Source organism: Stenotrophomonas maltophilia, assembly GCF_013464485.1.
GTDB classification, from domain to species: Bacteria; Pseudomonadota; Gammaproteobacteria; order Xanthomonadales; family Xanthomonadaceae; genus Stenotrophomonas; species Stenotrophomonas maltophilia_AW.
Window position 1 is genome coordinate 55947 of record NZ_RAUX01000032.1, and the last position, 55148, is coordinate 111094.

General features: G+C 66.5%; 55 protein-coding genes and 1 tRNA gene. 25 read left to right on the top strand and 31 right to left on the bottom strand.

Going from position 1 to position 55148, the window contains the following annotated elements:
- Positions 1–7: 7 nt before the first annotated feature.
- Genes hutU through hutI form a run of 4 tightly spaced genes read right to left on the bottom strand, consistent with a single transcriptional unit; the run spans position 8 to position 5284 of the window.
- Positions 8–1675, bottom strand: coding sequence for a urocanate hydratase (gene hutU, locus D7Y61_RS14735; RefSeq protein WP_107232990.1), 1668 nt, complete (start codon positions 1673–1675; stop codon positions 8–10).
- Positions 1672–2526: an N-formylglutamate deformylase gene (gene hutG, locus D7Y61_RS14740; protein WP_180867151.1), complete on the bottom strand. Its 855-nt coding sequence runs from the start codon at positions 2524–2526 to the stop codon at positions 1672–1674. The genes hutU and hutG overlap by 4 nt, the downstream gene beginning before the upstream one ends.
- Complete coding sequence (gene hutH / locus D7Y61_RS14745; RefSeq protein WP_180867154.1) at positions 2523–4064, bottom strand: histidine ammonia-lyase; 1542 nt, start codon at positions 4062–4064, stop codon at positions 2523–2525. Before hutH ends, hutG begins: the two co-directional genes overlap by 4 nt.
- Positions 4061–5284 (bottom strand): imidazolonepropionase, encoded by a 1224-nt coding sequence (hutI, locus tag D7Y61_RS14750; protein WP_180867157.1) that lies wholly within the window; start codon positions 5282–5284, stop codon positions 4061–4063. Before hutI ends, hutH begins: the two co-directional genes overlap by 4 nt.
- A gap of 67 nt (positions 5285–5351) precedes the next feature.
- Between hutI and D7Y61_RS14755 the strand changes: the two genes are divergently transcribed.
- Complete coding sequence (locus D7Y61_RS14755) at positions 5352–6722, top strand: formimidoylglutamate deiminase (RefSeq protein ID WP_180867159.1); 1371 nt, start codon at positions 5352–5354, stop codon at positions 6720–6722.
- A 27-nt stretch (positions 6723–6749) separates the two neighbouring features.
- Positions 6750–7478 carry a histidine utilization repressor gene (gene hutC / locus D7Y61_RS14760; protein ID WP_180867161.1) on the top strand — a complete coding sequence of 243 codons (729 nt, stop codon included), beginning with the start codon at positions 6750–6752 and terminating at the stop codon, positions 7476–7478.
- An 87-nt stretch (positions 7479–7565) separates the two neighbouring features.
- Here hutC and D7Y61_RS14765 read toward each other — a convergent pair whose 3' ends face one another.
- The 3 genes from D7Y61_RS14765 to D7Y61_RS14775 all read right to left on the bottom strand — a co-directional run bounded on the left by D7Y61_RS14765 (position 7566) and on the right by D7Y61_RS14775 (position 9645).
- Positions 7566–8561, bottom strand: coding sequence for a restriction endonuclease (locus D7Y61_RS14765; RefSeq protein WP_180867163.1), 996 nt, complete (start codon positions 8559–8561; stop codon positions 7566–7568).
- 236 nt (positions 8562–8797) lie between these two features.
- Positions 8798–9289, bottom strand: a complete 492-nt coding sequence (locus tag D7Y61_RS14770) for a phasin family protein (protein WP_180867166.1) — start codon at positions 9287–9289, stop codon at positions 8798–8800.
- 80 nt (positions 9290–9369) lie between these two features.
- Positions 9370–9645: a polyhydroxyalkanoic acid system family protein gene (locus D7Y61_RS14775; RefSeq protein WP_180867169.1), complete on the bottom strand. Its 276-nt coding sequence runs from the start codon at positions 9643–9645 to the stop codon at positions 9370–9372.
- 125 nt (positions 9646–9770) lie between these two features.
- On the opposite strand from D7Y61_RS14775, the gene D7Y61_RS14780 reads away from it, so the two are divergent.
- The 4 genes from D7Y61_RS14780 (at position 9771) to aroA (ending at position 14517) form a co-directional block, all read left to right on the top strand.
- The gene (locus D7Y61_RS14780; RefSeq protein WP_180867172.1) at positions 9771–10577 is read left to right on the top strand and encodes an FHA domain-containing protein; all 807 of its coding nucleotides are present in this window, start codon (positions 9771–9773) and stop codon (positions 10575–10577) included.
- A gap of 219 nt (positions 10578–10796) precedes the next feature.
- Positions 10797–11882 carry a 3-phosphoserine/phosphohydroxythreonine transaminase gene (gene serC, locus D7Y61_RS14785; RefSeq protein ID WP_180867173.1) on the top strand — a complete coding sequence of 362 codons (1086 nt, stop codon included), beginning with the start codon at positions 10797–10799 and terminating at the stop codon, positions 11880–11882.
- Between the two features lie 51 nt (positions 11883–11933).
- Positions 11934–13133, top strand: coding sequence for a prephenate dehydratase (pheA, locus tag D7Y61_RS14790; RefSeq protein WP_006452477.1), 1200 nt, complete (start codon positions 11934–11936; stop codon positions 13131–13133).
- Positions 13134–13209: 76 nt separating this feature from the next.
- Positions 13210–14517, top strand: coding sequence for a 3-phosphoshikimate 1-carboxyvinyltransferase (aroA, locus tag D7Y61_RS14795; protein WP_180867176.1), 1308 nt, complete (start codon positions 13210–13212; stop codon positions 14515–14517).
- A 148-nt stretch (positions 14518–14665) separates the two neighbouring features.
- Here the strand turns inward: aroA and D7Y61_RS14800 are convergent, their stop codons facing one another.
- Both D7Y61_RS14800 and D7Y61_RS14805 read right to left on the bottom strand, forming a co-directional pair.
- Positions 14666–15238 (bottom strand): energy transducer TonB, encoded by a 573-nt coding sequence (locus tag D7Y61_RS14800; RefSeq protein WP_180867179.1) that lies wholly within the window; start codon positions 15236–15238, stop codon positions 14666–14668.
- A gap of 119 nt (positions 15239–15357) precedes the next feature.
- The gene (locus D7Y61_RS14805; RefSeq protein WP_180867181.1) at positions 15358–15993 is read right to left on the bottom strand and encodes an energy transducer TonB; all 636 of its coding nucleotides are present in this window, start codon (positions 15991–15993) and stop codon (positions 15358–15360) included.
- Between the two features lie 113 nt (positions 15994–16106).
- On the opposite strand from D7Y61_RS14805, the gene serS reads away from it, so the two are divergent.
- Entirely contained in the window at positions 16107–17387 is a 1281-nt protein-coding gene (serS, locus tag D7Y61_RS14810) for a serine--tRNA ligase (protein ID WP_180867184.1), read from the top strand.
- A gap of 69 nt (positions 17388–17456) precedes the next feature.
- Here serS and D7Y61_RS14815 read toward each other — a convergent pair whose 3' ends face one another.
- Both D7Y61_RS14815 and D7Y61_RS14820 read right to left on the bottom strand, forming a co-directional pair.
- Complete coding sequence (locus D7Y61_RS14815; protein ID WP_180867187.1) at positions 17457–17807, bottom strand: ligand-binding protein SH3; 351 nt, start codon at positions 17805–17807, stop codon at positions 17457–17459.
- A gap of 207 nt (positions 17808–18014) precedes the next feature.
- Entirely contained in the window at positions 18015–18602 is a 588-nt protein-coding gene (locus D7Y61_RS14820; protein ID WP_180867190.1) for an FMN-dependent NADH-azoreductase, read from the bottom strand.
- A gap of 127 nt (positions 18603–18729) precedes the next feature.
- On the opposite strand from D7Y61_RS14820, the gene D7Y61_RS14825 reads away from it, so the two are divergent.
- Complete coding sequence (locus D7Y61_RS14825; protein ID WP_180867192.1) at positions 18730–19722, top strand: LysR family transcriptional regulator; 993 nt, start codon at positions 18730–18732, stop codon at positions 19720–19722.
- A 54-nt stretch (positions 19723–19776) separates the two neighbouring features.
- Here D7Y61_RS14825 and D7Y61_RS14830 read toward each other — a convergent pair whose 3' ends face one another.
- Positions 19777–20850, bottom strand: coding sequence for a DUF4241 domain-containing protein (locus tag D7Y61_RS14830; protein ID WP_180867195.1), 1074 nt, complete (start codon positions 20848–20850; stop codon positions 19777–19779).
- Between the two features lie 123 nt (positions 20851–20973).
- Here D7Y61_RS14830 and D7Y61_RS14835 point away from each other — a divergent pair.
- A tRNA-Ser gene (locus D7Y61_RS14835) sits at positions 20974–21063 on the top strand.
- Positions 21064–21149: 86 nt separating this feature from the next.
- Here the strand turns inward: D7Y61_RS14835 and D7Y61_RS14840 are convergent.
- Both D7Y61_RS14840 and D7Y61_RS14845 read right to left on the bottom strand, forming a co-directional pair.
- Positions 21150–23912, bottom strand: coding sequence for a UvrD-helicase domain-containing protein (locus D7Y61_RS14840; protein WP_180867284.1), 2763 nt, complete (start codon positions 23910–23912; stop codon positions 21150–21152).
- A gap of 149 nt (positions 23913–24061) precedes the next feature.
- A complete protein-coding gene (locus D7Y61_RS14845) occupies positions 24062–25051 on the bottom strand; it encodes an MDR family oxidoreductase (RefSeq protein ID WP_180867198.1) in 990 nt (329 codons plus the stop codon).
- Between the two features lie 102 nt (positions 25052–25153).
- Here D7Y61_RS14845 and D7Y61_RS14850 point away from each other — a divergent pair, with 102 nt between their 5' ends.
- Complete coding sequence (locus D7Y61_RS14850; RefSeq protein WP_180867200.1) at positions 25154–25501, top strand: winged helix-turn-helix transcriptional regulator; 348 nt, start codon at positions 25154–25156, stop codon at positions 25499–25501.
- A gap of 96 nt (positions 25502–25597) precedes the next feature.
- Here the strand turns inward: D7Y61_RS14850 and D7Y61_RS14855 are convergent, their stop codons facing one another.
- The 3 genes from D7Y61_RS14855 to D7Y61_RS14865 form a co-directional block, all read right to left on the bottom strand.
- Complete coding sequence (locus D7Y61_RS14855) at positions 25598–26098, bottom strand: hypothetical protein (RefSeq protein ID WP_180867202.1); 501 nt, start codon at positions 26096–26098, stop codon at positions 25598–25600.
- Positions 26099–26669: 571 nt separating this feature from the next.
- Entirely contained in the window at positions 26670–27167 is a 498-nt protein-coding gene (locus tag D7Y61_RS14860; RefSeq protein ID WP_180867205.1) for a hypothetical protein, read from the bottom strand.
- On the bottom strand, positions 27167–28447 hold the full coding sequence (locus D7Y61_RS14865) for a PAAR domain-containing protein (RefSeq protein WP_258010379.1): 1281 nt from the start codon (positions 28445–28447) through the stop codon (positions 27167–27169). Before D7Y61_RS14865 ends, D7Y61_RS14860 begins: the two co-directional genes overlap by 1 nt.
- 591 nt (positions 28448–29038) lie before the next feature.
- Here D7Y61_RS14865 and D7Y61_RS14870 point away from each other — a divergent pair.
- A complete protein-coding gene (locus D7Y61_RS14870; protein WP_180867207.1) occupies positions 29039–29446 on the top strand; it encodes a hypothetical protein in 408 nt (135 codons plus the stop codon).
- 148 nt (positions 29447–29594) lie between these two features.
- Here D7Y61_RS14870 and D7Y61_RS14875 read toward each other — a convergent pair whose 3' ends face one another.
- The 4 genes from D7Y61_RS14875 to D7Y61_RS14890 form a co-directional block, all read right to left on the bottom strand.
- Positions 29595–30302: a hypothetical protein gene (locus D7Y61_RS14875; protein WP_180867210.1), complete on the bottom strand. Its 708-nt coding sequence runs from the start codon at positions 30300–30302 to the stop codon at positions 29595–29597.
- Positions 30303–30405: 103 nt separating this feature from the next.
- Entirely contained in the window at positions 30406–31074 is a 669-nt protein-coding gene (locus D7Y61_RS14880) for a hypothetical protein (protein WP_180867212.1), read from the bottom strand.
- A gap of 83 nt (positions 31075–31157) precedes the next feature.
- Complete coding sequence (locus D7Y61_RS14885; RefSeq protein ID WP_180867215.1) at positions 31158–33299, bottom strand: TonB-dependent siderophore receptor; 2142 nt, start codon at positions 33297–33299, stop codon at positions 31158–31160.
- A 73-nt stretch (positions 33300–33372) separates the two neighbouring features.
- The gene (locus D7Y61_RS14890; protein ID WP_180867217.1) at positions 33373–34017 is read right to left on the bottom strand and encodes a TetR/AcrR family transcriptional regulator; all 645 of its coding nucleotides are present in this window, start codon (positions 34015–34017) and stop codon (positions 33373–33375) included.
- A gap of 83 nt (positions 34018–34100) precedes the next feature.
- Between D7Y61_RS14890 and D7Y61_RS14895 the strand changes: the two genes are divergently transcribed.
- The gene (locus tag D7Y61_RS14895) at positions 34101–35633 is read left to right on the top strand and encodes an FAD-dependent monooxygenase (protein ID WP_180867218.1); all 1533 of its coding nucleotides are present in this window, start codon (positions 34101–34103) and stop codon (positions 35631–35633) included.
- Between the two features lie 45 nt (positions 35634–35678).
- Here D7Y61_RS14895 and D7Y61_RS14900 read toward each other — a convergent pair whose 3' ends face one another.
- The 4 genes from D7Y61_RS14900 to D7Y61_RS14915 form a co-directional block, all read right to left on the bottom strand.
- Positions 35679–35924 carry a hypothetical protein gene (locus tag D7Y61_RS14900; RefSeq protein ID WP_180867220.1) on the bottom strand — a complete coding sequence of 82 codons (246 nt, stop codon included), beginning with the start codon at positions 35922–35924 and terminating at the stop codon, positions 35679–35681.
- 126 nt (positions 35925–36050) lie between these two features.
- Entirely contained in the window at positions 36051–36320 is a 270-nt protein-coding gene (locus D7Y61_RS14905; RefSeq protein WP_053450156.1) for a hypothetical protein, read from the bottom strand.
- A gap of 89 nt (positions 36321–36409) precedes the next feature.
- A complete protein-coding gene (locus D7Y61_RS14910) occupies positions 36410–36886 on the bottom strand; it encodes a membrane protein (RefSeq protein WP_049458652.1) in 477 nt (158 codons plus the stop codon).
- Positions 36887–36978: 92 nt separating this feature from the next.
- Positions 36979–38217, bottom strand: coding sequence for an NADH:flavin oxidoreductase/NADH oxidase family protein (locus tag D7Y61_RS14915; RefSeq protein WP_180867222.1), 1239 nt, complete (start codon positions 38215–38217; stop codon positions 36979–36981).
- Between the two features lie 89 nt (positions 38218–38306).
- Here D7Y61_RS14915 and D7Y61_RS14920 point away from each other — a divergent pair, with 89 nt between their 5' ends.
- Complete coding sequence (locus D7Y61_RS14920; RefSeq protein ID WP_180867224.1) at positions 38307–38786, top strand: MerR family transcriptional regulator; 480 nt, start codon at positions 38307–38309, stop codon at positions 38784–38786.
- Positions 38787–38802: 16 nt separating this feature from the next.
- Here the strand turns inward: D7Y61_RS14920 and D7Y61_RS14925 are convergent, their stop codons facing one another.
- Complete coding sequence (locus D7Y61_RS14925) at positions 38803–40014, bottom strand: MFS transporter (RefSeq protein ID WP_180867225.1); 1212 nt, start codon at positions 40012–40014, stop codon at positions 38803–38805.
- 117 nt (positions 40015–40131) lie between these two features.
- Positions 40132–40785, bottom strand: coding sequence for an HD domain-containing protein (locus tag D7Y61_RS14930; RefSeq protein ID WP_180867227.1), 654 nt, complete (start codon positions 40783–40785; stop codon positions 40132–40134).
- A gap of 265 nt (positions 40786–41050) precedes the next feature.
- On the opposite strand from D7Y61_RS14930, the gene D7Y61_RS14935 reads away from it, so the two are divergent.
- Both D7Y61_RS14935 and D7Y61_RS14940 read left to right on the top strand, forming a co-directional pair.
- Positions 41051–41308 (top strand): YjhX family toxin, encoded by a 258-nt coding sequence (locus D7Y61_RS14935; protein ID WP_180867231.1) that lies wholly within the window; start codon positions 41051–41053, stop codon positions 41306–41308.
- A 73-nt stretch (positions 41309–41381) separates the two neighbouring features.
- A complete protein-coding gene (locus D7Y61_RS14940) occupies positions 41382–41888 on the top strand; it encodes a GNAT family N-acetyltransferase (RefSeq protein WP_180867233.1) in 507 nt (168 codons plus the stop codon).
- 10 nt (positions 41889–41898) lie between these two features.
- Here the strand turns inward: D7Y61_RS14940 and D7Y61_RS14945 are convergent, their stop codons facing one another.
- Positions 41899–42336 carry an acetyltransferase gene (locus D7Y61_RS14945; RefSeq protein WP_180867235.1) on the bottom strand — a complete coding sequence of 146 codons (438 nt, stop codon included), beginning with the start codon at positions 42334–42336 and terminating at the stop codon, positions 41899–41901.
- A 67-nt stretch (positions 42337–42403) separates the two neighbouring features.
- Positions 42404–43171, bottom strand: a complete 768-nt coding sequence (locus tag D7Y61_RS14950; protein ID WP_180867237.1) for an NAD(P)H-dependent oxidoreductase — start codon at positions 43169–43171, stop codon at positions 42404–42406.
- Between the two features lie 78 nt (positions 43172–43249).
- Between D7Y61_RS14950 and D7Y61_RS14955 the strand changes: the two genes are divergently transcribed.
- From D7Y61_RS14955 to D7Y61_RS14975, 5 genes are all read left to right on the top strand, one after another.
- A complete protein-coding gene (locus tag D7Y61_RS14955; RefSeq protein ID WP_008265377.1) occupies positions 43250–43609 on the top strand; it encodes a winged helix-turn-helix transcriptional regulator in 360 nt (119 codons plus the stop codon).
- 75 nt (positions 43610–43684) lie between these two features.
- Positions 43685–44209 carry a tRNA adenosine(34) deaminase TadA gene (gene tadA, locus D7Y61_RS14960; RefSeq protein ID WP_180867238.1) on the top strand — a complete coding sequence of 175 codons (525 nt, stop codon included), beginning with the start codon at positions 43685–43687 and terminating at the stop codon, positions 44207–44209.
- A 75-nt stretch (positions 44210–44284) separates the two neighbouring features.
- The gene (orn, locus tag D7Y61_RS14965; protein ID WP_006452087.1) at positions 44285–44857 is read left to right on the top strand and encodes an oligoribonuclease; all 573 of its coding nucleotides are present in this window, start codon (positions 44285–44287) and stop codon (positions 44855–44857) included.
- 45 nt (positions 44858–44902) lie between these two features.
- Positions 44903–45775 (top strand): EcsC family protein, encoded by an 873-nt coding sequence (locus D7Y61_RS14970; protein ID WP_180867240.1) that lies wholly within the window; start codon positions 44903–44905, stop codon positions 45773–45775.
- A gap of 220 nt (positions 45776–45995) precedes the next feature.
- Positions 45996–47111 (top strand): alkene reductase, encoded by a 1116-nt coding sequence (locus D7Y61_RS14975; RefSeq protein WP_180867241.1) that lies wholly within the window; start codon positions 45996–45998, stop codon positions 47109–47111.
- Positions 47112–47244: 133 nt separating this feature from the next.
- Here the strand turns inward: D7Y61_RS14975 and D7Y61_RS14980 are convergent, their stop codons facing one another.
- Together D7Y61_RS14980 and ppsA are read right to left on the bottom strand one after the other, a co-directional pair.
- The gene (locus tag D7Y61_RS14980) at positions 47245–48138 is read right to left on the bottom strand and encodes a mechanosensitive ion channel family protein (RefSeq protein ID WP_180867243.1); all 894 of its coding nucleotides are present in this window, start codon (positions 48136–48138) and stop codon (positions 47245–47247) included.
- A 138-nt stretch (positions 48139–48276) separates the two neighbouring features.
- The gene (gene ppsA, locus D7Y61_RS14985; RefSeq protein ID WP_180867245.1) at positions 48277–50655 is read right to left on the bottom strand and encodes a phosphoenolpyruvate synthase; all 2379 of its coding nucleotides are present in this window, start codon (positions 50653–50655) and stop codon (positions 48277–48279) included.
- 144 nt (positions 50656–50799) lie between these two features.
- Here ppsA and ppsR point away from each other — a divergent pair, with 144 nt between their 5' ends.
- The 5 genes from ppsR (at position 50800) to D7Y61_RS15010 (ending at position 55124) form a co-directional block, all read left to right on the top strand.
- Positions 50800–51621, top strand: a complete 822-nt coding sequence (ppsR, locus tag D7Y61_RS14990) for a posphoenolpyruvate synthetase regulatory kinase/phosphorylase PpsR (RefSeq protein ID WP_006452040.1) — start codon at positions 50800–50802, stop codon at positions 51619–51621.
- Positions 51622–51827: 206 nt separating this feature from the next.
- Complete coding sequence (locus D7Y61_RS14995; RefSeq protein WP_010484911.1) at positions 51828–52337, top strand: DUF1249 domain-containing protein; 510 nt, start codon at positions 51828–51830, stop codon at positions 52335–52337.
- A 42-nt stretch (positions 52338–52379) separates the two neighbouring features.
- Complete coding sequence (locus D7Y61_RS15000; RefSeq protein ID WP_180867247.1) at positions 52380–52868, top strand: NUDIX hydrolase; 489 nt, start codon at positions 52380–52382, stop codon at positions 52866–52868.
- 143 nt (positions 52869–53011) lie between these two features.
- The gene (locus D7Y61_RS15005) at positions 53012–53629 is read left to right on the top strand and encodes a DUF2239 family protein (RefSeq protein ID WP_180867250.1); all 618 of its coding nucleotides are present in this window, start codon (positions 53012–53014) and stop codon (positions 53627–53629) included.
- 133 nt (positions 53630–53762) lie between these two features.
- On the top strand, positions 53763–55124 hold the full coding sequence (locus D7Y61_RS15010) for an MATE family efflux transporter (protein ID WP_180867253.1): 1362 nt from the start codon (positions 53763–53765) through the stop codon (positions 55122–55124).
- Positions 55125–55148 lie beyond the last annotated feature (24 nt).

Genomic DNA, 55148 nt, shown 5'->3' on the forward strand with positions numbered 1-55148 from the left:
CCTGCGATCAGCCCAGGATGCCCGGCAGATCCAGCCCCTTTTCCTTCGCGCAATCAATCGCGATCTCATAGCCCGCATCCGCATGGCGCATCACGCCGGTGGCCGGGTCGTTCCACAGCACGCGGCCAATCCGCTTCGCGGCCGCTTCGGTGCCGTCGCAGACGATCACCATGCCGGCGTGCTGCGAGAAGCCCATGCCGACGCCGCCACCGTGGTGCAGCGACACCCAGGTCGCGCCACTGGCGGTATTGAGCAGGGCGTTCAACAGCGGCCAGTCGGAGACTGCATCGGAACCATCGGCCATCGCCTCGGTTTCGCGGTTCGGCGAGGCCACGCTGCCACTGTCCAGATGGTCGCGACCGATCACCACCGGCGCCTTCAGTTCACCGTTGGCGACCATCTCGTTGAAGGCCAGGCCGAGGCGATCACGGTCGCCCAGGCCGACCCAGCAGATGCGCGCCGGCAGGCCCTGGAACTTGATCTTCTCGGCGGCCATGTCCAGCCAGCGGTGCAGGTGCGGGTTGTCCGGAATCAGTTCCTTCACCTTGGCATCGGTCTTGGCGATGTCTTCCGGGTCGCCACTCAGCGCCGCCCAGCGGAACGGTCCGATGCCGCGGCAGAACAGCGGACGGATATAGGCCGGCACGAAGCCGGGGAAGTCGAACGCATTGGCCACGCCTTCTTCCAGCGCCATCTGCCGCAGGTTGTTGCCGTAGTCCACGGTCGGCACACCCAGTGCGTGGAAGCCGAGCATGGCGCGGATGTGATTGGCCATCGACGCGCGTGCAGCCTTCTCCACGTCCTTCGGCGCAGACACGCGCTTGTCGTCCCACTGCTCGACGGTCCAGCCCTGCGGCAGGTAGCCATTCACCGGGTCGTGCGCGGAGGTCTGGTCGGTCAGCAGGTCCGGCTTCACACCACGCTTGAGCAGTTCGGCCAGCACGTCGGCCACGTTGCCGAGCAGGCCCACCGACTTCGGGGTGCCGGCCTTGCACGATTCGTCGATCAGGCGCAGTGCTTCGTCCAGGTTGTCAGTCCAGGTGTCCAGGTAGCCGGTGCGCAGGCGCATGTCGATGCTGCTCTTGCGGCACTCGACGGCCAGGCAGGAGGCGCCAGCCATCACCGCGGCCAGCGGCTGTGCGCCACCCATGCCACCAAGGCCGCCGGTGAACAGCCACTTGCCGGTCAGGTCGCCGCCGAAGTGCTGGCGGCCCATCTCCACGAAGGTCTCGTAGGTGCCCTGCACGATGCCCTGTGCGCCGATGTAGATCCAGCTGCCGGCGGTCATCTGGCCGTACATGGCCAGACCCTTCTTATCCAGCTCGTTGAAGTGGTCCCAGTTGGCCCAACGCGGCACCAGGTTGGAATTGGCGATCAGCACGCGCGGCGCATCGGCGTGGGTGCGGAACACGCCCACCGGCTTGCCCGACTGCACCAGCAATGTCTGGTCATCGTCCAGGCGCTTGAGCGTTTCGACGATGGCGTCGAAGCTCTCCCAGTCGCGCGCGGCGCGGCCGATGCCGCCGTACACCACCAGTTCCTGCGGCCGCTCGGCCACGTCCGGGTGCAGGTTGTTCATCAGCATGCGCAGCGGCGCTTCGGTCAGCCAGCTCTTGGCGTTCAGCGTGGTGCCGGTCGGCGCGGCGATGGTGCGGGACGGGTCGTTGCGGGTCATGCGGCGCTCCGGTTCGTAGCGAATTCAAGGCAGGCATTGAGCACCTGCGCCAGGGTGTGGCGCAGCGGTGCGGCGTGGTCGGGGTCGAGCGGGGTGGGCCAGCTGTGTTCGTCCACCTGGTCGGGCAGGGGTTCGTGCATGTAGCCACGGCAGGCCAGCTCCATCTGCAGGCTGTGCACGCCGCCGGCGATGTTGCTGTAGTGGCGGGTGATCCAGCCGCCCTTGAAGCGGCCGTTGCGGACCTGGCTCATGCCACTGATCTTCAACAGGTTCTCCACCACGTCGCTCAGGGCGTTGTCGCAGGACGTGTCCGGTGCGCCGGACGGGCCGGCGGTGCCCAGGTTGAACTGCGGCAGCTCACCGTCGAACAGATGCGGGATGTGTGAGCGGATCGAGTGCGCGTCGTACACCACCACGGTGCCGTGGCGTGCACGCAGGCGCGTGATCTGCGAAGCCAGTGCATCGTGGTAGGGCAGGAAGTACGTGTCGCGGCGACGGGCGATTTCTGCTTCGTCCGGTTCGCGCCCGGCGTGGTACAGCGGCTGGTTGTCGAAGGTCGTCAGCGGGCACAGGCCGGTGGTGTTCTGGCCCGGGTACAGCGACACGCCGCTGGGATCGCGGTTGAGGTCGATCACCGAACGCGAGATCGCTGAGCGCACCGTGGTCGCGCCCATGCCGCGCACGAAGTCATACAGCTCGTGCACCCACCAGTCGGCATCGCGGCGGGCCAGCCACGGCGAGTGGTAGTCGCCGATCAGGTCGTGCGGCAGCTCGCTGCCGGTATGTGGGAAGCTGACGATCAACGGGGCGTCGCCCTCGTGCACCGTCAACCATTCGGGATGGGCGTTCATACCTGCGGTTCCACGGTTGGCAGCAAGTCGGCCAGGCCCTGCGCCAGCGCGCCACTGCGCACCAGATTCGTGGCGGTCACCATGTCCGGATGGAAATAGCGGTCTTCTTCCAGCGTCGGCACCTGTGCACGCAGGGTGGCGCGCACGCTTTCCAGCGCCGTGCTGGAGCGCAGCGGCGCGTGGAAGTCGCAGCCCTGCGCAGCGGCCAGCAGTTCGATGCCGATCACGTTGGCGGAGTTCTCGGCCATCTGCATCAGGCGGCGCGCGCCATGCGCGGCCATCGACACATGGTCTTCCTGGTTGGCCGAGGTCGGAATCGAATCAACGCTGGCCGGGTAGGCGCGCTGCTTGTTTTCCGAGACCAGCGCGGCGGCGGTCACCTGCGGGATCATGAAGCCGGAATTCAGGCCCGGGCGCGGGGTCAGGAACGCCGGCAGGCCGGACAGGGCCGGGTCCACCAGCATCGCCAGGCGGCGCTCGCTGATCGAACCGATCTCGCACACCGCCATCGCCAGCATGTCGGCGGCAAAGGCGACTGGCTCGGCGTGGAAGTTGCCACCGGACAGCGCTTCGCCGGTGTCGGTGAACACCAGCGGATTGTCGGACACGCCGTTGGCTTCGATTTCCAGCGTGGTCGCGGCCTGGCGCAGGATGTCCAGCGCCGCGCCCATCACCTGCGGCTGGCAGCGCAGGCAGTACGGGTCCTGCACGCGCACGTCGTTGTCACGGTGCGATTCGCGGATGTCCGAACCCTGCATCAGCGTGCGCAGGGTGGCGGCGGTGGCGATCTGCCCGCGCTGGCCGCGGATGGCATGGATGCGCGGGTCGAACGGTGTGTCAGAACCCTTGGCTGCTTCCACCGACAGCGCGCCGGTCACCAGTGCGGCCTGGAACACGGTCTCGATCTCGAACAGGCCCGCCAGCGCATACGCGGTGGAGAACTGGGTGCCGTTGAGCAGCGCCAGGCCTTCCTTCGCGCCCAGTTCGATCGGCTGCAGGCCGGCACGTGCCAGTGCGTCGGCTGCCGGCAGGCGCTCGTCACCAATGAAGGCTTCGCCCACGCCCAGCATCACGCTGGCCAGGTGCGAGAGCGGTGCCAGATCACCCGAGGCGCCCACCGAGCCTTGTGCCGGCACCACCGGCAGCACGCCCTTGACCAGCATCGCTTCGAGCAGCAGCAGGGTTTCCTCGCGGATACCCGAAGCGCCCTGCGCGAGGCTGACCAGCTTCAGCGCCATCATCAGCCGCACCACGCTGGCCGGCATCGGCTCGCCCACGCCGGCAGCGTGCGAGAGCACGATATTGCGCTGCAGGGTGGCCAGGTCCTCGCGCTCGATGCGCACGCTGGCCAGCTTGCCGAAGCCGGTGTTGATGCCATACACCGGCGCGCCCTTGGCGACGATGGCGGCCACGGTTGCGGCACTGGCGCGCACCACCGGCAGCGCGCCGGGGTCCAGTGCCAGCGGTGCACCGCGATAGACCTGCCGCCACTGGGCGAGAGTGACATGGCCGGGGCGAAGAACCAGGGTGTTGCTCATGTGTTGCTCCAGGAGGCAGGCAGGTCGGGCTGTCCGCGCACCACGCGCGCGTGCAGCGGGTTGAATCCAATGCGATAGACCAGGTCCGCGGGCGCATCGATGTCCCAGATCGCCAGGTCGCAGTCCAGGCCCACGGCGAGGCGGCCGATGCGATCGCTGCGTCCGAGCGCGCGCGCCGCTTCACGGGTGAAGCCGGCGATGCACTCATCCACCGTCAGGCGGAACAGGGTGGCGCCCATGTTCATCGCCAGCAGCGGGCTGGTCAGCGGCGAAGTGCCCGGATTGCTGTCGGTGGCCAGCGCCAGCGGCACGCCGGCCGCACGCAGCGCCGCGATCGGCGGCAGGGTGGTATCGCGGGTGAAATAGAAGGCACCGGGCAACAGCACGGCGACGGTGCCGGCGGCGGCCATCGCGGCGATGCCGGCGTCATCCAGATGTTCGATATGGTCGGCCGACAATGCACCGAAGCTGGCGGCCAGTTCAGCACCATGCTGGTTGCTCAGCTGCTCGGCATGGATCTTCACCGCCAGCCCGTTGGCGCGCGCCGCTTCGAAGACCTGCCGCGCCTGCGCCGGCGAGAAGGCGATGTTCTCGCAGAACACGTCCACTGCTTCGGCCAAGCCTTCGGCGGCGATGGCCGGGATCATCACGTTGCACACCTCGTCGGTGTACTCCTGTGCTTCGCGGCCCGGCGGAATCGCGTGCGCGCCGAGGAAGGTGGTCACCACGTTGACCCGGCATTCCTCGCCCAGCGCACGTGCGACCTGCAGCTGCTTGCGTTCGTCTGGCAGGGTCAGGCCGTAGCCGGACTTGATCTCGAGGGTGGTCACGCCCTCGGCGCGCATCGCCAGCAGGCGCGGCCGGCTTTCGCTGGCCAGCTGTTCCGGCGTCGCAGCACGAGTGGCGCGCACGGTGGAGACGATGCCACCGCCGGCACGGGCGATGTCGGCATAGCTGACGCCCTGCAGGCGCTGCTCGAACTCGTTGGCGCGGTTGCCGGCATAGACCAGGTGGGTATGGCAGTCGATCAGGCCGGGCGAAATCCAGCGGCCTTCGCCATCGATGCGAGTGGTTGGCTGCAGGTGGGCATCGCTGCCGGCGGCACCCACATGGACGATGCGGCCGTCGGCGCAGGCCAGTACCCCATGGCGGATGACACCCAGCCCCTCGCCGTCGAGGGTGATCAGGTGAACGTTGGACCAGAGGGTATCGACGTGCATGGCATCCACAACGCGGCTGTGCTTATATGTCTATACAATATAGGCGTCCATTTCGGGTTGTCCAGCCATGTCCGATTCGCGTTCCCCGCACTGTTTCCATGCCGCCCACGCCCTGCTGGCCGACGGCTGGGCCCGCGATGTCCGCCTGCAGGTGCAGGACGGCCGCATCACGGCGATCCACACGGGGCAGGGCGCCCAGCACGGCGACACCTGCGTCGGCATCCTGGTGCCGGGCCTGCCCAACCTGCACAGCCATGCCTTCCAGCGCGGCATGGCCGGGCTGACCGAGATCGGCGGCGGTGACGGTGACAGCTTCTGGAGCTGGCGCGAGCTGATGTACCGCTTCCTGGCCCATCTGCGCCCGGACGCGGTGCAGGCCATCGCCGCCCAGGCCTACATGGAAATGCTGGAAAGCGGCTTCACCCGCGTCGGCGAATTCCACTACCTGCACCACGACGCCGATGGCCATGCCTATGCCAACCGCGCCGAAATGAGTGCGCGGATTGCCACTGCGGCCGATCAGACCGGCATCGGGCTGACCCTGCTGCCGGTGTTCTATGCACATGCCGATTTCGGCGGGGCGCCGCCGAATCCGGCGCAGCGCCGGCTGATCCACGATGTGGACGGTTTCGCGCAGCTGCTGGACGCCGCGAAGCCGTCGTTGGCCGCACTGCCCGACGCGGTACTCGGCATTGCCCCGCACAGCCTGCGTGCAGTCACCGGCGAGGAATTGAGTGCATTGCTGCCGCTGACCGACGGCCCGGTGCACATCCATATCGCCGAGCAGGTGCGTGAAGTCGAGGCCTGCCTGGCCTGGAGCGGCCAGCGTCCGGTGCAGTGGCTGTACGACAATGCGCCGGTGGATGCGCGCTGGTGCCTGGTGCACGCCACCCACATCACCGACGATGAGCGCGCCGCCATCGTGGCCAGCCAGGCGGTGGCCGGCCTATGCCCGATCACCGAAGCCAATCTGGGCGACGGCCTGTTCCCGATGCAGGCGTTCGCGCGCGAGGGTGGGCGCTTCGGTGTCGGCTCCGATTCCAATGTGCTGATCGATGCGGCCGAAGAACTGCGCCTGCTCGAGTACGGCCAGCGGCTGACCCTGCGCGGGCGCAACGTACTGGCCCCGGACGCCACCCGCAGCACCGGTCGCTTCCTGTTTGAAGGCGCATTGCACGGTGGTACGCAGGCGCTGGGCGTGGCCGCTGGCCTGCAGGTCGGTGCCAGTGCCGATCTGGTCGAACTGGACGCCGCGCACCCGGCGCTGCAGGCGCGACAGGATGACGCATGGCTTGACAGCTGGGTGTTCGCCGCACGTAATGGCGCGCTGCGATCGGTCTGGCGCCATGGCCGCCAGTGCGTGGCCGACGGCCGCCACCTGCAGCGCCAGGCGATCACCACCGCCTTCGCCGCCGCCCTGAAGGGCGTGCTGGGCTGATCGCCTCCGCCACCGGGACCCCATTACGTGAAGGCCAGCAAGTCCGCCACGCTCAACCAGCGTATCCGCAGCGATCTGGAAAGCCGCATCCTCAGCGGAGAGTGGGCGCCGGGCTTCCGTATTCCGTACGAACACGAGCTGATGGAGCAGTACGGCTGCTCGCGGATGACGGTGAACAAGGTGCTGACCGCGCTGGCCGAGAGCGGCATGATCGAACGCCGCCGCCGCGCGGGTTCGTTCGTGGCGCGGCAACCCCCGCACCTGGAGCAGGTGGCGCTGGAGATTCCCGATATCGCGATGCAGGTCGGCTCGCGCGGTCATCAGTACGCCTATCGTCTGCTGCAGCGCGACCTGCGCCTTGCCGATGCCGGCAATGCCGGTGAAGTCGAGCTGGCCGGGCAGGAAAACCTGCTGGCGATGCGCTGCCTGCATCTGGCCGATGGCCGTCCGCTGGCGCTGGAGCATCGCCTGATCAGCCCGGTGGGGGTGCCGGAGGTGTTGGAGGTCGACTTCAGCACTACCGCGCCGGGCAGCTGGCTGCTGCAGAACGTATCGTGGACCCGTGCCCAGCACCGCATCAGTGCCTGGGGCGCGGATACTGCCACCGCCAAGCTGCTGGACGTGAATCCCGGCACCGCCTGTCTGGTGATCGAGCGCTTGACTTGGCGAGGCGAACAGCCGATCACCCGCGTGCGCCAGGTGTTCCTGGGGGATGCCTGGGACCTGGTGGCGCGCTTCGCGCCTGGGGCGCGGTAGGGTCGTATCCACGCGTGGCGTGGATCTACCAAGGGGGCGCGCATCGGGATTCAGTAGATCCACGCCATGCGTGGATGCTGGTTCCAATCAATACGTGGCGCATTGCCGCCAGCGCACCGGCTCATCCACGCCGGGGCGGGCGTTGAGCTGGATGCGCACGTTGCGCAGGGCGGGGTAGTGCAGCACTTCCTCGCAGACCTGCGGCCAGACCTTTTCCAGTTCGCCGGTGCGGTTGATCGCCAGGGTCTGGCGGGTCAGCCAGACGCCACTGGCGATGCCGGGCTTGCCGGCCAGCGCGCGCGACAGATCCGTCTGGAAACGGTCCAGCGTGGCCGCATCCGGATTCGGGTTGCTGCGCGCATCGAGGGTTCCCGGCGGGGGCAGAGGTGCCATGGCGGCCGGCATGGTCACCGGAGCGGGTTCGCGGGCCGGTTCAGCGGCCACGGTCGGGGTGGCCGGCGCCGCAGCAACAGGCTCGGCACGGTCCACATGCAGGCCCTGCAGACCCACGCCCACCAGCAGGCCCAGCGTCACCGAGCCCAGCGCGGCGATGGCGATCCGGCGCAGCGCTTCGTGGCGCGCACCAGCACGCACGCGCGTGTCGATGTCACCCGGCAGATAGGGCTGCAACAGCGGCCACAGGCGCGGGCCGTCCAGCACTTCAACGGCCTGCTTTTCGGCGGCGGCGCGACCGTCGCGTTCGATCCGCCCTTCGGTCAGCAGTACGCCGCCCCTGGCGCCGGCCAGCCGCGCGGCGGCACCCAGCTCATTCACCGCTGCAGTGCCGATGCGGTAGGCCAGGCCGTGCTTGCATGACACCAGCCACTGGTTGGGGCCATCGCTGAGCAGGAAGTCGCTGCTTGGCTCGCGGGATTCCTCTGCCGGGTCGTTCAGTTCGCGCAGACCGCGCTGCTCGCGCAGCATGCGCTTGACCAGCACCGAGAACTCGCGCCAATGCATGCCGGCCAGCGCCTGCAGGCCGAGCTGCATCTCCTTCTGGCGCCGCTTGATCCACCACAGATAGACAACGGCCAGGGAACACACAAGCAGGGCCGACAGCAGGGCCAGGATCCAGGGGAGCATGCAGGAGGTGCGCGGAAGGGGCGAATGCGGAAGACAACAGTGTAAAGGCCGCACTGTCCGGCTGGGTCAGGAGGTTCCTGACAGGAAGCGTGATGGAACGCTCAGAATGGTGTACGGCGGGCATGAAAAACCCGCCAATCCTGAAGCCGTGAGGGGAGGGAACAAACGGCAGCCGAAGCGATTGGCGGGTTGCTCGCGATTGTCAACCAAAATTTATTGCATTGCAACAAAGATCGTCAGGGCACGCTGTCCGGCGATTGGTGGCTCCCCGGCGCGGGGGCATCAGCGCCCGAGGCGGCGCGGTTCTCCAGCTTGGCCAAGCGCGCATGCAGGGCATCGATGCGGGCTTCAAGCGCGGTCACTTCGTCTGCAGTGGGTACGTGCAGGCGCTTGAGCACGCCCTGTACCTGGTCGTCGAAGGCCTTTTCGACCTTGTTCCAGGTGCCGGAAGCCTTTTCGCGGGCCTCGTCAAGCGAGGTTTCCACGTTGTCGCGCCAGCCCGGTCCCTGCTCGGCGTTGCGTTCGCGGCGGCGGGCTTCCCAGGCTTCGCCTTCCTTCACCAGGCCGTCGAAGAAGCGGCTGCCTTCGGCCTGCGCACGGCCAAGAGCGCCCAGGCCGGCCAGCCAGACCTGCTGCGCCGAGTCACTCAGCTTGCGCGAGAAGCGCTCGGCCTGGTCACCGAACGAGGCGTCGTCGTTGCGGCGGTCATCGTTTTCGTACTGGTTCATCGCACTTCCCGTGGGAGTTGGGCCTGTCCCGAGAGTAGCGCGCGTTGGCGTTGCACGGCCGTGACGGCCGCCGCCGGGGTTCAGCCCAGCTTTTCCTTCAGCACGCGCTGGATCTCGCCTTCGACCATGCCCTTCATCGCCGACAGCAGGAAGCCCAGCTTGGCCGTCACGCGCACGGCGCCCGGCTGCAGTTCGATCGCGCCGTCCACGCCGCTGCCGGAGAAGTTCAGTACGTCGGCGGTCCAGGACGACTTCAGGCCGAAGCGCTCGGACAACTTGGCGGCAACCTGTTCGATCGCGGCGCGCGCCTGTGCGTCGGGCAGGGCGTGGGCGTGGCGGACATCGATGGCGGACATGCAGGCTCCTGGCGCAGGGCGGGGATGATCAATGAGGGCGAGCATTGTGCGCATCGAGGGCCTCCGCGCCAAGCACTCATCGTGGGTTCTTCTTCGTTGGCGGCCAACCTGCTAGGCTGCGCCGCGTGCAGAACCTGCTTGTTCACTTCAGTCAACAACAACAGCCCGACCAGCCGCTGCGGCCCGGGGTGCAACGCATCGTGCGCCAGGCCAACGGCAGTGTGCGGCTCGGTGACGCCGGCCACGGCGCGCTCCTGCTGGCGCAGTTCTGCATGGACGATCGCGGCCTCTGGCTGCAGGTCGGCAACGGTATCCGTGGCATCCACGTGAATGGTCGACCGGTGCGCCGCATGGCCCTGCTGCGTGCAGGCGATGCGGTGTATGTGGACGGCGTGGAGATGGTGCTGCAGGGCGAGGTCGAGAGCCTGTTGCAGGCGCCTTCACCGAAGAACGACGACGGCAGCGATGAGCAGCAGCGGCTGCTGCGTGGTGTCGGCGGTCTGCATCATGGCCGCAGTTTCACCCTGTCGCGGGCCCGCCTGGTCGGTCGCGGCAGTGAGGCCGACATCGCCATCGACGATCCGGCCTTCGCCGAACAGCATGCCCGTGTGGAAGTGCATGGCGAGCGCGTGCTGCTGCGTGACCTGGGCAGTGCCGACGGCACCCGGGTCAACGGTGTGGCCGTGCGCCACTGCTGGCTGCAGGCGGGTGACCAGGTAGTGTTCGATGGCCAGCACCGGTTCGTGCTGGAAGTGCCGCATGACCCACGCCGACGCCCGCTGCCGGATGAAGACGAGTCCAGCCAGGACGCCGAGCAGGCGCCGGTGCTGCCGGCCGTGCCGCGCAAGGTCCGGCGCTGGCCGTGGCTGCTGGTCAGTGCGCTGCTGCTGGCTGCCCTGCTCAGCCTGCTGCTCTGGTTCGGCGCGCGCTGAACCCTGCGTCCGCCGGGTCCGCTCTGGTGGGTGCCGACCTTGGTCGGCACGCTCCTTCGGTGGGCATGACGCCTGACGGCGTACGCCGACCAAGGTCGGCGACCGCCGGAGCATTGCTGCGGGCCAATGGATTCCAATGAAACCAAATTTCCCTTGCGCCACAAGGCCGCAAGGCTGGTGCACTGCGGCATACTAGGGGTCTTGCCCCACAGGTGTGACATGACGCGCGCGTTCAACTTCAGTGCCGGCCCTGCAACCTTGCCGGAATCGGTCCTGCGCCAGGCGCAGGCGGAAATGCTGGACTGGCACGGTACCGGTGCCTCGATCGTGGAAATGAGCCATCGCGGTGCGGAGTTCATGTCCGTGGCGGCCGAGGCCGAGGCCGACCTGCGTCGCCTGCTCGATATCCCCAACGACTATGCGGTGCTGTTCCTGTCCGGTGGCGCCACCACCCAGCAGGCGCTGATCCCGCTCAACTTCGCCGCCCCCGGCCAGCGTGCCGACTACGTGGTCAGTGGCCACTGGGGCAAGACGGCGGTCAAGCAGGCCGGTGTCTACGTCGACGTCAACATCGCCGCCAGCAGCGAGGCCAACGGCTATCGCGAACTGCCGGCGCGTGCCGACTGGCAGCTGTTGCCCGATGCCGCCTACGTGCACATCACCGCCAACGAAACCATCCACGGTGTCGAGTTCCGTGATGTGCCCGACACCGGCAACGTCCCGCTGATCGCCGATTTCAGCTCGTCCATCGCCAGCGAGCCGCTGGACGTACGCCGCTACGGCGTGATCTACGCCGGTGCGCAGAAGAACCTGGGCCCGGTCGGCATCGCGGTGATGATCATCCGCCGCGACCTGCTCGAGCGCAGTGGCCAGCCGCGCGCGGACATCTTCGATTACCGCTCGCACGTCGCCCGCGATTCGATGCTCAACACACCGCCGACCTGGAACTGGTACCTGGCCGGCTTGGTGTTCAAGTGGATGCTGGCCGAAGGCGGCGTGGCCGAGTTCGCCAAGCGCAATGCCGCCAAGGCGGCGCTGGTATACGGCGCCATCGACGGCTCTGGCGGCTTCTACCGCAACGAGGTCGCACACGCCGCCCGTTCGCGGATGAACATCCCGTTCTTCCTGCCCGATGCCGAGCTCGATGCCCGCTTCGTCGCCGAAGCCAGGGCCGCCGGCCTGCTGGCGCTGAAGGGGCACAAGGTGGTCGGCGGTATCCGTGCCTCGCTGTACAACGCCATGCCGCTGGCCGGGGCCGAGGCGCTGGTCGCCTTCATGGCCGATTTCCAGCAGCGTCACGGCTGAGCAATGAACGGCGCGCACCGTTGGGTGCGTGCCCCGCAACAAGGAACTCCGATGGCAAGCAGCAAATCCAGCAAGAAGGCGCCGAAGAAGGCCGAACCGGCCAAGGACAGCGCGCCCACCAAGGCGAAGGGCAAGGCCAAGGCCGCCTCGAACCCGGCACCCACCCTGGCGCCGCTGGCACTGGCCGATGTGCGTTCGAAGATCGACCAGATCGACCGTGACATCCAGAACCTGATCGCCGAGCGCGCGCGCTTCGCCCATCAGGTCGGCAAGGCCAAGGGCAAGCTCGCCGCCGCAGTCGACTACTACCGCCCCGAGCGCGAAGCGCAGGTGCTGCGCATGGTGGTGGATCGCAACGAAGGCCCGCTCAGCGACGAGCTGCTGGTGCACGTCTACCGCGAGATCATGTCGGCTTGCCTGGCCCAGCAGGAGCCGCTGAAGATCGGCTACCTCGGCCCGGAAGGCACCTTCAGCCAGCAGGCCGTGCTCAAGCACTTCGGCCGCTCGGCGCTGGGCCTGCCGATGGCCAGCATCGAAGAAGTGTTCCAGGAAGTGGAAGCAGGCAACGCCGATTTCGGCGTGGTGCCGGTGGAGAATTCGGGGCAGGGCACCATCCAGATCACCCTGGACATGTTCCTGACCTCCAACCTGAAGATCTGTGGCGAAGTGGAACTGCGCGTGCAGCAGTACCTGATGTCGCGCAGCGGCCGCATCGAGGACATCGAGCGCATCTACGCACACCCGCAGTCGTTCATGCAGACCTCGGCGTGGCTGCGCGCCAACCTGCCGAAGGCCGAGAAGATCCCGGTATCCAGCAACGCCGAAGGTGCGCGCCGTGCGCGCAACGCCGACGACGCGGCGGCCATCGGCGGTGAGAGCGCCGGCCATGTGTACGGCCTGAAGAAGGTGGTCACCAAGCCGATCCAGAACGATGCCGACAACACCACCCGTTTCCTGGTGGTGGGCCGCAACATCTTCCCGACCTCCGGTCACGACCGCACATCGGTGCTGGTGTTCATCCATGACAAGCCCGGTGCGCTGTTCGACGTGCTCAGCCCGTTCGCCCGCCACGGCATCAGCATGAACCGCATCGAGTCGCGCCCGTCGCACCACGGCAAGTGGGAATACGGCTTCTTCATCGACCTGGCCGGCCACATCGACGACGCGCCGATGCAGGCGGCGCTGGCCGAACTGGAAGCGCACTCGGCGCAGATCAAGGTGCTGGGCTCCTATCCGGTGGCCGTGCCCTGAGTGCTGCTGCGGCGGCCACGGCCGCCGCTCCCTGATGCATCGCCGGCGCTGCCGGCGTTTACGGAATGATCGAACGATGAGCAACGCGCAACACTGGATCGCCCGCAAGGGCCAGCCGCTGCAGGGCAGCCTGACCATTCCCGGCGACAAGTCGGTCTCGCACCGCTCGGTGATGTTCGCCGCCCTGGCCGATGGCACCTCGCATATCGAAGGTTTCCTGGAAGGCGAAGACACCCGCGCCACCGCGCGTATCTTCAGCCAGCTCGGCGTGCGCATCGAAACCCCCAGCCCGTCGCAGCGCATCGTGCACGGCGTCGGCATCGACGGCCTGAAAGCACCGGATGCACCGCTGGACTGCGGCAACGCCGGTACCGGCATGCGACTGCTGGCCGGCCTGCTGGCAGGCCAGGCGTTCGATTGCACGCTGATCGGCGATGAGTCGCTGTCGGGCCGCCCGATGCGTCGCGTCACCGGCCCGCTGTCGCAGATGGGCGCGAAGATCCACACCCAGGACGACGGCACGCCGCCGCTGCAGGTGCATGGCGGCCAGTCGCTGCACGGCATCGACTTCGCCTCGCCGGTGGCCAGCGCACAGATCAAGTCGGCGGTGCTGTTGGCCGGCCTGTACGCGCAGGGCGAAACCAGCGTGCTGGAACCGCACCCAACCCGTGACTACACCGAGCGCATGCTGTCGGCGTTCGGCGTGGACATCGAATTTTCACCGGGCAAGGCCCGCCTGCGTGGCGGCCAGCGCCTGCGCGCGACGGATATCGTGGTGCCGGCTGATTTTTCCTCGGCGGCGTTCTACCTGGTGGCGGCCAGTATCATTCCCGGTTCCGAGCTGCGCCTGAAGCAGGTCGGCCTGAATCCGCGCCGGACCGGCCTGCTGCACGCGCTGCGCCTGATGGGCGCGGACATCACCGAAGAGAATCCGGCCGAGCAGGGTGGTGAACCCGTTGCCGATCTGGTGGTGCGCTACGCTCAGTTGAAGGGCGCGCGCATTCCGGAAGCACTGGTGCCGGACATGATCGACGAGTTCCCGGCGCTGTTCGTGGCCGCCGCCGCCGCAGAAGGCCAGACCGTGGTGAGCGGCGCGGCGGAGCTGCGGGTGAAGGAATCCGATCGTCTCGCTGCGATGGCCACCGGCCTGCGCGCGCTGGGCATGCAGGTGGACGAAACCGAAGACGGTGCCACGCTGCACGGCGGCGTGCGCCTGGGCAGCGGCACCATCGAAAGCCACGGCGACCATCGCATTGCCATGGCGTTCGCCATTGCCGGCCAGATCAGTGACGGCGAAGTGCGCATCAACGATATCGCCAACGTCGCCACGTCCTTCCCGGATTTCGATGGTCTGGCGCGCAGCGCCGGATTCAACCTGGCCTGATCGTGAGACTCTTTAGAGTCGAGCTATGTTCGACTCGAGGGTGAAGATTGCGATGAGCCGAGCATGGCTCGGCTCTACAATCGAGGCGACAGACAAAAGGACGGAGGCCGAAGCCTCCGTCTAAGCATCACGAACCCCTCGTCCGCGATCAACGCTGCTCGGTACGGAAATCCACCGGGACCCGCACCACGCTTGCTACTGCACGGCCTTCCTGCATCGCCGGCTGGAACTTCCAGTTCTGCACGGTGCTGAGCACCGCACGATCCAGGTCACGGCTGCGCTCGCCGCTGCGCGAAACGATCGCAGCGTTGGCGACATTGCCGCGGGTATCGACACTCAGGCTGGCGATCACGCTGCCCTGCACGCCACTACGCAGCGCAGCGGCGGGGTAGGTGGGCATGCGGTTGCTGGCCAGCGGGCGGGCCTCACGATTGCGCACTACCGGCGCGGCCTTCCGCGAAGCGCCAGCCGGGGCTGCCTGCCGCGCGGCAGGGGCCGCTGCATCCGTCACCACTGCCTGCTCGGGGGCCGGAAGCATGCGCTCGCCAACCGGTGCCGGTGCCACGTCTTCCTGGTTCGAATGACGCAGCCAGAGCAGGGCGGCCGCAAACATCGCCACGATCAGCGCGATCCACATCCAGGGCGACGTGGGCTTGTGCTGCAGGCTGGAATTCTGCTGCAGCTGCGGCGAATGAAGGTCTTCGTGGGTGGTGGCAGTCATCGCTAACTCCTTCCGTCAATGGACGACGTGGGAAGTGTTGCGCGAGCCATGGACGAGAAGTGTCAGCGTTGCGTCAACGCCACCGGCAGGGTTCAGTTTGCCTGCCGGGAAGCGTTCAGTTACTGCGTCTTGAAGTCGAACGGCACTTCAATACTGCCGGGAACGGCCTGGCCATTGTTCTGAGCCGGGGTGAAGCGCCAACGGCGCACGGCGTCGGTGGCGGCACGGTCGAGCTCGCGTGAACCGCTGCGCTGGATCACCGTGGCGTTGTTCGGATAGCCGGTGGCGTCCACGTCCACCCGCACCACCACGGTGCCGGTCTCGCCTGCACGCAGCGCGGCGGCCGGATAGGCGGGCGGCGGTGATTGGCCAGCGATCGGCATCGGCTGGCTGCTACCGGTGGCCGCCGGCGCAGGGCCCGGTGTGGCCGGGGCTGCTTCAGCGATGGGCGCAGGCGGCGGGGCGGTTTCGACCAGCTTCGGCGCTTCTTCCTCGACCGGGGCCGGCTTGGCATCGGGCATGTCGCTGGAACCGGCGGCAGCGGCCAACGGTTCCGGCAGGGGCTCGACCTGGGCGGTTTCCTGCGAGGTCTGCGCTGCCGGATCGGCGCGGAAGAACTCCTTGTCGCGGCCGGTCAGCCAGACCAGCACGAACAGCAGCACGCCCACCCCGAAGGCGATACCGGCGATCTTCAGGGCATTGCGCGGAATATGCACAGTGAACGACTTGGCGGACGACGAGCGGGGTGCAGACATGGACCGGACCAGTACGGAATGGCTCGATTCTGCCACGGCGGGAATGAACCGGGCGGCAGAAATCCGTATAACAAGCGATAATCCCATCCCTGATACCCACCACGACACCTGCCATGCTTGATCCAGCCCTGCTCCGCCACCAGCCCGCCGACCTCGCCGAACGCCTGCGCACCAGCCGCGGCTTCGAGCTCGACGTGTCTGCCCTGGAGTCCCTGGAGGCTGATCGCAAGCGCATCCAGGTGCGGACCCAGGAGCTGCAGAGCCTGCGCAACAGCCGTTCCAAGGCGATCGGCCAGGCCAAGGCCAAGGGCGAGGACGTTTCGGCCATCATGGCCGAGGTTGCCGCCTTCGCCGACGAGCTGAAGGCCTCGGAAGTGGCGCTGGACGAGCTGCGCGAGAAGATCGAAGCGATCTCGATGGGCATTCCGAACCTGCCGGCCGATGACGTGCCGGCCGGTGCCGACGAGAACGACAACGTCGAGCAGGCGCGCTGGGGTACCCCACGCCAGTTCGACTTCAAGGTGCTCGACCACGTTGAGCTGGGCGCCCGCAACAAGTGGCTCGATGGCGAGACCGCCGCCAAGCTGTCCGGCTCGCGATTCACTGTGCTGCGCGGCCCGATCGCGCGCCTGCATCGTGCCCTGGCCCAGTTCATGCTCGACCTGCACAGCGGGGAGCATGAGTACCAGGAGACCAACGTGCCGGTGATCGTCAATGCCGACAGCCTGTACGGCACCGGCCAGCTGCCCAAGTTCGAAGAAGACATGTTCATCACCCAACTGGGTGAGCAGAAGCGTTACCTGATCTCGACCTCGGAAATTTCGCTGACCAACATCGCGCGCGACGAGATCCTCGACGCCGAGCGCCTGCCGCTGCGCATGACCGCCCACTCGCTGTGCTTCCGTTCCGAAGCCGGCAGCGGTGGCCGCGACGTGCGCGGCATGATCCGCCAGCATCAGTTCGAGAAGGTCGAGCTGGTCTCGATCAGCCGCCCGGAAGACAGCGACGCCGAACACCAGCGCATGACCCGCTGCGCCGAAGTGGTGCTGGAAAAGCTGGGCCTGCCGTACCGCAAGGTGCTGCTGTGCACCGGCGACATGGGCTTCTCGGCCATCAAGACCTACGACCTGGAAGTCTGGCTGCCGTCGCAGGAGACCTACCGCGAGATTTCCTCGTGCTCGAACTGTGGCGACTTCCAGGCCCGCCGCATGCAGGCCCGCTGGCGCAACCCGGCCACCGGCAAGCCGGAACTGGCGCACACCCTGAACGGCTCCGGCGTGGCGGTCGGCCGCGCGATGATCGCGGTGATGGAGAACTACCAGAACGCCGACGGCAGCATCACCGTGCCGGAAGCGCTGCGCCCGTACATGGGTGGTCTGGAATCCATCGCCTGACCACCGGCTCAGGTGGGTGCCATGCTTGCATGGCACCGAATCCACGCCATGTGTGGATGAATTTCGCGATTACCGCATGGCCCGCACCTTCTCCAAAGGCACCCATCCCGGCTCGCCCGTCTCCGGCACGCACCACGCCCAGCCATTGAGCGTGCGCTGCCCACGCAGCAGCTGCCCGGGATCCACATCCAGCTCCCGCGCGCAGTAATCCTCGGTGGCAAACGCGTCACCCTGCGCAGTGCGACCGATCACCGGTGCCGGTACGAATCCGGGCTGCTGCCCCTCGGCCTCGCACAGGAACCAGTCCTCCCAGCCCTCCGGGCCTTCATAACGTTCGCCCACCACCAGCGTCTGGCCGCGGCGCAGGGTGATCGGGTGTGGAAATTCGCTGCGGTGCGCAGTGGTCACGATGTAGTTCATGACCCACTGTACCGTTTCCGCCGGGCATGGCCCGGCGCTGCCATCCCGATCCGGTAGCGCCGGGCCAWGCCCGGCGGGCGGGAATCGGTCCGCAAAAAAACGGCCCCGCATTGCGGGGCCGTCAGGGTGGGCCGGGATGGGGGAGGGGATCCCGGCCCGCGTTCAGCGCCTCGACGAGGAGAGAGCGGCGCCGAACGATGGAACGCGTTACGCGGCGACCGCTTCAGCGGCCTCGTGCGACGGCAGTGCCGCCAGCGCGCCGGCGATGGCGTCTTCGCGGTGCTGCGGCGAGTAGGCGATGCCCTCGGCACGCACGAACTCGATGTCGTTGATGCCCCAGAATGCGAACGTCTGGCGCAGGAACGGCTCCTGGAAGTCGGCCGGCGAGTCGGTGTAGATGCCGCCGCGGCTGCTGACCACGATGACGCGCTTGCCGCCGGCCAGGCCGATCGGGCCGTTCTCGGTGTACTTGAAGGTGCGCCCGGCCACGGCGACGCGGTCGATCCAGGCCTTCAGCGTGGACGGGATGCTGAAGTTGTACATCGGCGCGCCGATCACCACGATATCCGCCGCCAGGAACTGCTCGAGCACCTGTTCAGCATCGGCCGCTTCTGCTGCGTCCGCCTTGGCGAGCGAGCTGCTGCGCAGATGCGGTACCGGATTGGCGTCAAGATCGCGATAATCGACCTGCAGGCCTTCGACCTGCTGCTTGAACCGGGCCACCACGGCGGCGGTCAGGTGGCGGGAGACGGAGTTCTCGCCAAGCACGCTGGCGTCGAGATGCAGAAGCTTCATGGCAGTCACCTATGTTCTGGAAGGAAGAAGCGGGTAGGCCCCGCCGACGGAGAGAACGATAGGTTGTTGCAAAGGCGGGATAAAGGTGATTGAATGCCACTTATTGTTCTAGATATGGAACTCGGGCATGCATGACCTGAATGATCTGTACTACTTTGCGATGGTGGTCGACCACGGCGGATTTGCCGCCGCCGAGCGCGCGCTGGGCATCCCCAAGTCGCGCCTGAGCCGGCGCATCAGCCAGCTGGAGACCGACCTGGGCGTGCGCCTGCTGCAGCGCTCCACGCGCCGTTTCGCGGTCACCGACGTCGGCACCAGCGTGCACCGCCACGCGCAGACGATGCTGGCCGAGGCGCAGGCTGCGCGCGAAGTGGTGGACCGCCTCAGTGCGGAACCGCGTGGCGTGGTGCGTGCCAGCGTCCCGGTCTCGCTGGCGGAGATGCAGCTGCCCAAGCTGCTGCCCAAGTTCCTCGAGCAGTACCCGAAGGTGCGCCTGCAGCTGAACATCAGCAACCGCCGCGTGGACATCATCAATGAAGGCTACGACGTGGCCCTGCGCGTGCGTTCGCGCCTGGACGACGACGGCAGCCTGGTGATGCGCAGCTTCGGCCAGGTGCAGGAACTGCTGGTGGCCAGCCCGAAGTACCTGGACCGCGCTGGCCGTCCGAAGGACCCGGAAGAGCTGACCCAGCACGTCACCCTCAGCATCAGCGAAGACGAAGCACGCCAGCGCTGGGAGCTGCACGGGCCGGAAGGCGAAGTGCGCAGGGTCGACCTGCAGCCGCGCGTGGCGGGCTTCGACTTCCCGCTGCTGCAGAGCATGGTGAAGGACGGTTTCGGCATCACCATGCTGCCGGAGACCGTGTGCGCCGATGCGGTGCGTAACGGCGAGCTGGAAGTGGTGCTGCCGGACTGGTCGCTGCCGCAGGGCGTGTGCCATGCCGTGTTCGCCTCGCGCCGCGGCCTGCTGCCGGCAGTGCGCGTGTTCATCGACTTCCTGGCCGAGCACCTGCCGCCGCAGCTGGAGGCCTCGCGCCTGGATTGCGGTGGCGCCTGCGAGAAGGCCAAGGAGCGAATCAAGGCCAGTGCGCTGGGCGCGTTGGCAGTGGATGCGGGCTGAGAGGGATGAACGGTAGCGCCGGGCCATGCCCGGCGTTGCTGTATCCGGCGCCGATCACTTCCGCCCGAACAGCCGGTCCCAGAAGCTGCGTCGCGGCGCTGTCACCGGTTCTGGCCGATCCGGGATGACCGGCGCTTCCAACACCGCCATCAGTTCGGCGCTGCGTGGCTTCTTCAGAAAGCGCGCGTACTCCAGATAGCTGGTGACCCTGCTCATGTGCAGGCGCTCGGGCATCGCCGGCAGTGCAGCACCCTGCAGCAGCACCCGCAGCGCTTGCGGCCGATCCAGACGGATCGCCTCAAACAGCGCGGTGCCACCGCACCCGGGCTCGATCTGGTTGGCGCGTTGCGGTGCGTCCTTCAGCAGAGCACGCAATGCGTCGGCATCATCGCGTTCGACGGCGGCCACCAGCCGTTCCAGCGCTTCAGCTTCTTCGGGTGGAAGGCTGTCGCGATAGACCTGGTCGGCGATCTCGCGCTCGTCGCGACCGTCGCCGCCCTGGATGCACAGGAAGTCGGTCACCAGCGCCACCGGAATGCCGGAGGTATCCAGCGCCCAATAGCTGGGATAGACACCGTCGCCCCAGCCGCTGGTGAATACGACCAGACCGTGCGGTGAGTCCTCGCCCCATGGACGGTATTCGGCGCCTTCATCCAGGCCGTCGTGATCAATCAGCGCTTCCGACCACGCGCTGCCTTCGTCGCCATCGGCCTGTTCGATCAGGGCCAGCAGCGCCCGCTGGGTGTCGGTATCCATGAAGCAGCCGATGCCGGCGTCGACCGGATAGCCGATGAAGCTGTCCTCATCCAGGCCGGTCAGGTCCTGCGTAGTCCAGCGCGCCATCTGCCAATGGAGGGCAGATGCAGTGAGGGCTTCGCGGGGCTTGAACCAGGCCACGGCCAGTGCCGGGCGGCCGCTGTGCACGATGATCTCGACCGGATGACGGCCGGCCGGAGCGGTGTAGTCGGCCAGCGCCGGTGCCTCGGCTTGGACCAGCGGGTCGCAGACCACCAGATGCCCGCTGCTGACCGGCAGGTGGCCGGCAAGGGTGCGGTGCAGGGCCACAGCAGCCAGCTGGGTGTCGTCCAGCAGGGTGGTGCGCAGGTTGGCCAGATCGAGATGGGCCATGGTGGCTCCGATTGTGGTGCAGGCCCCACCGTGCCGCATGCGCAGGACAGGGGCAAGGTGGTCTTGGGTAAATGCCCTTCACGTGCGAGAATACGCCGCTGCCCGGGCGACCGGGACCCGATTGGAGAGATGGCCGAGCGGTTTAAGGCACCGGTCTTGAAAACCGGCGAAGGGTCAAACCTTCCGTGGGTTCGAATCCCACTCTCTCCGCCATAACGCAAACGCCCCGGAAGGGGCGTTTTGTGTTTCTGACAGACTGTGGCCCCTTGGACATTCAAGCTGCTGGCTTGCACGTGAGGTCACCTGCTCACCCCCGACGGCCCACCCTTCGGCTTGTTATGGCACAACGGATAACTCGAACACGAGCGGAAAGCCCCATGCGGCCCATTCCGCTCCACGAACACCCCCACCTTGCATACCGGGCAGCGTTCTTCATTGATGACCACGCCCGACAGGCTCGTCACTTCCACCACGCCGTCCTGCACCAGCTCATCCAGGAACGGCGAGTGCCTGCCCTGCAGGGTGAACATCGCTACCGAGCGCCGCGCACGCGTCAGCGCCACATAGAACAACCGTCGCTCTTCGCCCAGGGGGAAGGCATCGCCTTCGGGCATCGCCAGCGAAAGTACCGGATCATCCGAGCGCAGGCTCGGGAAGCCACGATTCACCATGCCCGGCAGAATCACATAGTCCGCCTCGCGCCCCTTCGAACGATGCGCGGTCAGGAATTCGATCTCCATCGTGCTGCCAAACGCGGTCTTCCAGTCCGCAGGCAAGGCACTGCGCTCATTCCGGTAGCGACCCAGAATGAACACCGTCACGCGACCGGTGCGGCCGCGAGGCAGCGCGCCGGACAGCAGTTGCTGGTGCAGCGTGGCCAGGTACTGGCGAACTCCGTCCTGCACTTCCTCACGGCGGGCCAGCTGGAACGCCTGCAGCACCGGACCCACCGCCGGCGTCGCCGAGCGAACCGCCTTGGCCATCTGCGCTGGATTGCGGCGGATGAAGCGGCTGGAGACATCGCACAGCGCTTGTGGGCAGCGGAAGGTCTGTTCCAGCTTGAGTACCTGGCCTTGTCCCATCCACTCCGGGAAGCCGGTCATCACTGAAACATCGGCACCGGCGAAGCGGTTGATCGACTGCCAGTCGTCGCCCACGGCAAACAGATGGCGGCCGGGTTGACTGACCAATGCGCGGCAGAGGCGGGCACGGGCGCGTGAAGCATCCTGGAATTCGTCGGCCATCACCAGCTCGTAGGGTGATTCATAGTGGCCCTGTTCCAGCAGCCCTGCGGCCATGTTGAGCATGTCTTCGAAGTCGATGCCGCGCTCGTCGGCCAGCGCGTTGTCCCACGCCTGGAAGACCGGCCCGGCGATCTCCAGGAAGCGCCGGTGTCGTTCCTTGAACTGGTCTTCGGGCATCTGCCGCAGGCGCCCGGCCATGTCCTCCAGCGTCAGGCAGTTGCTCTTGGCATGGGCGATGAACGTGCGCATCAACCCGATCAGGTCCGCGTCCGGCATCGGCTTTGCGCCCTGCTCGGGAAGCGCGCGGTCCGGGTTCGGGTCCAGTTCGACATCAGACTCGCCAAGCGCCTGGGCCAGGTGCTGCAACGCGTGGCCGCTACGAAGGCCAAACGAGGTCGTTTCCACCAGTGAGGTGCCGCGCGCAGCATGCTGCTGGCGCTTCCAGTGCATGCCTTCACTGTAGTTGGCAAAGTGCTTCGGCGGCTGACCGTCGGCATCCAGCGCAAAGTGCTCGTGATACAGCGCGGCGTCGGGATAATAGAAGTCCGGGCGATACTGTCGGTGGGTGTCGGTCGCGGTATCGAACTCATAGCGCCGCTCGTAGTCGTAGGCCACGCCGTTGTAGAACAGCCAGTCGGCGATGACGCATTCTTCCAGGCTCTTCACCCGTTCGCCCTGCAGCGTGCGGATGTAGGGCGTGCCGTCGCGGTCGTAGCCATCGGCCAGCATCTCGGCGCCGAACGGGGGAAGGTCGCGGCCGAACACCAGGCGGAACATGTCCCACTGGGTGCGGAAGTGGCTCGAGCGGTCCTTCAGGTCGTCCACCAGTTCGGCGAGCTTGTTGAAGCCCTGCGTGGCGTCAGTGGCCCAATCCGGGATATCGGGCTTGCGCCCCGTGGCCTTGGCGATGATGGCCAGGCCCAGCGCATGGAAGGTCCGCGCTTCCACCACGGCATCGCCCATGCCGAGCCGCTGGAACGCGCGCTGCGCACGCGCTTCCAGTTCCTCGGCCGCGTCCTTGTTGAAGGCGAGCATCAGCACGCGCTCGGGTTCGACGAAGCCGCGATCAATGGCGTAGGCGGCCTTGGCAACCAGGGTGGAGGTCTTGCCGGAGCCGGCCGAGGCCACCACCTGTACCCGGTTGTCGAAGCAGATGACCGCGCGCGCCTGCTCTTCGGTCAGTGGCCTGCTCTCGACATGGTCCAGCAGGTCCTTGGCCAGCACCAGCTCGCGCTGGGTCATGGCCTCGTTGGCCTCGGCCCAGGCAGCGGGCCAATCCCGATGCCAGTCATTGAGCGCTTCCAGCGCGGTCAGATGGCGGCTGGAGCGCAGGTCGTCGTGCACGCCCGCATCGAGAAACAGTCTCTCCAGCTCATCTGGGGAGAGTGGCAGAGCCGGCCGCTCAGCCAGCAGCGCCTGCTGTTGCTCGTGGGTGATCCAGCGGCGGCTGGCGTGACCCCGATCGGTCAGCGCGTCCGCCGCGCTCAGCCATGACTGGATCTGCTCCAGGATCTCCTCAAAGAGCGCCTTGCGCCCGCGCGTGGTGCGCGCAAAGAGCACGTTCTGGACAGCAGCCGAGAGGTGGGACGCCTGGCGGTTCGGCAGGCCATCCACGGACAGCGTTTGGCCGTCCTCGGTCTGCAGCGCCACCTTGGCCCAGAACACGCCCGGAAGCACCCGCACGCGCTGGTCGTGATCCATGCGCTGCGAGTACTGCCGGCCCCCAATCAGAAGCTCGACATGCTCGCCATCCAGCCGCAGTCGCCAGTCCGGCGAGCGGGTCACACGCTGGCCCCATCCCGAGGGGCGCCATTCCATAGACATCCAGATACTGCCTTGCGTACGTCACTGGGCGTAAAGCGCCCTTACAGCCCCATGATAAGGGGGCTTGGTGCCGTGCGCAGGACGTCTGGCTGGGCAGGCCAGCTGCCAGCGGTGGCGTTGCACCACCGCTGACGTAACAGGCGTCAGGCGTTCACATCCACCACGATCCGTCCGCGCACCTTGCCCGGAATGATCTGCTCATAGACGTCCAGCACTTCGGCAAGCCCGATCTGCTGCACCGTGCTTTCCAGTTTCTGCGGGTCCAGATCGGTGGCGAGGCGATCCCAGGCGCGCTGGCGAACCTCCTGCGGCGCATTCACCGAATCCACGCCGGCCAGGGTTACGTTGCGCAGGATGAAGGGCAGCACCGAGCCATGCAGTGCATCGCTGTGGGCGAGGCCGCAGGCCGCCACGGCGCCGCGGTACTTCGTCTCGGCGATGGCATTGACCAGCGTCGGGCCGCCGGCTACATCCACCACCCCCGCCCAGCGCTCGGCACTGACGGGTCGGTCGCGCGGTTCTGAAAGCTGCGCACGGTCGATGATCTCGGCTGCGCCCAGGCTATGCAGGTACTCGGCGTGTTCCGGGCGTCCGGTGGCGGCCACGACCCGGTAACCCAGCCTGGAAAGGATGGCCACGGCAATCGAACCCACGCCGCCGTTGGCTCCAGTCACCAGCACATCGCCCTTTTCCGGAGTCACGCCCGCGTCCTCCAGCGCCAGCACGCACAACATGGCGGTGTACCCGGCAGTGCCGATGGCCATGGCATCGCGGGTGGTGAGGTTGCCGGGAATCCTGTTCAGCCATTCGCCGCGCACGCGGGCGCGCTGGGCCAGGCCACCGTGGTGGCCCATGCTGAGATCCCACCCGTTCAACACGACTCGGTCACCAGGCTGGAAACCGGCATTGCTCGATTCCAGCACTACGCCTGCCAGATCGATGCCCGGAATCAACGGGAACGCCCGGATCACTGGACGCGTGCCGGTGAGGGCGAGCGCATCCTTGTAGTTGAGCGTGGAGTACTCGACCTGCACCAGCACGTCGCCGTCCATCAGGGCCGCTTCATCAAAATCGACCAGTTGCGTGGAAACGCCGTCGTCGGTTTTACGGGTCAGTAGTGCCTTGAAACTCATGGAAGGGCCTCACGTTCAGTGGATGGGCCCATGCTAGGCTCGCACCGTTATCGCAACAAGAACGATGTTTTTTCATAGGTACTATGGTTTTCCGGAGTATGCATGCGTAGCAGGCGTTGGGATGGCAAGAGCGGTTGTGCCGTGGAAGTCACGTTGTCGGTGATGGGCGGCGTGTGGAAGCCGATCATTCTTTTTCACTTGATGGCCGGCAAGCGGCGTTTCATGGAGTTGACGCGGCGGGTACCCAACGCCACCCAGTCGATGCTGACCAGCCAGCTGCGGGAACTGGAGGCCGATGGGGTCGTGATCCGCCATGTATATCCCGAGGTGCCGCCCAAGGTGGAATACGAGCTTTCCGAATTCGGGCGCACGCTGGTGCCGGTACTGCTGGCGATGCGGGAATGGGGTGAAACCTATCGCGGTTACCAGAGCGCGCGTGGGGAGAGCTGAAGGCTGGGCGCCGGCGAGGTCGGAAGTGCGGTGAAGTTTCTGCCGCAGCGATTCATGCGATCGTGCTCTGTGCCGCGCAGACCATTGGCCCTTCGCTCATGACGGGGGCAGCGGAGATGGAGGCACCTCCCCACAGCTCACCACGACAGGCTTCAACTCGCGGCCATCGGCGGGTTGACGCAGGTGGAAGCAGGCGCTGAATACACGCTTCTGTCCCACTGCTCCATTCTCTGGGTTGTCTGGCGTATATCCGGAAAGGACCACCTGGTAGTACGCGCCCGCCTGCAGCGGCGGGGCAGGGCTGGGTCCGGAGCCATAGGGTATGCACTGGTCGGGTGCGAGCGAAGGCTCGGGAATGGGCTCTTCAATGAAGACGCGTTCCCACATCGGGTAGAGACCCTGCCCAGCAGCGCTCAGTCCGATGGAGGCAATCCCAGGCGGCGCGGATCGAATCTCGCGCGTGTCAGGAACACCAAAGCACAGCCTGCCTTCAGAGGTGCTGACCGTGGCCTCCTGGTAGCGCCCGGGAGGCGATGAACAGCTGGTCAGCGTTGGCAGCAGTAGAGCCAGCAGCATCCATGCTTGCAGTTGCTTCATAGGGTTCCCCTTTAGGGTCTTCGCTACCTGTCTTCCATTCGCACAAGTTGTTACCCGGCAGAGAGCGCGGTCGAACAATCCGATACGACGGGCTTTATAACCTTTCCGCTCACTTCCACCATTTGGAAGCAGACACTGAAGACACGGGCCTCGGCTTCGCCCTTCCTGCCGGGAACACCTGGTGAGCACTACCTGGTAACGTTTGCCCGTCAGCAGTGAGGGGACGGACGCCACGCCCTCGCCGTACTTGATGCATTGACTTGGAGGCAGCGTCGGCTCGCTGGTCCCATCACGGAGAAAGTCATGCTCCCACATTGGCAGGCCATTCCTACCTGGTTCCGTCACTGACACGCCGGTGATAACTGGCGCGTTGACGCGCGCCTCTTTGGTGTCGGGTACTCCAAAGCACGGCATGCCATCGCGGCTATGTATCGTCGCCTGCTGATAGTGCCCGGGCGGTGACGAGCAACTGGCCAGCATCGAAGGGAGCAGTCCCAGAAGAGCCAGCGGCAGTTGCATTCGCGTCATCGGACCTTGCTCTTCAGGACGTGCACTACTCGTCCCCTGTGCGTTAGCGTTGAGGTACGGAAGAGAGCGTGGTCGCACAATCCTCCTGCACGGGCCTGATCAGGTGTTTGCTGGTGTCCTCCACTACATGAAAGCAGGTGCCGAAAACGCGCTTTTGTGCTTTACCTTCATTCGCCGGCATGTCGGGTGTGCCTCCCGAAATGACCACTTGGTATCGCACGCCTGACTGCAGGGACGATGCGGCCGTTCCGCCTTCACCATAGAGGATGCACAGCTCCGGTGAGAGTGCGGGCTCGGTAGAGTCGGGGCCAAGGAAGATGCGTTCCCATACGGGCGAGTTGCCCTTCCCAAGCTCTGTGACGGAAACGCTGGTGACAAGCGGTGGTCGGGAGCGCGTTTCGTGAGTGTCGGGGACACCAAAACACGGTACACCATCGCGCGCTTGGACTGTTGCTTCCTGATAGCGTCCACTGGGAGAGGAGCAGCTGGCCATCACCGGGAGCAGTAGTGCCAATTGAGCTACAGGCAGTTGCAACTTCATCATTGAGTTGTCCTCGGTAGATTGTCCTCATTGCTGCGGTCGGCAAGGAAACCTGAAAGGGCGCGCTCCAACTGCTCGCTGATGCCAGCTGTCGTATGATAGCGGCGGTTGTTCATCTTCTCCTGCGAATTGCGGAAGATGACAAGGAAATAGTCCGCCAGCATGTCGCCCTGAGCTTCCATGTTGTGGTTGTGGAAGCGTTTTGATTCGTCGAGGATATAGTCGTAGCTCATGCTAGGTCTCGGTCCTCTAACCAGCTTGACGTTGTAGCCGAGCTGATACTGCCAGACATGCGTCATCTCGTGGATGAAGAGCTGCTGGTATCCTATGTCGACAGCTGAGTAGTCGTCGAAGTAAATTTTCTCTGGAAAGTACATCTCCCCATTAGGGGTAACCGCTGTTTTCTCGTGCTGGAATCCAAACAACAGCCAGTAGCCATGGTTGTGAACCTTCATCCGGCTGTAGTCGACCGAGTCGCCAAACACCAGTCGCGCCATCTCGATCTCGCCGAACGTAAGGCTCCGCTCATGACCGGGGGCGCTCACCTCCACGACCGAAACGCCCATGTCCTGTGACGTGGTGATCACACCCTCGAGATCGAATATCTCGGGTGCATCATCGGTGCCGGGCGCCATGCGCACACAACACCCTGTCAGCACCGTAGGCGGACGTAGTTCCGCACGCACCAGGGCTTGGCTCTGCGCGGTCGATATCCGCGCCGTGCCGCCCTGTGCATCGGTGGTGCCGGAGAAGGCCCTGCCATCATCCAGATACAACGTATAGGGCAGTTCGGCCAGCGGGTTTCCTCGACTGCTGACAAATCGGATTGCCTGGTCGAAAGTGCGGGGAGATGGCGAGGCTGCGGGTTGCAGGGCGGACGCGAGTTCGGTCGGGCCGGCATCACCTGCAGGCGTCCGGCCGCCGCCGCCGTTGGTGATGACGTACACCCGGGTCTGTTGGGTAGACAGGACACGGCAGCCACAGGCCAGCGCGCTGCCATGCGGTGCAACAGGCTGGCCGTCGATGGTGGTCGTGATATCGCCTTCGACGATGGCGAACTCGCCCTGATGCAGCGTCGGGCAGGTCGCTTTGTCACCGACGCGGGCAACGCTCATGCCGCCAATGTCGGTTCTGCTTGAGCCGGTGATCACGCGGCCGCCGCTGGAGGTCGGGTCACCCACCACAATCCAGTTCCTTGCCATGATTCGCTTCCGTTCCAGAACGAAATTCAGGATGCGATCCAGTTCGGCGGCGCGTGCGGCCGTGCAAAGGTCATGCATGCGGGGAAAACCAGCTGTGGCAGGGTGTTTCAGCTTTCGGCGCGTGAAGGACGCGACGCTTCTGCGTCAGGAAATTTGACGCGAGCGGCTCGATTGCGACGTGCGGCTCTGTCAGTTGCGACAGTTCCTGAGCAAGGCGCGTATGCCTGCAACGGAACGCGCAGTGGCCAATCTGGAAATGGCGGGCAACCGTGAAGTGTCGCGTTTGCCTTGCTTGCGAGGGCGGCGGCCGATAGGGGAGGTGATCGAACCGAGCGCCATCCGCTATCCATTCGCCATCTTTTGACGCACCCGGCGCGACAACGAGCAAGTGCGGCATTTTCCTACTTCTCAGCAGCGAAGCAACGCGCCAACGATGGCGCTGCCAAGGCGCCCGCCCTGGCCGGGATTGGCGTCCCGAACTTACATGTCGCGCGGCGTCGCGGTTGTAGCGAAAGCTGCAATCGTGACAATGCACCTTCTGCCAGCCCATGGTGGACGGTGCGTGGGGATCATTGATCCGCCGGCTTCTTGCGGCATGTATCCGGCACGCCAACCCGCACCGTCCGCCACCTTGCGTCTGCAGGTGGCCATACCTGTGAGGTTGCCGTCATGTCCGACCTGCTACCCGACTATCCCCGCCTGCATGCTCTGCTCGGCGATGCCGTGCAGGATCTTCCCAATGCGTTGGCCGAGAAGATGGAAGATGCCCTCAGCGATGCGGCCGAGTCCATTTCGCCCTCCGCGTTCTTCGCCTTCCTGGACCGCTACGGCAAGCAACGTCGCGCCGACGGTCAGGCGTGGACGGAAACCCGTCTCACGCCCGCGCGTGCGTTCGATCTGGCATTGGCCACGCGCAGTGCGTCAGGTATCACTACACTCAGCGCCGTGCTGCATGCCGCACATGTCGCGCGTGAGAACGATGACCCGCGCAGCTGTCCATCCGCAGCGTTGATCGATGGTCTGTTCGACGCCTGCGAGGCGCTGTCGCTGCAGGTCGAGCGCTGTCTTGTTCCCTGACATTTCTGTAACAGGTGATGGCGGGCAGGGTCGGGAAAGCCTGTTTGCGATCCTGCGTCCTGCTCGCCGCTCGTTCAGATTCAGGCGGTTCCCGTGTCATCTTTTCAGTCAGTGAGCCCGCAGCACATGGCCGTGACGTGTCTGCACTTCATCGAATGGCCGAGGTGCCTTTCAGGTGCTTTAGAAACGCATCGGAAAGAGTACGGACGATTCGCCTGATCTCCGAAAGCTCCATCGGGCGCTCCACGGGAGGGTGCGAAACATCGGCGTGCCGTGCTGTCGGTCCTGATGACATGCTGTTACAGGTCTGAGTAAGCTGCGAAATCTTCCTTCTGCTGATTTCGTGTTTCATCTCATCCAGTAGCTGCGGGTAGGACGTTTTGATGAATTCGTAGATCTTGTAGAGTCCCTCATAGGTTTCCGAGTTCGACTGGCCCCAATAGAGCATCAACTTCTTTATGGTTCCGATGTTCTCGATTGATGCATTTTCAAGACCCGGCAACGCTTGGGGTGTAGCGCCGAATCCACCTAGATTCGTATTCTTGATGATGAGCCTGAGCGGCGTAGTTGGCGTCCGCTTTCCTGCTTCGCAGTACTCAACGTGCTTGTCTATTTCGATAAGTCCAGAGTGTCCGCAGGAGACTGCAACTCCATTCATCAGAACAACGATCTCCAACGCAAGGTCGGTGTGATGGTCGTAGTCTGTGAAGGTCTCCGAACCGGGAATGGACGCTTCCCGCTCCACGGTGCCGTCTACGTGGACGACTTTCAGCGACCACCACGGGCACGTTCTGGGTAGGCATTCAATCGAGCTTCGCGGGCCTTTGATGGAGAATGCCCAAGTGCGTGGATTCATGATTTTTTCCGGTTTCTCTAGAGAAGAATTCCAGGAATCAGGAGGCGCGTTCGCTCTGGCTTATGCGCATCTGCATGGGTCTGATCGGTCCCAATGGAGCTGGTCAGCGCACCATGGGCGGCGGAATCTCAGACACCACCTCCGGTACGACCTCAGGCACCAGCGAGAAGCGGTAGCGGTTGTCGTACAGCTTCACTTCCAGCTGCTTCCGGCCGCGCCGTTCAAGCGTGTAAAGCTTGCCGGCCCACGGGCTGCCGAGCAGTGCCATCGGGCTGATGTCGCCCAGCCGCGACGCATCCAGATGAACCACCACGCGGTCGTCCAGGTACGCGACCTTCACCGAACTGAAGAACGTGGCGTAGTGACCGCTGCTCATCGCGGCGTAGCCGGTCAGTTCCGGGTGCGCCACCAGGAACACGAAGTGGCTGCTGAAATCGACGTTGCCGAGATCGGGATCGCTGTCGCGCTGCGAGGACGGCCACTGCGGGCCCATCGTATCCAGCGCATCGGCATGGGTGATGGGGAAAAAGCGGATATCGAGATAGCCCGGTCCGCCCGAGTCCACGCGGGCCTGGCCGTCCTTCACCGCTGCCGAGGACAGCAGATTGTTGTGCACCAGTCCCGGTGGGGTGCTCATGCGGAACTCGCTGCTGGCCTGCACCTCCTGCGGGGGATTGAAGAACGCGCTGACCTGTTCGTTCTGGCAGGCGGCAAGCAGGGGCAGCAGCGCCAGTGGGAATGCACGCTGCACCAGGGTACGGATCCGTGTCATTGCATCAGGCCTCATCCATGGGGAGGCCATTAGATCACGCCGGGTGCAGCCAGGTCTGGGCCCGGCGCGACAAGGGCCGTCGCTTAGAAGGTATAAGCGGCCTGCACATACACCCGTCGCGGCTCGCCCGGGAAGTGCCCGTTGCGTGCGATGAACCCGCTGGCGGCATACGCCTTGTCGAACAGGTTCTTGACGTTGGCCTGGAACTGCCACTGCTTCCAGGTGGTCTTCCAGCTCATGTCGAACACGGTGTAGGCCTTCACCGTCTGCCCGTCGAGGCTGACGCGCTCGCCCACATGGTCGGCGCCGAAGCCGATGGCGGAGTTGATCGCGGGCAGGTCGTAGCGCGTCCACAATCCCACCTTGTTGCGCGGCGCATTGGCGAAGCGGTCGCCGGAGGCGTTGGTGATGCCGCCCGGGCCGGCGTCCTTCACCCGCGCGTCGTTGTAGGCGTAGGTCAGGTTCATAACCCAGCGCTCGGTGACGTCGGCCAGCAGGTCCAGCTCCATGCCGGTGCTGCGCACCAGGCCCAGCGCGGCCAGCTGGTTCACGCCGCCGATCACCTCGCCGGTGGCCTGCACGATGTTGCTGCGGTCGATGCGGTAGGCCGCCATGTTCACGCTCACGCGCTCGGCCAGCAGCGATTTCAGGCCGATTTCCCACTGCTTGCTGCGCTCGGCGTCGAACGGGCCGCCGGCGGCCGGGTTCTGGTTCGCTGCGCTCTGCGGCACGAAGCCACTGGCTACGTTGGCATACAGATTCAGCCCCTGGCGAACAGTGAACGTGCTGCCGAGCCGCCAGCTCAGATCGTTGCCATCGACGCGGCTGGCGCCGAGACGATCCTCATCCTTGAAGCCATCCCAGCGCAGCCCGGCCAGCACGTGCCAGCGCTGGCCCAGTGCGAGTTCGTCCTGCAGGTAGGCGCCGTAGCGTGTGCTGCGGGTGGAGGTGCTGCGCCAGGGCAGGGCGGCCAGGTTGTAGTCGTGCCAGGTGCTGGCGCCGTACATCGGGTTGAACAGGTCGATGCCGCGTACCGGGCCGGCGCCACGCGCGAGGTCGGCGCTGTTGGCGGTCTGCGCGGTGAAGTCGGCGTCGAGCTGGTACACATCGGCGCCGAACAGCACCTTGTGGCCGATGCGGCCGGTGTCGAGGCGCAACACGGCATTGCCGCTCGCGGTAAATGCCTCGTTGTCGCGGACCTGGTTGCGCAGCTGCCGGGTCATCCACTCGGCCACGCCATCGCGGTCGCGGTCGATCAGCCCCATCGGCTCATGGTACATCTGGTGCTCGTTGTTGCTGAACCAGCGTGCGGCGACATCCACATCCAGGTTGTCACGCGGCGCGAAACGGTACTGCGCCAACGCCACCTTCGCGCGCATGTCGAGGAAGTCGCTGGCCTCGTTATGGTTCCAGCGGCGGTCGGTCAGGAAGGTGCCGGCATCGTTCACCGGCACGCCGCGCAGGCGGTTGCCGCCCAGGTTCTGGGTGATGTCGGTGAACTGCAGCACCAGCTCGCCGGTCTGGCCGACATCGAAGGCCAGCGAGGCATCACCGATCACGCTTTCGCTGTCAGCGTTCCAGCGCAAGCCCTGTTCGGTATCGGCATACAGCCCGGCGCGGTAGCGAACGCTGCCGTCGGCGTTCAACGGGCCGGTGCCTTCGATGGAGCCGGCGCGGAAATCCTTGTTGCCCATCTGCACTTCGATGCGGCGCTCGGCGCTGGCCTTCGGCTTGCGCGTGACGTAGTTGATGACGCCGCCGGCATCACCGCCACCATAGAGCGCCCCGGCCGGTCCCTTCAGGACCTCCACGCGTTCGATGTTGAACAGCTGCGGCACCGAGAAGCCTGCGTACGGGTCGCCGCGCAGGCCGTCGTACAGCACGTTCTCCTGGCGGAAACCACGCAGGGTCACGCCGGCGTAGCTGAAGAAGCTGATGCCGCTGATGCTGCGGTACAGGTCGGTGACCTGACGTGCCGCCTGGTCGTCGATCAACTCCCGTGGCACCACCTGGATCGATTGCGGAACGAGCTCCAGCGGCGTGTCGGTGCGGGTGCCCACTGCGGCATCGTCCACCCGGTACAGGGTCTGCGCACGGCCGCGCACTTCCACCTTGTCCAGCGCTGTAGCGGCTGGAGGGGAGGGTTCGGCGGCCTGGCAGAGGGTGGTCAGGGGTAGCGTCAGCGCCAGGTACAGGGCGTGCGGGCGGAGCAGGGGAGAGGGCATGGCGGGCGGGGAGGTGGCTGCAAATGAGAAAGATTAGCATTTGCAATACTTCGTGACCTATCTCCCGAATGCGCTATGGACGTGCGCCGGGGGCGGTGTAAGGGGTGCCGGCCAGCGCGACCAGCACGCCGGTGGCGCCACGCACCATCAACTGAAGCATCGCCTCGCGCGGATCCTCGCCCAGCGCGTGGCTGGCCAGGCCCCTTTCGTAGGCGGCCACCACCGAGGCCAGCAGCATCGCCGCGCCCAGCCGGGCCTCGGCATCATGGGCTGGGCGACCGGCCGCGGTGGCCATCAACTGGGCCAGATCGTCGGTGAGCTGCGCCTGCAGGCGCCGCGCGTGCGCGACCAGCACCGGGCTGTCGGCCACCGTGGCCCAGAACGCTGCGGCGCCAGCGTTGATCCGCAGCAGGGGATGGCCGCTGTGCAGCAGGCTGCACAGCAGCGACTGGAACGCGGCCAGGGGCGTCATGCTGCTGCGCTCGGCCATGCCTTCGCGCAGCAGCGCGCGCGCCTCTTCGTCGCGGTCGAAGACCAGGTCTTCCTTGCTGGCGAAGTAGTTGAACACCGTCTTGCGCGAGACGCCGGCGGCCTCGGCGATCTCCGACATCGACACCGCTTCGAAGCCACGCTCGATGATCAACCCGGTGGCGACGTCTGAAATCAGCTGTCGGGTCTCGGCTTTGCGCTGCTCTCGGCGGCCAGGGGGCGGGGTCATGGGCGGTTCACTTGTGGAAACGTACACCGAGTGTAACATCGTGATCGCCAGAGCGCCGGCCCGGTGCTCACGAGGAAGTCCCAATGCTGTACGACGTCGTCATCGCCGGTGCGGGCCCGGTTGGCCTGTTCCTGTCCTGCGAACTGGCCCTGGCGGGCTGTTCGGTGCGGGCGCTGGAACAGGCCGAGTCCCCCGGATCACCCCTGAAACGCTTGCCGCTGGGCCTGCGCGGCTTGAACGCCCCCACCCTGGAGGCGCTGGATCGGCGCGGCCTGCTGGACGCGGTTGCCGCGTCCCAGGTGCTGAAGCCGGACAAGGGCGCACCCCCGCCCGGCACGGCGCACTGGCTGGCGCAACCGCGGCCGTTGGGGGGCCACTTCGCCGGCATTCCGTTCGCGCTGGACAACGTGGACAGCGGGCGCTGGAACTGGCGGCTGCCAACGCCGGTCGGCACGCAGATGGCGATCGAGCTGCAGGCGCTGGAAGCGGTATTGACCGAGCGCGCAGTCGGGCTGGGCGTGCACATCGATCGCGGCTGCGCGGTACAGGCGGTGCAGGTGGAGGAGGATCAGGTCGCTGTGCAGACGACCGCACACGGCACCGTCCACGGCCGCTGGCTGGTCGGCTGCGATGGCGCCCGCAGCACGGTGCGCAAGCAATCGGGTTTCAGCTTCGAAGGAACCGATCCGGAGTTCACCGGCCACTCCCTGCTCGTCGAGCTGGAAGATCCTTCGATGCTCACGCCGGGCCGCCAGTACACCGCGCACGGCATGTGCAATTTCAATCCCCCCGGTGTGCTGGCACTGGCTGATTTCGATGGCGGCGCTGGCCATCGCACGGCGCTGGACCTGCCGTCGGCGCAAGCGCTGCTGCGGCGCGTGTCCGGTCGCAATGCAACGATCACCGCGCTGCACCTGGCCACCACCTGGACCGACGCCGCGCGCCAGGCCAGCGCCTATCGCAACGGTCGCGTGCTGCTGGCCGGTGATGCCGCACACATGCATTCACCGTTGGGTGGGCAGGGGTTGAACCTGGGCATCGGCGATGCAATGAACCTGGGCTGGAAGCTGGCGGCCGTGGTCCGTGGTGTTGCCGGCGAGGCGTTGCTGGACAGCTATCAGGCCGAGCGGCATCCGATCGGCGCAAAGGTACTGGACTGGTCGCGTGCGCAGGTTGCGCTGATGCGACCGGGCGCCGGTTCGCGCGCGCTGGCGGCCGTCATCGCCGATCTGGCCGACACCCGCGATGGCGCGACCTATCTGGCCGAACGGGTCTGGGGTGTTGCGCAGCGGCTGGACCTGGGCGAAGGGCATCCGCTGGTCGGCCGCAGCGTGCCGGACTTCGTGCTGGCCGACGGCCGTCGCACCGGCGAGCTGCTGAGGGCCGGGCAGGGGGCGCTGCTCGTGTTCGATGTGGAATCGTTGCCGTGCAACGTCATGGGTGATGCACCACCGCACCCTGTCTGCGTGGGATCGGTGCCGGATGAGGCGACGGGCCTGGGCGCGGTTCTGGTGCGCCCTGATGGCATCGTCGCCTGGGCCTGCGATGCGGGCGCCGACCCGACCGGATTGGCTCACGCGCTGCAGCGCTGGTTCGGGACGGCGGCCGTCCGCTGACCTGCACGATGGCGGCGCAGCCGATCCGGGCTGCGCCGGCTGCGCTTACAGATCCTTTTTCTTGCCGCTCAGGTCCAGTGGTTTGTCGCTGCCCTTGCGCTCGCTCGACCACACTTCCATGCCCTTGTTGCAGCGGCTCTCGCGCGCGGCCACGTCGCGCGGCAGATCCTTCAGATGCGGCGATTCCTGGCAGGCCGGATGCATCGCGCTGTCGTCGTAGGTGGCACAGCCACCCAGCGGGAGCAGTGCAAGGACGGTGATCGAGGTGCGCAGCAGGGGCGGCAGGTTCATGCGGAAGTCTCGGGGTGGTGCCGGAGTGGCCCTGCCATTCCAGGCTGTGACCCCGGGCACAGGCAATCGGACTGATTGCACTTGTTATTCTGTAACAATAGCGCGATAGTCCGGCGCTCGGCGCGATCAGGCGATGCAGGCCATCAGCACCACGCACAGGGCCAGCATCAGCACGAACACCCGGCGGCTCAGCGCGAGGCAGGCCAGGTAGGCGGCCAGGGCCCAGGCGCCCAGCAGGGCGCAGGCCAGCATCCACACCCCGATCACCATCAGTGATCCACTCGCCAGCGCCGATAGCGCAACCGCCTTGAACGCTGCAACGCCCAGCACACTGCCGAGAATGCCTGCCTGCAGGGCGATGGCATCGTGACGTGCAGGGGCGGGCGCGTGAAGCATGGTGGCTGGATGGGTCCAAGCGTGAGCGGCGCACGTACTGTGCCCGACTGTATATCCACGCCATGTGTTCTTCGTGGGCCCAACGCGGCTCAGTCGAATTCGCCCTCGACCGATTCCAGTCGCTTCCGGTACGCCGCGCGATGCTGGTACAGGCGCTGGCATTCGCTCGACCGGTAGATGCGGCTTGCCGGTTCGTTGGCGACCGAATCGCACATCCGCGCAATGTGGTTGCTGGCCGCCAGTTCAGTGACGAAGAACACCGCCGTGATACCGGTGCCCAGCAGCACCACATACAACAGGCGGCTGAGCCAGCGCGTGCGCTTGCGCTCGAAGTGCTGCTGGAGGGTCAGGTCGAAGCGGATGATGCTGAGCACGATCCAGATGATGGCGACCAGGAAGCACAGCGTGGGCAGCAGCCCGCGCCAGAGCCCGGCCTCGTACACCGTTTCGCTGTAATGGACTGCTGCCCCCGCGCCGGCAATGGCAATCGCCAGTGCCCAGTTGCGGCCGAGCGAGAGCAGGTCATCGAGCAGTTTTTCGCGGTTCCTGGTCGGTGCTGCTGCCACGTGGGTTCCTTGTGCCTGCTGTGATCGGGAGCGGATTGCCGCCGATCACGCAGATGGTGGAGCATCGCTGCCGCGATGAGAAGCCTGCCTGTTCAGCGGCTACCTGCGCGCGCAGCGATCCAGCGCCTGTAGCGACGGGTCCGGCACCTTCCCGCTGCCTGCGCCAGCAGCAGCGCCCACACCGGTGAGATGCCGGGCGCGGTGGGGCGGCGCCGGCTCAGCCGGCCCAGCTGGTACTTCACCGCCGCCATGTGTGCGCTGGCCGCCAGCGGCTTGCTGCGCCAGTCAATGGTGCGCAGCATCGGCACCGCGTCGTGCCCCTGCTGCCAGTGTTTGGGCAGGTCCGGTTCGATCGCCAGCGCGGTGGCGATGCCCACCATCGCAACACCACTGTCCAGCACCTGCTGGGCCACCGCGTGGCGACGGATACCGCCGGTGACCATCAGCGGCATCGTCGCCACCGTGGCGATCTCGCGCGCAAACTCGAGGAAGTAGGCTTCGCGTGCGAGGCTGCGCTCATCGCGCGCGGCGCCCGTCATGGCCGGTGCTTCGTAGCTGCCACCGGACAGTTCGACCAGATCCACACCCAGCGGCGCCAGCATCTCCACCACCGCGCGCGCGTCCTCCGGCGAGAAGCCGCCACGCTGGAAGTCGGCGGAATTGAGCTTCACCGCCACCGCGAACGTGGGCGACACCGCAGTGCGCACCCCTTGCACGATCTCAAGCAGCAGGCGCGCGCGGTTCTGCAGGCTGCCACCCCAGCGATCATCGCGGTGGTTGGAGAGCGGCGACAGGAACTGGCTGAGCAGATAGCCGTGTGCGGCGTGGATCTCCACCCCGCTGAAGCCAGCACGCTCGGCCAGCTCGGCACTGCGGATGAAGCGCGCGATCACCTCTTCGATGTCGGCCCCGGTCATCGCCCGCGGCGGTGCGAACTGGCTGGACAACGCCCCCATCTGCAGCGGCACCGCTGAAGGCGCCAGCGCCGGTTGGCCGAGCGCGGCCGGCATCTGCCGCCCGGGATGGTTGATCTGCATCCACATCTGCACTCCGCGCGCGCGGGCCGTGTCCGCCCAGGCGATGAAGCGATCAAGGTGGTGGTCGTCTTCCAGCACCACACCGCCCGGTCCGGTCATGGCACGGCCATCGACCATCACATTGCCGGTGATGATCAGCCCGGCACCGCCGTCGGCCCAGCGCTGGTACAACTCCAGCAGCGCGGGCGAGGGCGCGTGGTCGGCGTCGGCCAGGTTTTCCTCCATCGCGGCCTTGGCGATGCGGTTGTGGATGACGGCGCCCGAAGGCAGGGCCAGCGGCGAGAACAGGGACATCGGACAGCTCCGGGACAGGGGAATGGCGCTACGCTAACCTTCAAGTTTGATTGAAGGTCAACCGGTTCCGATGTCGAGGATTCAGGCCCATGAAGATCGGTGAGCTGGCGCGGCGCACCGGCCTGGCCGCGTCGCGCATCCGCTTCTACGAGGATGCCGGGCTGTTGGTGGTGCAGCGCCAGGCCAACGGCTACCGCGACTACCCGGAGCAGGCGGTGCTGCTGCTGGAGCTGATCATCGGCGCGCAGCGCGCAGGCTTCAGCTTGGAAGAGATCCGCGCGCTGCTGCCGCCGGACATGGGCCAGTGGCAGCACGATGCGCTGATCACGATGCTGCGGCGGAAGGTGGCCGATATCGAGGCCCTGCAACTGCGCCTTGCGCAGAGCCGGGCGCACCTGCTGGCCTTGATCGAGGATATCCAGGCGCGGCCGGACGGCATTGATTGCGCGGCCAATTCACGGCGGGTACTGGACCGCGTACAGCGTGGCGAACTGGCACGGCCCACGCTGGCAGCCGGCGATGGTGCGTTGCTGCGACCGGGCCGCCACCGCCGCAACGGCAGCGACTGACGACCCGGCGCGATGCTCAGTGGCTGCCGGCGACGGCGTGCTTGCGCTTCCTGTCCAGCATCACCGCCACACCCCACAGCAGCAGGCCGCCGAGGGCGGTGGCGGCGCCGACGTAGCCGGTGCTGGCCGGGCTGAAGCCGGCGCTGATCGCCATGCCGCCCAGCCAGGGGCCCAGCGCATTGGCGGTATTGAACGCGGCATGGTTGGAAGCGGCGGCAAGCGTCTGTGCTTCGCCGGCCACGTCCATCAGGCGGGTCTGCAGCACCGCCGCCAGCGCGCCCATGGTGCCGACAGTGATGATCATCGGGCCGATCGTCCACACCGACTGCGCCGCCAGCGGATACAGCAACAGCATCACGATCGACCACAGCAGCACCACGGCGGCGGCCTTGAAGTGGAACTTGTCCACCAGCCAGCCGCCGGCGATGTTGCCGATGATCGCGCCGATGCCAAACACGCCCACCGCCAGCGGCATCCACGATTCGGCCACGCCGGTGACCTGCACCAGGGTCGGTGCCAGATAGGTGAACACGCAGAACATGCCGGCGAATCCGACCGCGCCAATGGCCAGCGCCAACCATACCTGGGGGGTGTTGAAGGCCCGCAGCTCGCGCATCGGCGAGGTGCGTACCTCGTCCGGGTCGGGTAGCAGGAAGCGGGCGATCATCATCACGGTAGCGATGGCCAGCACGCTTACCAGCGCGAACGCAGTGCGCCAGCTCAACTGCTGGCCCAGCCAGGTGGTCAGCGGGTTGCCGATCAGGATCGCGATCGACAGGCCCAGCAGCACGCGCGACATCGCCTGGCCGCGCTGCCCGGCTGGGCTGATCGCCGCCGCAACCAGCATCGCCACGCCGAAGTAGGCGCCGTGCGGTAGGCCAGCGACGAAGCGCGCCACCAGCATGGTGCCGTAATTCGGCGCCAGCGCGCTGGCCAGGTTGCCTACCGCATAGAAGCCCATCAGCGCCAGCAGCAGCTTGCGGCGCGGGAAGCTGGCACCGACGAAGGCGAGGATCGGTGCACCGACCACCACGCCGATGGCATAGGCGCTGATCAGGTGGCCGACCTGGGTTTCGGAGATCGACAGGCCACGGCTGATCTCCAGCATCAGGCCCATGCTGGCGAATTCACTGGTGCCGATGGCAAAGCCGCCCAGGGACAGGGCAAGGATGATCAGGGTGCGCTGGCGGGGCGTCAGCCGCGCAGCCAGGGAAGAGTTGGGGCTCATGCGGGGGCGCGATGGGGCGGGGAGCCGCCCATTGTACTGTTGCAGCGCAGCAGCGATCAGCGTCCGCTGCCAAGAATCAGCGTTTGGCAGGTGGTGCCGACTGCGGCCCAAGGTGGGTCAGGCCAGCGTGTACATGTCGCTCCAGAGAAGGAAGGCTTCCGGCGTCATCTGCGCTTGGAGTTCGGCAAGCACGATGTCACGCACCCTGATCAGCGCCTGCGTGGAGGGGGCCTCGCCGCAGGCCGGGGCGCCTGCACCGGCCTCGTCAGCCAGCTGAACCAACGTACGTGCCGCCTCCATCAACGACAGCAGGCGGGGGGATGCCGGATCGGGCACTGCGGTGGATGCGCTGCGGGAGCCGAGGGCGGCCAACGCGGCGGCGTACTTGCCACGCAGGCGGTCGGCCACCTCCGGCGGCAGCTGCAGCAGCCGGCGTGGATGGGCGTTGTCGGCGATGTCCGCCAGTTTCACCTTCAGTGCCCGTGGGTGCTGGCGGATGCCTGCGTAGTAATGCTGGGCATCGGCGGCGCTGTGCCGGTTGAGCAGGGTCACGATGTCGCGGATCGGTGCAGGAAAGGCCTGCAGCTGCGGCGCGTACTGTGGGCAGTCCTCCACCACGTCGTGCAGCCACGCTGCCGCCTTGGCGGTGTCATCGTCATCGATCGCGGCGGCCACGCGCGCCACATGTTCGATGTAGGGCTGTCCGGCTTTGTCCTGTTGCCCGGCGTGGGCTTGGCTTGCCAATGTGCGTGCTTGTACGACCCAGTCCATCGTCGCCTCCTGCTGCTGGAAGTTGAATTATCGCCCAATCGCGGCGGCGCCGAGGTTGACCCGCTGCAGAGGGCTGGGTAACGTGCGCATGCCTGCAGCACGCAGGCGCCTGCCGAGTGTGGTTTTTCATGTTGGAGAGTGTCGTCATCGGATAACCCTTCCCGTGTGTCTGCCGGGAGCGGTTATCGAATGCGTGGTTCCGTGTCCGGGCGCCGTTGGCCGCCCGTGTCGTCCGCATTTCCGATTACGCAGGATCTCTCTTTTCATGAATATCTCCCGAGCGGAGCAGAGGACGCTGCACGTCCTCGCCCAGGGCGGCTGCATTGCATTCATCCGTGATGGCTCAGGCCGTGTCCGCAGTGTTGAATGCTTCAACCGTGAAGGCTTGATGCTGAGCGATTGCACCCTGGCCGTCTTCAAGAAGCTGAAGAACAAGCGCCTGATCAGTTCGCATGACGGTCGTCCCTACCGGATCAACCGCGCCGGGCTGGTCGCGGTGCGCCCGCAGCTGGACAATCGCTGATGCACGTCGTATCGACTCTTTTCCCTTCCCGCGGGCCCGCTGGCCGGGTCCGCCGCACTGCACGAGGTGCCTTTTGAATTTCATCATCCGCGCTGAAACTCCGGCCGACATCGACGGCATCCACGTGCTGACGGCTGCGGCCTTCGCCACGGCCGAACACAGCAGCCACACCGAGCAGTTCATCGTCGACGCACTGCGCGCACGCGGTGAACTGGCGGTTTCGCTGCTGGCCGAGCACGAGGGTCAGTTGCTCGGCCACGTGGCCGTGTCGCCGGTGGCGGTGTCCGATGGCAGCGGCGGCTGGTACGGCCTGGGCCCGATCTCGGTGCTGCCGGCGCGACAGGGGCAGGGCATCGGTGCCGCGTTGATGCGCGCGGCCATCGACGCCCTTCGCCAACAGCATGCGCGCGGCTGCGTGTTGCTGGGCGAACCGGCGTACTACGGCCGGTTCGGCTTCCGCGCCGAGCCGGGGCTGGTGCTGCCGGGCGTGCCTGCCGAGTATTTCCAGGCGCTGTGCCTGCAGCCGCCGCTGGCGCAGGGGGAGGTACGCTACTCGCCGGCGTTCGACGCCAGCGCCTGACCGCAGGCGGTCAGCCCGCGTGCCGCAGATGGATCAACGGATACGGGCGGCCCTGTGAATCCACAGGTGAGCGTCCGGTTTCGACAAAGCCCATGCGCAGGTAGAAACCCACGGCCTGCGCGTTCTGCGCGTTGACGTCGGTGCTCAGCTGCGGATGCAGGGCCAGTGCATGCTGCAGCAGCTGCCGGCCGATGCCGGTGCCACGCACGTCCGGGTCGATGAACAGTGCTTCCATGTGGCTGCCGTCGATCAGCATGAAACCCAGTGGGCGATCCTGAGCATCAGCGGCGACGGTCATCGGCGCCTGCGGCAGAAAACCGGCCACTTCTGCATCGATGGCCTGGCGATCTTCGGCGCTGAGGAAGTCGTGGGTGGCGTCGACGGCGCGACGCCACAGGTCGACGAGGGCGGCGCCGTCGTCGGCGCGCGAGGGGCGCAGGGTGGTCATGGGTCACCAAGGTGCTTCGGAAGAATGTGCAGTATGCAGATTCCGGGCGATGGCTGCAGGCGTGGATTCATTCCCCGTTGCGATGGCGGATGAAGGGGCTGAACGCGGTTGCGTCCGCACGAAGCACGACGCACTCCTCGAAGTCCTCGCTGTTGTTGAACGGCACGCTCGGCCATTGTTGCCAGTGCGCCAGCCGTTCACGGTAGTTGCCGGTGGCGGCCTCCAGCGCGGCATTGTGTGCCTGCACACGTTCGGGCGGAAGCCCGGAACGCACACCATGCACCACGTGCGGCTCCATCACCTCGAAGCCGACGTAGCGCAGGCTGTACATCAACGGCCACAGCAGCAGCCGGGTGTCGCCCTCGCGGCCGTCCACCGCGCATGCCCGCGCCGATGAGCCGGTGGTGACGCTCAGCAACGCGCGCTTGCCGCGCATCATGCCGTGCTCGTGGCGCTGCCGGCTGTTGTAGATCGGTCCGTAGACCAGCACGCGATCCAGCCAGCCCTTCAGCATGGCCGGCGCCGCGAACCACCACAGCGGAAACTGCAGGATCAGCAGGTCGGTGGCCCGCAGCAGGCGCAGGTGGCGCTGCACCTCGGCCGGCAGCTGTCCCTGCTCGGCGCTGTGCCGCTGCTCGCGCTGCGCATCGAAGCGGCCGGGCCGCAGGCGCTGCGGATGGTGACGCGCCGCTTCCAGCGGGTCGAAGGCATCCGCGTACAGGTCGATCATGTCCACCTGCAGGCCTTCATGTTGCAGCTGCTCGGTTGCCTGGGCAGCCAGATGGGCATTGAACGAGCGCGGTTCGGGATGGGCCAGCAGGATCAGGGCATGCATGCGGAAAGGGCGTGATGGAGTGTGCGACCATCCTCGCGAGGCCGGCGCACCCCGGCAATTACGCACCTTGAGGTAACCATGGCCTTTCCCGGCGATGTCTATGCGGCGGACTGCTCGGCGCGCGATGCGTTGGCGCTGATCTCCGGCAAGTGGGTGATGCTGCTGTTGCCTGCCTTGGCACAGGGACCGATGCGCAATGGCGCGCTGCTGCGGAAGATCGAAGGCCTCTCGCAGAAAGTATTGACCCAGACCCTGCGGCAACTGGAGCGCAACGGCCTGGTCGAGCGCTGCGACCGGGGCAGCAAGCCGCTGCACGTGGAGTACCGGCTGACCGAGGTCGCGCGCAGCCTGGTCGACACGCTGGCTGCGCTGGACCGTTGGGCCGAGCACAACTTCCCCGCACTGGATGCGGCCCGCGATCGCTTCGACGCGCGTTAGCGACGCCTGCACGAGCCGGGGCGTACACTAGCGCCCCGGCGGCCATCCTGGCCCAGCAACGACGCGAGAACCGCCATGACCGACACCCTGGGTGTACCGGTGCACGACACCGATGAGCACTGGATGCGCCATGCACTGGCGCTGGCCGAACGCGCGCAGCGCGAGTTCGACGAGATTCCGGTCGGGGCGGTGCTGGTCGGCGCCGATGGCCAGCTGCTGGGCGAGGGCTGGAATCTCAACATCGCCTCGCACGATCCCAGCGCGCACGCCGAGATCGTGGCCATGCGGGCAGGGGGCAGGCTGCTGGCCAATCACCGGCTGCTTGGCAGCACCCTGTACGTGACCCTGGAGCCGTGTGCGATGTGCGCGATGGCGATCGTGCATGCGCGCGTCTCGCGCCTGGTCTACGGGGCCAGCGACCCCAAGACCGGGGCGTGTGGCAGCGTGTTCGATCTGCTCGGCGACGCCCGCCACAATCACCGCGTCGAGATCCACGGCGGCGTCCTGGCCAAGGAAGCCAGCACGCGCCTGACCAATTATTTCCGTGCCAAGCGGGGCAAGCCGCCGCTGCTGCTGGAAGGCCACGCCGACGAGGGCTGAACGGCGAACGGGTATGATGGGCGCCTCTTTCCCTATCCGGTAGGCCGCGCGCCTGCCCAGCAACGAGGCGACACAATGGCGGACAACGGCGCGGCCAACGAACGACTGATCTGGATCGACCTGGAAATGACCGGGCTGGATACCGATAACGATTCGATCATCGAGATTGCCACCGTGGTCACCGATGCCCAGCTCAATGTGCTGGCCGAAGGGCCGGAGTTCGCCATTCATCACCCGGTGGAAACTCTGGAGGCGATGGATGAGTGGAACCGCAACCAGCACCGCCGTTCGGGCCTGTGGCAGCGTGTGGTGGACAGCACCACCACGCTTGGCCAGGCCGAGGCGCAGACGGTGAACTTCCTGGCACAGTGGATTCCGGCTGGCCTGTCGCCGATGTGCGGCAACTCCATCTGCCAGGACCGCCGCTTCCTGCACCGCCAGATGCCGCGCCTGGAGAAGTACTTCCATTACCGCAACCTGGACGTGTCCACGGTGAAGGAACTGGCCAAGCGCTGGGCGCCGACCGTGGCAGCCGGGGTCGGCAAGAACAGCAACCACACCGCGCTGAGCGATGTGCACGACTCGATCGCCGAGCTGCGCCACTACCGCCAGTTCATGGGCGCGCTGTCGGGCCTGCCGACGCCTTGACCGGCACTACGCGCCGTTCAACTCCGTGGCGCTAAGATCGGCGCCATGAACGAGCCCATCCTGCTCCCCCGCGACATCGCCCACGATGCCCGCGACTGGTCCGACCTGCAGCGGGCGGTAACCCTGCTGGAAGCGCCGACCCTGACCGCGCGCATGGCCAACCTGGTCGGCACGCCACTGGAATTCGCGGTGAAGGCGCTGCCCAAGGCGGTCTCCGGCCGTATCCATGGCGCGGTGCAGGCGGCGCTGTCCAAGTCGGCGCAGGCGGCGCTGTGGAGCATGGACAACAGCCCCGGCAAGGGCGCCTCCACGCGCTGGCACAAGCTGGCAGCGGCGACCTCGGGCGCGGTTGGCGGGGCCTTTGGCTTCGCTGCACTGTTCATCGAGCTGCCGGTGTCGACCACCATCATGATGCGCGCGGTGGCCGACGTGGCCCGCAGCGAGGGCTTTGACCTGTCCGAGTTCAGTACCCGCCAGGCCTGCCTGGAGGTGTTCGCGCTGGGCGGCAACTCGCCGCGCGATGACGCCAGCGAGACCGGCTACTACCTGGCCCGCGGCTTCACCACCGACGTGATGCGGCACCTGTCGGCCGAATTGGCCGGGCGCGTGGTGACGGGGCGCGACCTGACCCTGGGCGTGGCGCCGAAGGAAGCCGGCAAGCTGCTGGCGAAGATGGTGGAGAAGGTGGCCGCCCGTTTCGGCGTGGTGGTCACCGAAAAGTTCGCCGCACAGGCGGTGCCGATCGTGGGTGCGGCAGCCGGTGCAACGCTCAACACCATGTTCACCGATTACTACCAGGACATGGCGCGCGGCCATTTCATCGTGCGCCGGCTCGAGCTGAAGTACGGCGAGGATGTGGTGCGGGCGTGCTACGACCGCATTGCCCATGGCGGGGCGTTGATCGAGCCGACGCTGTAACCATGCAGCGTAGCCGGTAGAGTCGACCGTTGGTCGACTGCTTCTGGGCGAGCCGTGATGAAAGCCCGCGCWGCGCGCGATAGTCGACCAACGGTCGACTCTACCGCGGCTGCGGCATTCATCCTTGCCTGAGCGGCACAACTGTTTTGCCAGACTGCGTCTGTTGCGCCGCGCGCGGCACCCCCACTCTTGTGGGCAGTCCCCCGCACGAGATGCCGCCATGTTGTTCACTCCCTATCGCCTGGGCCCGCTGCGCCTGCCCAACCGTATCGTGATGCCGCCGATGACGCGCTCACGCGCGGCCGCCGGCAACGTCGCCACCGCCGAGATGGCGACCTATTACGCGCAACGTGCCGGCGCGGGGCTGATCGTCAGCGAAGGCACGCAGATCAGCCCGCAGGGCCAGGGCTATGCCTGGACGCCGGGTATCCACAGCCCCGAACAGGTGCAGGGCTGGCGCCAGGTGACCGATGCGGTGCACGCCGCCGGTGGCCGCATCTACGCGCAGCTGTGGCATGTGGGCCGCGTTTCGCACGTGGCCCTGCAGCCGGGTGGCGCCGCGCCGGTATCGTCCTCGGCATTGCTGGCCGAAGGCGTGAAGGTGTTCGTCGATCCCACCGGTGCTGGCCCCGAAGCGGGCGTGGGCGAGATGATCCAGCATTCGATGCCGCGTGCGCTGGCCGCAGATGAGATTCCGGGCATTGTTGCCGATTACGCGCAGGCCACACGCAACGCGCTGGCCGCCGGCTTCGACGGCGTCGAACTGCATGGCGCCAATGGCTACCTGATCAACCAGTTCATCGATTCGCAGGCCAATCAGCGCACCGACGGCTATGGCGGTGCATTGCAGAACCGTCTGCGTTTCCTGCGCGAGGTGGTGCAGGCGGTGGTCGCAGTGGCCGGTGGTGACCGCGTAGGCGTGCGCCTGGCGCCGTTGACCACGCTGCAGGGCGCGGTTGACGATACGCCGCAGGCGACCTACCTGGCTGCAGCGCATCTGCTGGGCGCGCTGGGCGTGGGCTACCTGCACATTGCCGAAGCCGACTGGGACGATGCACCACTGATGCCGGTGGCGTTCAAGCAGGCACTGCGCATGGTCTACCCGGGCACGCTGATCTACGCCGGCAAGTACACCGCCGAGCGCGCCGAGCAGGCGTTGGCTGAAGGTTGGGCCGACCTGATCGGGTTCGGCCGGCCGTTCATCGCCAACCCGGATCTGCCTGAGCGCCTGCGTACGGGTGCAGAACTGAATCCACCGGATCGAGCGAGGTTCTTTGGCGGTGACGCGGTTGGGTTCACCGACTACCCGACGCTGGAGGAAAGCGTCACTGCCTGAATCTGGMGGCTGCCGGCCAGCGGCCGGCACTACCAGGGCGCACGAGGTGGGGGTAGTGCCGGCCGCKGGCCGGCATTGCCAGGGCGCGCGAGGAGCGGTAGTGCCGGCCGCTGGCCGGCATCCCGAGGATGGATCAGGGCTTGTCGCGCACCAGCGCGTCGGCCTCGACCACGCCGCCATCCTTGCCGTGCAGGTACAGGTGCATGTCCTGCTGCGGATACGGAATGTTGATGCCGGCCTTGTCGAAGCCCAGCTTGATCTGCTCCAGCAGCGTGACCTTGGTGCCGAACCAGTCGCCCGACTTCACATAGCAGCGGATGCCAAGGTTGATCGCATGCGCGCCGAGTTCGTACACCACCACGTCCGGTGCCGGCGCCTGCAGTACACGTGGGTCGGCCTTCATCAGTGCCAGCGCGGTATCGCGCGCGAGCTGGATGTTGTCCTCGTAGCCGATACCCACCACCAGTTCGACGCGGCGGGTCGGTTCGGCGGTCAGGTTGATGATCGGCGCAGCGGTGATCAGCGTGTTCGGAATGGTCGTGTGCTGGTTGTCCGCACCGGTGATGACGGTCTGGAAGATGCGCACTTCGCGCACCGTGCCGGTCTGGCCGGCCACGGTCACCACGTCGCCCACGCGGAACGGACGCAACGTCACCAGCATCACGCCCGAGGCGATGTTGGACAGCGAATCCTTCAATGCCAGGCCAACAGCCAGGCCGGCGGTGCCGAGCACGGCCAGCAGCGGGGTGATCTGCACGCCCAGCGTGCCGATGGCCAGCACCACCACGATCACCAGCGATGCGGCATACACCACATTGCGCAGGAAACTGCCCAGCATCGGGTCCACGCCCATGCGCGCGGTCGCGCGCGGCATCGCGTTGGACAGGCGTCGGGCGATCCACATGCCGACCAGGAACACCACGATCGCGGCCAGCAACGGTACGCCGTAGGTTTCCAGCAGATGTTGCCAGTCGAGTGAATGGAACCAGGGCGTGGTGGCGGGCGTTGCGGGTGCGGCGGCGATCATGCGGACGTCCTTTGCTGCGAAGGGCAGGGCGTCCCAAGGACGCCAGAAACACGAAGCCCCGCAGAGGCGGGGCTTGCGTGCAGCAGCAGTATGGGCGGACGCCGATGAACACGACGTCAGCCTGCGGCTTTCAGTGCATCAGCCGTTGGCCTTCAGCTTGGCCAGGCGCAGCCAGGTATCAACCACGGTGTCCGGATTCAGCGACACCGACTCGATGCCTTCCTGCATCAGCCACTCGGCCAGATCCGGGTGGTCGGACGGGCCTTGGCCGCAGATGCCGACATACTTGCCCTTGGCACGTGCCGACTTGATCGCCATCGACAGCAGCTTCTTCACCGCCGGGTTACGTTCGTCGAACAGGTGGGCGACGATCGACGAGTCGCGGTCCAGGCCCAGGCTGAGCTGGGTCAGGTCGTTGGAGCCGATCGAGAAGCCGTCGAAGATCTCCAGGAACTCATCGGCTAGCAGTGCGTTGGACGGCACTTCGCACATCATGATGATCTTCAGGCCGTTCTCGCCCTGCTTCAGGCCGTTCTGTTCCAGCACCTCGATGACCTTGCGGCCTTCTTCCAGCGTGCGCACGAACGGAATCATCACCCACAGGTTGTCCAGGCCCATCTCGTTGCGCACGCGCAGCACGGCCTTGCACTCCAGCGCGAAGGCGGCCGAGAAGCTCGGGTCGACGTAACGGCTGGCGCCGCGGAAGCCGATCATCGGGTTCTCTTCGTGCGGCTCGTAGTTGCTGCCGCCGATCAGGTTGGCGTACTCGTTGGACTTGAAGTCCGACAGGCGCACGATCACCGCATTCGGTGCGACCGAGGCGGTCAGGGTGGCGATGCCTTCGGCCAGACGGTCCACGTAGAAGCTGACCGGATCACCGTAGCCGGCGATCTTCTCGTCGATCTTCTTCTTGGTCGCCGCGTCCTGGCGGTCGTATTCCAGCAGCGCGTTCGGGTGGATGCCGATGTGGCTGGCGATGATCATTTCCAGGCGGGCCAGGCCGATGCCGGCGTTCGGCAGCTGGCCGAAGTCGAAGGCACGTTCCGGGTTGGCCACGTTCATCATGATCTTCAGCGGTGCCGGCGGCATGTTGCCCAGATCGGTGGTGGTGCGCTCGAAGCCGAGCTTGCCCTCGTAGATGAAGCCGGTATCGCCTTCAGCGCAGCTGACGGTGACCAGCTGGCCATCTTCGATGACCTTGGTGGCGTTGCCTGAACCGACCACGGCCGGCACGCCCAGCTCGCGCGCGATGATCGCGGCGTGGCAGGTACGGCCACCGCGGTTGGTGACGATGGCCGAGGCGCGCTTCATCACCGGTTCCCAGTCCGGGTCGGTCATGTCGGCGATCAGCACGTCGCCCGGCTGCACGCGGTTCATGTCGTCCAGGGTCTTGACCACGCGAGCCACGCCCGAGCCGATCTTGGCGCCGACGGCGCGGCCTTCGGCCAGCACGTTGCCGCCCTTTTCGGTCAGCGCGAAGCGCTCGATCTGGGTGGCGTGGCTGCGCGACTTCACCGTTTCCGGGCGCGCCTGCACGATGAACAGCTTGCCGCTGACACCGTCCTTGGCCCACTCGATGTCCATCGGGCGGCCGTAGTGCTTTTCGATGACCAGCGCCTGCTTGGACAGTTCCTGCACATCCTCGTCGCTGATCGAGAAGGTGTTGCGCAGTTCGGCCGGGGTGTCCTCGATCCTGACGCGCTCACCCGGGACATCCGAGTACACCATGCGGATCGCCTTGCTGCCGAGCGAGCGGCGCAGGATTGCCGGCTTGCCGGCCTGCAGGGTGGGCTTGTAGACGTAGTACTCGTCCGGGTTGACCGCGCCCTGCACGACCATTTCGCCCAGGCCGAACGAGGAGGTGACGAACACCACGTCGCGGAAGCCGGACTCGGTGTCCAGGGTGAACAGCACGCCGGACGAACCGACGCCCGAACGCACCATCAGCTGCACGCCGGCGGACAGGAACACGTCTTCATGCTTGAAGCCGTGGTGCACGCGGTAGGCGATGGCACGGTCGTTGTACAGCGAGGCGAACACCTCCTTGACCTTGTGCACGACGTCGTCGGCACCGGTGACATTGAGGAAGGTTTCCTGCTGGCCGGCGAAGGACGCATCCGGCAGGTCCTCGGCGGTGGCCGACGAACGCACGGCAACGGCCACGTCGCCACCGCCGTTGTCGGCGCTCAGCTTGGCGTAGGCGGTGCGGATGTCCTGGTCCAGCTGCGGCTGCAGCGGGGCATCGATCACCCAGGTGCGGATTTCCTTGCCCGCTGCGGTCAGCGCGTTGACGTCCTCGACGTCCAGCGTGGCCAGCTTGTCGAAGATGCGCTTGGACAGATCGTTGTGCGCGATGAAGTCCTTGAAGGCTTCAGCGGTGGTGGCATAACCGCCCGGCACCGAAACGCCCAGACCGGCCAGGTTGCCGATCATCTCGCCCAGCGACGAATTCTTGCCGCCTACGCGGGCCAGATCGGCCAGACGCAGTTCGTGCAACCACAGGATGTTCTCGTTCAAGCGCGATGCTCCGTTTGGCCATCGCCCGAGGCGGGCTGAGTGGCCGCGTCCGTAGGAAGAAGCCGATATGATGCCGGGCAGAGCACCGTCGGCACAAGCTTGTGCTGGCGGCCTTTTTAAGCTTCGTAGGGGGTAAAAGCGCGCATGTCGACCATCCGTCCGGTGTTCTACGTTTCCGATGGAACCGGTATCACCGCTGAAACCATTGGGCATAGCCTGTTGACCCAGTTCTCCGGGTTCAGCTTCATTACCGACCGGATGTCGTTCGTCGACGACCCCGAAAAAGCGCGTGAAGCCTGCGCCCGGATCCAGGCGGCGGGGGAGCGGTACCAGGTCCGGCCGATCGTGGTGAACTCCTGCGTGGACCAGAGCCTGAGCCTGATCCTGGCCGACAGCGGGGCGCTGATGCTGGATGTGTTCGCGCCGTTCATCGAGCCGCTGGAACGTGAGCTGGCCAGCCCGCGCTTGGCCCGGGTCGGCCAGGCCCACGGCATGGTCGATTTCGACACCTACCACCGCCGCATCAACGCGATGAACTTCGCCCTGACCCATGACGATGGCATCGCGGTGAACTACGACGATGCCGACGTGATCCTGGTGGCGGTGTCGCGCGCCGGCAAGACGCCCACCTGCATCTACCTGGCCCTGCATTACGGCGTGCGCGCGGCCAACTACCCGCTGACCGACGAAGACCTGGAAAGCGACCGCCTGCCGCCGCGCCTGCGCAACTACCGGCGCAAGCTGTTCGGGCTGACCATCGACCCGGACCGCCTGCAGCAGATCCGCCAGGAACGGCGCCCGAATTCGCGCTATGCCAACCTGGACACCTGCAAGCGCGAGGTTGCCGCGGCCGAAGTGATGTTCCAGATGGAGCGCATTCCGACCCTGAGCACCACCCACACCTCGATCGAGGAGATCTCCAGCAAGGTGCTGGCCACGCTGGGGCTGCAGCGCGAGCTGTATTGAGCCGCGCGCCACGCTGCCGGCCAGCGGCCGGCACTACCAGTGGATGCTGCGCCCTGTAGAGCCGAGCCCACGCTCGGCTGCCCTTCGGCCAGAACCCGGTGGCCCAGCCGAGCATGGGCTCGGCGCTACAGCGGTGACAGCGACCGGCGGGTTGGCTGTGGCTCGAACCGCCCCCACGTTGAAGCACCAACGTGTAGGATCGACCCATGGCCCGAGCCTTGCCCCGTACCGAACGCATTCCCCGCCTGAGCCGGCTGAGCTGGCTCATGGGCCTGTACGCGGAAAACTACCGCCATCTGGTGCGACTGTTCGAACCGGCCGGACTGGTGGCGGGCAGCTACATTTCCTCGATTGGCGACGGCCTGGATGTACGCCTGGACGTGATCGAGTGCCACCGCTACACGGTGGAACTGCGCCTGACCTACGATCTGGCTGACCCGGTCACTGGCGAGCCGGATCCGTCGGCCTACGTGCGCCTGTACAGGGACGCGCGCCAGGCCGAGACCACCCACTGCTATGTGGGCCGTCGCTGGCAGGACACCATGGGCCTGTACCCGCCGCCGGCGGAGCTGATCAGCCACCGCATGCGGATGAACACCTTCCTGGGCAAGTGGCTGGAATACCTGGCCGAGCGCGGCCACGGCGTGGCCACCCTGCGCCGTGATCCCGATGGTGCCGGCACGCCCACCGAGCGCCGCCTGTCGCTGGTGCGCTGATCGGCCATAATCCACGGCCGACCTGCCGCTGGATGCTGCCCCATGCCGTATACCCCGATCGTCGCCACCCTGGGCTACGTGCTGTCGCCCGATCGTCGCCAGGTGCTGATGATCCACCGCAACACCCGGCCAGGTGACCACCACCTGGGCAAGTACAACGGTCTGGGCGGCAAGATCGAGGCGGACGAGGATGTGGCCGCCAGCATGCGCCGCGAGATCCAGGAAGAGGCCGGCATCGACTGCACGGAAATGCGCCTGCGCGGCACCCTCAGCTGGCCGGGTTTCGGCAGGCACGGCGAGGACTGGCTGGGCTTCGTGTTCGTCATCGATGGCTTCGAAGGCACCCCGCACAGCGGCAACCACGAAGGCACGCTGGAATGGGTGGACCTGGACAAGCTGGACACGCTGCCGATGTGGGAGGGCGACCGCAACTTCCTGCCGCTGGTGTTCGACGCCGACCCGCGCCCGTTCCACGGCGTGATGCCGTACAAGGACGGCCGCATGGTCAGCTGGTCCTACAGCCGGCTGTGACCCGACGAATCGGCTGGGTGCCAACCATTCCGGTGGGTGCCAACCTTGGTTGGCAGGCTCTTCTGGCTGATTAATACCCGGGCAATATTGACAACCACAAATTACCCGGGCAATATTCGCGCATCGCTTCTGATGCCATTGCCATGCCTGCGTCCCGACTCCCTCCCTTCAGCTGCTTCGACGGCCATCGCCTGGTCGCTTCCGGTACACCGGAAGTGGCAGCGCTGGCACTGAAGCAACTGCGCGTCGACAACGCTGCCGGTCCGCTGCTGGTGTTCGACAACGCCACTGGCCGCACCCGTGATTTCGATACGCGCGGTAGTGACGCAGAGCTGCTGGCGCGGGTGGCCGACGCGCTCCCATCGGCCGTGGAAGCGGATGCCGAAACCGCTCTCGCAGGCGAATCTGCCGCCCCACGTGGCCGTGGACGCCCGAAGCTGGGCGTGGTCGCACGCGAAGTGACGCTGCTACCGCGCCATTGGGCGTGGTTGGCCGAACAACCAGGTGGCGCCTCCGTGGTCCTGCGCAGGCTGGTGGAAGCGGCCAGCCGTGCGGGTGCCGACAAGGACCGGCAGCGCCGCGATACCGAGCGTGCCTATCACTTCCTGCAGGCCATTGCCGGTGATCTACCCGGCTTCGAGGAAGCCATCCGCCTCCTGTTCGCACAGGACCGCGTGGGCCTGGAAGCGGCGTTGCACCGCTGGCCCCGGGACGTGCGCGATCACGCCCTGCAGCTGGCCTTCGATACCCCACCAGTTTAAGTACTGACGACCGACCCAGGGCGCCGTGGTTGAACGGCGGTGCCGCTTGATCGCGGGCGACTGCCTGCTTCCCTTGTGCTTGCTTTGCTGGCGGAAACGCCGGGCAGGGCAGCGCCTTGCCCAGAGAAACCCGATGAGCCTTCCTGAACACGCGACACCTCCGGCTGCGCCACCACTGTCGCGCACCTACCTGGCGCTGCTGCTGCCCATGCTGTTGACCAATGCACTGCAGCTGGCCGCCGGCACGCTGGACAACGTCTACCTCGGCCATCTGCTTGGCACGCAGGCGGTGGCTGCCGCCGCTGCGTTCTTCCCGGTGTTCTTTCTACTGATGGCGCTGGTGTTGGGCCTGGCGACGGGCGCAATGGTGCTGATCGGCCAGGCCTGGGGCGCCCGCCAACCGCAGCGGGCACGCGCGGTGGCCGGCTGCGCGGTGGCGCTTGCCCTGCTGTTGTCGCTGCTGGTGATGGCCATGGGCGGCCTGTTCGCGCCGCAGATGCTGGCGGCACTGGGGACGCCGGCGCCGATCCTCGGCGAGGCCATCGTCTATGCACGGGTACTACTGCTGAGTGCCCCCGTGTTCTTCCTGTTGTGGCTGGCGACGGCCGTGAGCCGCGCAGTGGGGGACGCGAAGACGCCGCTGCATGCGCTGCTGCTGGCGACCATGCTCGGCCTGCTGTGCACGCCTGTGCTGATCGTCGGCTGCGGCGGCCTGCCGCGGCTGGGCGCGGCCAGTGCCGCGGTGTCGGCGGCATCTGCCTCGTTGCTGGCGCTGGTCTGGTTGCTGTGGCGCTGGCATCGCCTGGGGCATCCGCTGGCACCAGGCCATGAACTGCTGCGGGCCATCCGTTTCGATGGCGTGATCATTCGTTCGATGCTGTGCATCGGCGTGCCGTCCTCGCTGCAGATGCTCAGCCTGGCCGTTGCCGAGATCGTGCTGCTGGGTTGGATCAACCGCTATGGCTACACCGCCACGGCGGCCTATGGTGCGGTCAACCAGTTGATGAGCTGGGTGCAGTTGCCCGCGATGTCGCTGGGCATCACCGCCACCATCCTGGCCGCGCATGCGATGGGGGCGGGGCGTGCGGCACGATTGCCCGCCATTGCCCGCACCGGCGTGATGCTGGGCCTGGCGATGCTGACGGTCGTGGTGCTGCTGGTGATGGCGCTGGCACCGTGGCTGACCGGCCTGATCCTGGCCGCGCCGGACGTGCGCCAGCTTGCCACCTGGCAGTTGCGCACGGTGGTGTGGGGCGTACTGGCGATGGGCGGTACCACGGTGCTGGTCGGCGTGATGCGCGGCAGCGGAACCGTACTGCTGCCGGCGTTGCTGGGCATGGCCGCGGTATTGCTGCTGGAACTTCCACTGGCGATGTGGCTGCAGGTGCGGTACGGGTTGGCCGGCCTGTGGTGGGCGTGGCCGCTGGGACTGGTGGCGATGCTGGTGCTGCAGGTGTTCTGTTTTGCTCGCTGGCGGCGGGTGCAGGCTGGGTAGTGCCGGCCGCDGGCCGGCAATMCG

Coding starts and splice junctions, on each gene's coding strand:
- hutU (WP_107232990.1), bottom strand. CDS start 1,675: ATGACCCGCAACGACCCGTCCCGCACCATCGCCGCGCCGACCGGCACC.
- hutG (WP_180867151.1), bottom strand. CDS start 2,526: ATGAACGCCCATCCCGAATGGTTGACGGTGCACGAGGGCGACGCCCCG.
- hutH (WP_180867154.1), bottom strand. CDS start 4,064: ATGAGCAACACCCTGGTTCTTCGCCCCGGCCATGTCACTCTCGCCCAG.
- hutI (WP_180867157.1), bottom strand. CDS start 5,284: ATGCACGTCGATACCCTCTGGTCCAACGTTCACCTGATCACCCTCGAC.
- D7Y61_RS14755 (WP_180867159.1), top strand. CDS start 5,352: ATGTCCGATTCGCGTTCCCCGCACTGTTTCCATGCCGCCCACGCCCTG.
- D7Y61_RS14765 (WP_180867163.1), bottom strand. CDS start 8,561: ATGCTCCCCTGGATCCTGGCCCTGCTGTCGGCCCTGCTTGTGTGTTCC.
- D7Y61_RS14770 (WP_180867166.1), bottom strand. CDS start 9,289: ATGAACCAGTACGAAAACGATGACCGCCGCAACGACGACGCCTCGTTC.
- D7Y61_RS14775 (WP_180867169.1), bottom strand. CDS start 9,645: ATGTCCGCCATCGATGTCCGCCACGCCCACGCCCTGCCCGACGCACAG.
- serC (WP_180867173.1), top strand. CDS start 10,797: ATGACGCGCGCGTTCAACTTCAGTGCCGGCCCTGCAACCTTGCCGGAA.
- pheA (WP_006452477.1), top strand. CDS start 11,934: ATGGCAAGCAGCAAATCCAGCAAGAAGGCGCCGAAGAAGGCCGAACCG.
- aroA (WP_180867176.1), top strand. CDS start 13,210: ATGAGCAACGCGCAACACTGGATCGCCCGCAAGGGCCAGCCGCTGCAG.
- D7Y61_RS14800 (WP_180867179.1), bottom strand. CDS start 15,238: ATGACTGCCACCACCCACGAAGACCTTCATTCGCCGCAGCTGCAGCAG.
- D7Y61_RS14805 (WP_180867181.1), bottom strand. CDS start 15,993: ATGTCTGCACCCCGCTCGTCGTCCGCCAAGTCGTTCACTGTGCATATT.
- serS (WP_180867184.1), top strand. CDS start 16,107: ATGCTTGATCCAGCCCTGCTCCGCCACCAGCCCGCCGACCTCGCCGAA.
- D7Y61_RS14815 (WP_180867187.1), bottom strand. CDS start 17,807: ATGAACTACATCGTGACCACTGCGCACCGCAGCGAATTTCCACACCCG.
- D7Y61_RS14820 (WP_180867190.1), bottom strand. CDS start 18,602: ATGAAGCTTCTGCATCTCGACGCCAGCGTGCTTGGCGAGAACTCCGTC.
- D7Y61_RS14825 (WP_180867192.1), top strand. CDS start 18,730: ATGCATGACCTGAATGATCTGTACTACTTTGCGATGGTGGTCGACCAC.
- D7Y61_RS14830 (WP_180867195.1), bottom strand. CDS start 20,850: ATGGCCCATCTCGATCTGGCCAACCTGCGCACCACCCTGCTGGACGAC.
- D7Y61_RS14840 (WP_180867284.1), bottom strand. CDS start 23,912: ATGGAATGGCGCCCCTCGGGATGGGGCCAGCGTGTGACCCGCTCGCCG.
- D7Y61_RS14845 (WP_180867198.1), bottom strand. CDS start 25,051: ATGAGTTTCAAGGCACTACTGACCCGTAAAACCGACGACGGCGTTTCC.
- D7Y61_RS14850 (WP_180867200.1), top strand. CDS start 25,154: ATGCGTAGCAGGCGTTGGGATGGCAAGAGCGGTTGTGCCGTGGAAGTC.
- D7Y61_RS14855 (WP_180867202.1), bottom strand. CDS start 26,098: ATGAAGCAACTGCAAGCATGGATGCTGCTGGCTCTACTGCTGCCAACG.
- D7Y61_RS14860 (WP_180867205.1), bottom strand. CDS start 27,167: ATGAAGTTGCAACTGCCTGTAGCTCAATTGGCACTACTGCTCCCGGTG.
- D7Y61_RS14865 (WP_258010379.1), bottom strand. CDS start 28,447: ATGCATGACCTTTGCACGGCCGCACGCGCCGCCGAACTGGATCGCATC.
- D7Y61_RS14870 (WP_180867207.1), top strand. CDS start 29,039: ATGTCCGACCTGCTACCCGACTATCCCCGCCTGCATGCTCTGCTCGGC.
- D7Y61_RS14875 (WP_180867210.1), bottom strand. CDS start 30,302: ATGAATCCACGCACTTGGGCATTCTCCATCAAAGGCCCGCGAAGCTCG.
- D7Y61_RS14880 (WP_180867212.1), bottom strand. CDS start 31,074: ATGACACGGATCCGTACCCTGGTGCAGCGTGCATTCCCACTGGCGCTG.
- D7Y61_RS14885 (WP_180867215.1), bottom strand. CDS start 33,299: ATGCCCTCTCCCCTGCTCCGCCCGCACGCCCTGTACCTGGCGCTGACG.
- D7Y61_RS14890 (WP_180867217.1), bottom strand. CDS start 34,017: ATGACCCCGCCCCCTGGCCGCCGAGAGCAGCGCAAAGCCGAGACCCGA.
- D7Y61_RS14895 (WP_180867218.1), top strand. CDS start 34,101: ATGCTGTACGACGTCGTCATCGCCGGTGCGGGCCCGGTTGGCCTGTTC.
- D7Y61_RS14900 (WP_180867220.1), bottom strand. CDS start 35,924: ATGAACCTGCCGCCCCTGCTGCGCACCTCGATCACCGTCCTTGCACTG.
- D7Y61_RS14905 (WP_053450156.1), bottom strand. CDS start 36,320: ATGCTTCACGCGCCCGCCCCTGCACGTCACGATGCCATCGCCCTGCAG.
- D7Y61_RS14915 (WP_180867222.1), bottom strand. CDS start 38,217: ATGTCCCTGTTCTCGCCGCTGGCCCTGCCTTCGGGCGCCGTCATCCAC.
- D7Y61_RS14920 (WP_180867224.1), top strand. CDS start 38,307: ATGAAGATCGGTGAGCTGGCGCGGCGCACCGGCCTGGCCGCGTCGCGC.
- D7Y61_RS14925 (WP_180867225.1), bottom strand. CDS start 40,014: ATGAGCCCCAACTCTTCCCTGGCTGCGCGGCTGACGCCCCGCCAGCGC.
- D7Y61_RS14930 (WP_180867227.1), bottom strand. CDS start 40,785: ATGGACTGGGTCGTACAAGCACGCACATTGGCAAGCCAAGCCCACGCC.
- D7Y61_RS14935 (WP_180867231.1), top strand. CDS start 41,051: ATGAATATCTCCCGAGCGGAGCAGAGGACGCTGCACGTCCTCGCCCAG.
- D7Y61_RS14945 (WP_180867235.1), bottom strand. CDS start 42,336: ATGACCACCCTGCGCCCCTCGCGCGCCGACGACGGCGCCGCCCTCGTC.
- D7Y61_RS14950 (WP_180867237.1), bottom strand. CDS start 43,171: ATGCATGCCCTGATCCTGCTGGCCCATCCCGAACCGCGCTCGTTCAAT.
- D7Y61_RS14955 (WP_008265377.1), top strand. CDS start 43,250: ATGGCCTTTCCCGGCGATGTCTATGCGGCGGACTGCTCGGCGCGCGAT.
- tadA (WP_180867238.1), top strand. CDS start 43,685: ATGACCGACACCCTGGGTGTACCGGTGCACGACACCGATGAGCACTGG.
- orn (WP_006452087.1), top strand. CDS start 44,285: ATGGCGGACAACGGCGCGGCCAACGAACGACTGATCTGGATCGACCTG.
- D7Y61_RS14970 (WP_180867240.1), top strand. CDS start 44,903: ATGAACGAGCCCATCCTGCTCCCCCGCGACATCGCCCACGATGCCCGC.
- D7Y61_RS14975 (WP_180867241.1), top strand. CDS start 45,996: ATGTTGTTCACTCCCTATCGCCTGGGCCCGCTGCGCCTGCCCAACCGT.
- D7Y61_RS14980 (WP_180867243.1), bottom strand. CDS start 48,138: ATGATCGCCGCCGCACCCGCAACGCCCGCCACCACGCCCTGGTTCCAT.
- ppsR (WP_006452040.1), top strand. CDS start 50,800: ATGTCGACCATCCGTCCGGTGTTCTACGTTTCCGATGGAACCGGTATC.
- D7Y61_RS14995 (WP_010484911.1), top strand. CDS start 51,828: ATGGCCCGAGCCTTGCCCCGTACCGAACGCATTCCCCGCCTGAGCCGG.
- D7Y61_RS15000 (WP_180867247.1), top strand. CDS start 52,380: ATGCCGTATACCCCGATCGTCGCCACCCTGGGCTACGTGCTGTCGCCC.
- D7Y61_RS15005 (WP_180867250.1), top strand. CDS start 53,012: ATGCCTGCGTCCCGACTCCCTCCCTTCAGCTGCTTCGACGGCCATCGC.
- D7Y61_RS15010 (WP_180867253.1), top strand. CDS start 53,763: ATGAGCCTTCCTGAACACGCGACACCTCCGGCTGCGCCACCACTGTCG.